This is a genomic window from Pseudoalteromonas sp. TB25 (genome assembly GCF_000497995.1).
GTDB classification, from domain to species: Bacteria; Pseudomonadota; Gammaproteobacteria; order Enterobacterales; family Alteromonadaceae; genus Pseudoalteromonas; species Pseudoalteromonas distincta.
This window is the reverse complement of the sequence record NZ_AUTI01000325.1, coordinates 1-42900: the sequence shown is the minus strand read 5'-3', so window position 1 is coordinate 42900 and position 42900 is coordinate 1. Positions and strand designations below refer to the sequence as shown.

The window sequence follows — 42900 nt, the reverse complement described above, 5'->3', positions numbered from 1 at the left end:
GCGCGCCAGCCGGTACTAAAACGCGCGTATTTTTAGCGCAACTCTGGTTTGAGCTTCGCCAAAAGCAAACACAAATAACCGATTTTGAAAAAGTACTTGCGACTAAAGTAACCGCTTTACAACAGGCTCGTGAAAAAGCGAGTAAAATTGCGGGGGCTGCTCAGCGCCAGCAATTCATGAATAAGATAACTGAAAATGAAAAGCATATAAAAATACGCTCTGCACATATTCATCGTCAAAAACTACTTATTAAGCAAAAAATAGTGCAATTACTTGCCAGTAGTCGTTTAAAAGTAAATGAATTAATGCACCCTGGTGTGGAGCTTAAAATAGCGAAAGATTCTAAACAATTTTCGCGTATTTACCCGCCCCACCTAGTTAAGCTAACTGAGGGTAAAATTACTCAGACGTTTTAGTTTCTTCGTTATTTTGTGTATCAGTTTCAACTTTGTTATTAGCGTCGCAATCATCAGTTGGCGCTAATGGCCAACCACCTAATTGCTGCCAGCGATTTACTATTAAGCAATAAAGCTCAGCTGTACGTTCTGTGTCGTAAAGCGCTGAGTGTGCTTGGCTGTTATCAAACTCGATACCTGCCGCTCTACATGCTTTTGCTAATACAGTCTGCCCTAACGCTAAACCCGCTAAAGATGTTGTATCAAAGCTTACGAACGGATGAAATGGCGTACGCTTAATGTTATTACGCTCTATTGCTGCATTTAAAAAGCCATGATCGAATGCGGCATTATGCGCCACAATAACTGAGCGTTGGCACCCAGCGGCCTTTTGCGCTTTGCGTACTACTTTACATATTTCTTTAATTACTTCATCTTCAGGTACTGCGCCACGTAATGGTGAAAACGGGTCTATACCGTTAAAGTCAATGGCTGCTTGTTCTATATTAGCGCCTTCGAATGGCTGAACATGAAAATGAACAGTATGATCTATGCTGAGCAGTCCTTCGTCATCCATTTTTAAAACAGAAGCTGCTATTTCTAACAAGGCATCTGTTTCTTTGTTAAAACCAGCAGTTTCAACATCAATAACAACAGGAAAAAATCCACGAAAGCGTTTTGCGAAAGGTGTTTGCTCAGTATTTGCCATAGTCTTCTTTGTTTATACGTGTAAGCTGACTATTATGTCAAAATTGATGCCCCCTAGGCTAGGGGATTTAAGTATTTATTGCTTTAAAATTGTAGGCACATAACTTGCTTTAACTTGTAAGTTAGTTACGTAGAGAACAAACTAATCATTGCAGTCGTTAATTTGCCAAATTATTGGCATTCCCGGATAGCTGGAGAGCACCATGAAGTATAAGTTGTTATTTATTAGCCTTAGTATAAGTGCAGTGCTTTGCAGTACTCACTCGCAAGCTGCTATGCGCCAATACACAGCAACCCAAGACAACTCCAACTGGGAAGTCGTTAAAACAACGCGCTTACAATGCCAATTAAATCATGAAGTTCCTTATTATGGGGAAGCTATTTTTAAAGCTTCAGCAAGTAAAAATAAAAACTTAACGTTTAATTTAGATATGGTTGTACGCCCAGATAATTACGCAATTGCTGGTTTAAAAGCCGTGCCACCGTCTTGGCGAGCAGGCTTACCGGCCCGTGATATTGCAAATATGAAATTACTTAAAAAGTTTGATGGTGAGCTGGGCAATAAAACCGCATGGGAGATGCTTAGTGAGCTTGAAAAAGGCTACTACCCTACTTTTTATTATCAAGACTGGCAAAACAGTGCCGATAAAATTGCCGTTGGTATATCGAGTGTAAACTTTAAACAAGCTTACTGGGCTTTTTTACAATGCCGTGATGAGCTACTCCCTTACAGCTTTGAAGATATTTCGTTTACTGTAATGAACTATCAATCTAACAGCAGTAAATTAACTAAATCGTCGCAACAACGCCTTGATAAAATTGCTGAGTATTTAAAAAATGATGCAAGCATAGAGTCCATTAGCATTGACTCATACACCGATAGTTATGGCGGCCGCTGGAATAACTTAGATTTATCGCGCAAGCGCGCCAAAACTATAAAAGATTATATGGTGAGCTTGGGTGTCGATGAAGCAAAAGTGCAAACCACCGGTTTAGGCGAAAAACGCTTTGTTGATAATAACGATAACATTTTAGGCCGAGACAAAAACCGTCGTTTAATTATTCAAATAGAGAAAATGTAGTAAAACTAATTTGCGCTTACTCTCTTTCGCTTTAAAAATTTATCACCAAATTGGAAAAAACCCAGACTAATTAAAATAATAACCGCACCAATTATTAGCTCTTGGCTTAATGGCTCATTGTTTAGCCAAGCTCCTAAGCCTAACGCAAAGCTAGGAGTTATGAGCGTAGTAAGTGATACCGTACTCGCATTTAGGTTTTGCAGTACATGAAAATACGCCAAAGCCCCAACTAAAGATCCAAACACACCTAGATAACCAATTGCCCACAATGATTTTGCACTCCAGTTTTGTATATGCAACTGACCATCTAATAACCACCAAGCAATAAAAAAGAGTGGGGTTACAAAAACTAAGGCACCAAATGTTGTTGCCATAGGGTGAATCGCAATTTGTACGCGCTTAATCATCACACCACTTAAGCTAAAAAAGCAGACAGCCATAAACACATAAAGTAACCCGAGCCCTTGAGTTTGCGAGTTTTGTACTTGGTTATAACTAACAAAATATAAGCCGATTAAGGCGCACGCTAACGCCACTAATTTAATCGGGCTAAATTTAGGTTCATTTAATAATTGCTGAGCAAGCAACCCTGACAAAATAGGTGCAAGGCCAAACATAAGCGAAATAATACCCGAAGGGACTGTTTTAGCTGCCATATAGCTCAACAACATACCGCCAAAAATACCTATACTCGAATAAAAATAAAGTAAGCATGCATTTTTGCTCCAAGGTACTCTAATGTTTGTTATGGCAACAATTAAACCACCTAAAAACAACCCCACCAGCATACGCATTAATACAGCAAGCGTTGGCGATACTGTTTCACTGCTCCACACAATCCCCAGAGGTGTAGTAGACCAAATGAGAACCATAAAAAAATACGATACTTTTACCGGCACATGCCAATCCTTAGCGTTTTATAACGCAATCCAACGTACATAAAATTATACCCTCACCACCCTATTTTAATACTTTTAAATGCATACAAGTCCTTAATAAATACAGTTGTAAATTGTAAGTTACATTTTAATACAGCTCTTTTATTACAAAACTATTTGAGATTTGAGTAACTAGTTATATCGTGCATGTATATTAATAATAATTAAGGTAATTAAGTGCTTAAAAATAAAACAACTGGAAGCATGTTAATTGTTGCAGGCACAACTATTGGTGCAGGTATGTTGGCACTGCCAATTGCATCTGCCGGGCTTGGGTTTAGTACTGCGCTTGCATTGATAATTGCTAGCTGGTTACTAATGACCTACACCGCACTACTCATGCTAGAGCTACACCAATATGCACCACGCGATGCAACGTTAAATACGCTGGCTAAATTATTGCTTGGGAAGCGAGGACAATACATCGCGAATTTTTCGATGGTTTTTTTATTTTACGCTTTATGCGCTGCTTATATTGCAGGTGGTGGTGCACAACTTCAAGCGCGTATAAATATAGGCTTTGATGTAAATATAGCCCCACAGTTTGGCTCTGTGATCCTCGCTGTTATTATTGCAAGTGTGGTAACACTGGGCACTAGCAAGGTAGATAAACTAAATAGAGTGTTATTTACAATAAAAATTATTGTATTAGCTAGTTTGTTTTACATGCTAACCCCTTATGTACAAGGTAAGCATTTATTAGAGATGCCTGTAGAGCAAGGGTCAATCCTTTCGGCTATACCGGTTATATTTACTTCGTTTGGCTTTCATGGCTCTATTCCTTCAATTGTTAAATATGTTGGTGTAGAAATAAAAGTACTGCGCAAAGTAATGATTGCTGGAGCCGCCCTGCCTTTAGTCATTTATATTTTTTGGCAACTACTTAGCCAAGGTATTATGAGCCAAGCTGACTTACTCAACAGCCAAGGCCTTAGTGGCTTTGTATCAAGCGTAGCAAGTATTGCGCATAACCCAAGTGTAGCAACGGCCGTTAAGTTATTTGCTGATTTAGCACTTGCGACATCATTTTTAGGGGTGAGTTTAGGGTTATTCGATTTTTTTGCTGATACATTTAAAAAAGGTGACAATAAAACGGACCGAATTAAAACGGCCTTAATTACGTTTATTCCGCCGCTTGGCTTTGCATTATTTTATCCTCAAGGCTTTATTATGGCTTTAGGTTACGCAGCAATAGCACTTGTCGTACTTGCAATATTTTTGCCCGTAGCAATGGTTTATAAACAGCGTACAACATCAAGTAAAACAGGCTACAAAGTTAAAAGTGGGAATGTTGGGCTTGGCATAGCAGCTATATGTGGCATAACGATTATTGCTGCGCAGTTTATGCAAATGGCGGGGCTAATTCCTGCTATCGGTTAAAGCTTTTTGTTTTAATTTAGATAATAAAAAACCGCACATCATTAGATGTGCGGTTTTTTTATATTAACTGCGTTTATTTACAAACGTCAGCTACAGCATTTGAAAAGTATTCAATATTTGACTGGCTAACACCTGCAACATTTACGCGGCTAGAACCAACAATATAAATACCATATTCTTTTTGTAGGCGAGCAATTTGCTCTTTATTAATACCTAAGAAAGAAAACATACCGTTTTGGCGTTCAATAAATGAGAAGTCTTGCGCAATATCTTTAGTTGCTAAGCTTTCTTTAATTAAGCTACGTAAGCCATTTATGCGGCTACGCATTTCATCAAGCTCTGAGTGCCATAATTGTGTAAGCTCTGTACTGCTTAAAATAGTATTAACAATATCAGCACCATGCGCTGGCGGCATTGAGTAAATACTACGTACAACGCTTAGCATTACAGAGTTTGAAATATCTGCTGTTGCGCTATCTTTTGCAATTAGTGAACATGCACCAATACGCTCGCGGTATAAGCCAAAGTTTTTAGAACATGAAGAACAAATAATTAGCTCTTCTACTGCATCAGCTAAAATACGTAAGCCACGTGCATCTTCTTCAAGTGAAGCACCAAAGCCTTGGTATGCAATATCAACAAGTGGTGTAAAGCCAACTTCTTTTGCAAGTTCGGCAACTGTGTTCCACTGTGTTTCGTTTAAGTCCATACCGCTTGGGTTATGACAACATGCATGCACTAAAACTACATCACCTTTAGGCACTTGTTTAAGTGTGTTGATCATTTCATCAAACAGTAAGTCTTTATTTTCGTAATCGTAATACGGGTATTCTTTTACTGTTAAGCCTGCAGCTTCAAACAAGCTAATATGGTTTGCCCATGTTGGGTTAGTTACCCATACTGTTGCATCTGCATTGCAACGCTTAATAAATTCAGCTGCAACGCGAAGTGCGCCCGTACCACCTGGCGCTTGTGCAGTACGTACGCGATTTGCTAGCAATGCTTGATGTTCGCCTAGTAGTAACTGCTCCATCTTTTGGCAGTAATCTAAGTTACCCGCTAAACCAATGTAAGATTTGCTCATTTCGTTTTCAAGACGAAACGCTTCAGCTTTTTTAACCGCTTTAAGAACCGGTGTATTGCCTTGCTCATCTTTGTAGACACCTACACCTAAATCAATTTTATTAGGGTTTGTATCTTGTTTATAGGCCGCCATAAGGCCAAGAATAGGATCTGTTGGTAATGGTTTTAATACTGAGAACATTGGCTATCTCTTATCGTTATTTAGGGGTTAGCTGTTAAGCTAAGCTTAACATAAAAGCACATCATGTTGACTAGCGTTATTTACACTAGAAAGTGAGGAATTTTAATACAACATGCAATTAAAACGGCAAGCGTCTTTTCATCAAAAAAATCATTTTTAAAGGCTTCAGCATCTACAATACCAACACATTCATTTTGTGTATTAAATAAAGGTAAGCAGGTTTCTGATTTAACTTTAGGATCGCATGTGTAGTATTCACCACCTTGTGATAAGTACTCTTCAACGTTATTAATAATACGGCCCTTGTGAGATAGCGCAACCTGCACGTTATTACTACCTGCCGCAAATGCTTGCGTTAAAGGGAACAACGGACGACTAGGCGCACCATGATAAGCCAATTTTAATAGTTGCTTACCTTCACTAGTATTAGTTGATTGATAAATACCATACCAATCAACACTTGTTTGGTGCTCAATGTAGCTCACAATACTTTGTAAATTAGCTAGCTTGAACTGGGTTTGCTCATCATTTTCAAGATAATCAGTTAATTTGAATGGCTCATCTTGTAGGTAACCAAATAAACTACACGCACCGCCCTCGCCAAGCTCAGGTATTTGATACTCCCAACATACCTCAGGCAAAGCTGTGTTTGCTAAATGTAGCTCAAGCTTTTCAAGCTCTGTTGAAATCAAAGCTGGATTAGCACTTAATTGTGCTTGTTTTAGGTAAGAAGAAATCATTTGGCCATCCATACATCTAAAGTTTCGAGAATAATAGCATGGATATTTTTGCAGAGCTAGCTCAACTTGTAGCACATTTCAACTTGGTTACCGCTGGCGTTATAAGTTACCTTTTCGGCTATTTCTTCTAGTAAAGACACCCCTCTACCAAATTCATTATTAACCTTTGCCAACTCATCGTGCTTACTACTAAACCCTCGGCCTGAATCACAAATAATGAAATATAAACTGAGCGTGTCGGGGCAATAGCGCATATCAATAATAATCATCGCATCTGTAAGTTTAGCAAGAGCTGCCTCTCTTAATTCGTAATATCGAAAAAAGCCGTCTTCTTGTTTTTTAATCTCTGAGTTAAGCCCTAGTACACCATGATCAAGCGCATTGTTATAAGCCTCAGACAACAGTAAAAATATATTAGAACGATGGGCATTTAGCCCCCCAACACTGCTTAAAATATTAACAACGTCGTAAACGGGGTCTGTTTTTTTTATTTGTTCTGAGTTTAAACTCAAAGATAAATTAAACGCTAAAGTTGAGAATGCTTCTCGCTCTTGCTCCTCAGGAACTAAAGGCAGGCAGTTTAGTAAAACAATGCTTAAATCGTCTTGCTGTTTAGTGCCATCTGCAAACTCAGTAACGTCAGCCACTATATCTTCGCTACTAATCATCGATTTACTTTTTAAGGTTTGTAAAAAACGCTCTTCCCCAAAAAATGTATCTTCTTTGTTTGCTGTTTCTATAATACCGTCGGTTGCTAATACTAGGCGTGTATTACTATTTGTTTCAAAGTGAATAACTTCATATTCAAATTCTTGATCGTCTAAAATCCCCAGCGCCATATGTTGCGACTCTAATGTTTGTTTTACATTACCGTCTTTATCTATTAGGTACGCATCTGGCAGGCCGCCCATCCATGCAGAAATACTTTTACCGGATGCACTAAGCTCTATAATGGTTGCAGCACAAAACATGTGTCCAGGTAGGAGATTGTAAAGCAGTGTATTTAGCTCACAGGCAATGTCATTAATCGCCATGCCTTTTTGTACCATAGTATAAAAAACACGAGAGATAGGTAATGCACCAATAGCTGCCGCTAAGCCGTGCCCTGTAAAGTCTCCCAACATGCAATACAGATTGCCTATTGGACTTTGCGCCACTAAAAACATATCGCCGTTAAACATAGACGCCGGCGATAAATTAAAATCGAGGTACTCTTTAAACTTGCCTTGATTCTCTAATGAGTTATTAAAAATATGCTCAATTATTTCGTGTTCACGTTCAATTTGATTATGATGATATTCAAGCAGTTTTTTTTGTTTATTTGATTTTTTACTTAGCTCTCTGGTGCGGCTATGTGCTTTAATTTTTGCATGCAAAATAACTTTTTCAAATGGTTTATGAATAAAGTCATCGCCACCTACCGCGAGGCACCGCTCAAAACTTGCTTGATCGTCTAAGGAAGTTATAAAAATAATCGGTAAGTAAACTTCACTATACTGCTGTTTTATTTTTTCAGCGGTTTCAAAACCATCCATTACGGGCATTAAAACATCAAGTAGTACAATGTCTATTTGCTCTCTTTTAAGTACATTAAGTGCATCTAGCCCATTGTAAGCCACTGAAATTTTGTAACCTTCCTGCTCAAGCATTTTACTTAGTAAAATGCGATTGAGCGCCTGATCGTCAACAATCAACACATGTATCATTAGCTAATATCAAACTTTTTATCAAAACGTGAAATTTGTAGGATTTTTCTAAGCTGAGGTTGGCAATTACTTATTTCGATGGTTTTCACTTGGCTATCAATGGTTTTTTTCATATTAAGTAACATGCCAAGTGCTGAACTATCCATGTAATCAGTCTCTCTTAAATCGATAATAACCTTTACTGTTTTTTCGCTCATTTGAGCATAAGCTTGGCGAAACGATTGCACTAAATTAAAATCAAACTTACCTTTAATTTGTATTGTTAATGTAGTGCCATCGACTGATTCATTCTTAGTTAAACTCATATTAAACTCCAATAATATTTCCTTTGAACTAAATATAACCTGTTAAAAGTATTTAGCAAAAAGAAAAACACACAACTTCAAATTTGCTATCATTTACACCAGTATTTAATTCATTTTTATCCACAAAGGTAAGGTATGAGTGATAGTCACTTAGTATATTCAACTAGTACGGGTCGCATTGACCAGCCGAAACCAGAAAAAGAGTTGCACGCTAAACTTTTTAAAGATGGTTTTATTCGCATTGAGCGTCAAACAAAAGGGCGTAAAGGCAAAGGCGTAATGCTAGTTGTTGGCATTGATCCAAAAGATCACGATTTAAAAAAGTTAGCTAAAACTATAAAAAGCAAAATGGGCCAAGGCGGCGCAGTAAAAGAAGGCATTATTGAAGTACAAGGTGATGACCGAGATAAACTAAAAGGCATTTTAGAAGCGTTAAAATTTAAAGTTAAAATTGCGGGTGGTTAACCCGCAATTTTATTAACTAGTTACTTCGCTATTTGCGAGTTCATTTAACCTTTCATACAAATTCGGTAGTTCGTGCTCAGCAATTGGCTTACTAAAATAATAACCTTGCACAATGAAGCAATTATTATTTTGTAAAAACTGCATCTGCTCTATTGTCTCAACCCCTTCTGCGACCACGTCTAGCTTTAACTTTTGCGCCATGGCAATAATAGCTGCAGTGATTTCCATATCATTTGTATCCTCTGGGATATCTTTTACAAATGAACGGTCAATTTTCAATATATCAACCGGGAATCGTTTTAAGTAACTGAGCGATGAATAACCTGTACCAAAGTCATCAATAGAAATTGATATACCTAATGCTTTAAGCTCGTGCAATTGTGTAATGGCTGCCTCTACATTACCCATTAGCATGCTTTCGGTCAGCTCTAAATGAAGGCGCTTTGCTGAAACACCCGACTTAATTATCATTTTGCTCAGTGTTGTAACTAAGCTTGAGTCTTTAAACTGGCGGGCCGATAAGTTTATCGATATATTATTTTCTAGACCTTGTTCTGCCAATCTTACGGCAAAATCACAAGACTCTTGAAGCACCCATTCACCTAATTCAACTATAAGGCCTGTCGCTTCTGCAATAGGAATAAATTTATCTGGAGGGATTGCGCCTTCAGTTGGGTGGAACCATCTTAATAACGCTTCATAACCAACGACCTGATGAGTACGGCTATCAACTTGAGGTTGGTAGTAAACTACAAATTGCTTTTCTTTGAGCCCTATACGTAACTCATTTTCAATAAATAAACGCTCATTTGCGGCCGCATTTAATTCTTGGCTATAAAAGTGGAAGGTATTACGTCCTTTTGCTTTTGCCTCATACATTGCCAAATCAGCATGTTTGAGTAACTGATCTTCCTCTAAGCTATCGTAAGGAGCCATAGTTATACCAATACTCGCGCTCACAATAACTTCATTGCTACCTAGTTTTATAGGCACGTTCAGTGTTTTTTGAATTGTATTGGCAACATCAGCCGCGTGAGCTTGGCTTTCTATACCACTGAGCAACACTGCAAATTCATCACCACCTAAGCGCGCTATGGTGTCCTCGGCTCGTAAACGTTTTTTAAGTCTGTTTGCCACTTCAATTAATAATTGATCGCCAGCATCGTGCCCTAATGTGTCGTTAATACGCTTAAATTCGTCTAAATCAAAGTAAAACAAAGCAAATGCATAATGCCCGCGCTCTGCTAATGCCATTGATTTACGCAATTGCATTCTAAAAAACGTTCTGTTGGCAAGTCCGGTAAGGGTGTCAAAGTAAGCCAGTTGTTCCATTTTACGCTGGCTTTCTTTTACAAACGAAATATCTTGTGCTGATGCTACATAACTGGTTATTTCACCGCCCTCTTCACGAATTGGCGAAACACTTAAAGACACCCAAATTGGCTCTTTGTTTAAACCCGCTATTAATGTGTCCCCGCGCCAGTAATTACGGCTGCGTAAATCTATGTCTATATCTTCGACTAAAATAGACATTTCTGAGGCAATAATATTAAGTAATGGTGCTCTATTAAAATGACTTTCTGGATAGCCTGTCATTTCGAGCATTTTGGGGTTTACATACTCAATGACAAAATTTTCATCGGTGATCACAACCCCAGTGCCCGAGAACGCGACCGCTTTAGATAAACGATTAGCTGCTTTTTCAGCAATTTCTTTTTCTGTAATTCTTTGGTTTAAACCATCAATAAGTTTGCGGATTTCTACCGTCATGTCTCTAAATGAGCCATTAAGGGTACCAATCTCATCTTTGTTTTCTGGCGGAAACTCTGTTGTTAGCTGACCTTTACCAAAGCTTGTTACTGCATAAACTAAAGTATGTAAACGCCGAAGCACTAGTTGATAAAGCGCCTGATGCAGCAATAAGGCAACTAATATTGCGTATAAAATAAAGAGTCCAAAAAACTTCAGTTTTAAATCTTGTAACGCAGATAACGTTGATGAACGTTTTTTATAAACCCCTATGTACCAATCTAAATCATCAATTTTACGGATATTAATAATGTGAGCTTCATCATTTTGTTCAAATGAATTGGCGTATTCTGGTAACTTCACCGCAATTGCATCGTCAATAATTGACTGCAGTTCTGGGTTTACAAATTCGTTAGTAGCGAGTGCTTTATTGTCACTACCGTAGTCAGCTAATAATGCAGGGTTTAGATTGGGATGGGCTAACAATTGCCCTTTACTATCAAATACAAGTAAGTGTTTTTCTTTATCGCCAACAGGTAAAAATGAAATAAGTTTATTAAGGGAAATATCGCTTCCCGTTACACCTAAAAACTCGTTATCAACATACACCGGCACTAGTAAGCTAATAACCCACTTTCGCCATACTGTATCGTAATAAACTTTTGACCATGCAGGCTCTCGCTCTGACCCCAGCATACTTTTAATAGATTTGTACGTTGACCCTTGAGTAACTCTAAACTCGGCTGGCGCATTTAATGCCCAGTTTGGAGGAGAAACACGAATGAAATCGTCATCGGTAATTAAATAAAAGTTAAAAAAGTCGTGTACCAGAGTCGGAGAAATTATACGCCATAACATTTCGGAATCATTAAATAGGCGTTTATAAAAAGGAGAGTAATTTTGCTGTGGTAAAAATGCTGCTGATAATCCATCAGCCGAGGCACTTCGAATCGTACCATCGCTATTAAACTGTAACTGTGATTTATTACTTAAATTAATTGGTAAATTAGATTGAAATAGCTGCTCTGTCACTACGTTATTGGCTTGCTGAGCTATATTTATTTTTGTTTTAATACGTTCATTAAACTGCTTCACTAATAAATCTGTAGAGCTTTTTAACACCTCATGCTCTTCAAAAACAAGTTGCTTCTCTTCAGATTTAAGCATTAAGGCAGCCGCACACACCCCTGCTATTAAACAAATAGCAGATATAAGTAGTGAAAGTTTTACACTTAAAGAATTAAATCCAAAACGCGATGGAGGGCGTCTGTAAACCACAGGTCAACCTTAATTATTAATAATTGTTATTATTTGAACCAGTTTACGAAATATATCAGATCTGACTTAATATTTATAAATTATTTGTTAAATATCACTAAAAACTAATTATGACCAAATAAATAGCGCTTTGCGCTTATTTAGCAACGTATCGTTATTGACATTGTTAGTAACTCTCCATACATTAACTGCATGAAACTATTTATCTCTCGCACTTTTTTTTCGTTTTTTAGCTTCTTTATATAAAAGAGGCTTCCCTGTTTGTGAGATAAAATCAATCGAATAGTAAAGCCTCCCAACTGGGAGGCTTTTTTGTTTTTGCTGTGTAGTAACAGCCTACTTTTGGAATGAGGATACCAAAATGACAAATGATGTATTAAATGCACTAAGACACGATATAAATGAAATAGACTCCGACCTACTCGTGTTATTAGCTAAACGTCGTCGCATTAGCCACGGTGTGGTTGAATATAAAATCGCCAACAACAAGCCAATTCGCGATGAAGCACGTGAACTCGCGCTTCTAGAAAAATTAATTGGTTATGGTAAGTCACTGGGTTTAGATGCTTACTACGTAAATAATGTGTTTCAAACTATTTTGGAAGATTCAGTTTTACACCAACAAGCAATGTTACAAAAAAACCTTAATCCAGACGCACTGAGTGAAACACACCGTGTAACTTACTTAGGTGGTCAAGGTTCTTATAGCCAGCTTGCATGTCATAAATACTTTAGTCGCCGCCCTGGTAAATTAATTGAAATTGGCTGTACATCGTTTGACGAAATAACAGGTAAAGTAGAAAACGGCCAAGCTGATTTTGGTTTATTACCGATTGAAAACACAAGCTCTGGTAGCATTAACGAAGTATTTGACTTATTACAGCACGCACAAGTCTCTATTGTTGGAGAAGTCACTCACAGTGTAGAGCATTGCTTACTCGCAAACCCTGATACTGAACTTAGCCAACTAACAAAAGTATTTGCACATCCACAACCATTTGCACAGTGCAGCCGTTTTTTGCAAGGCTTGGGTGATTTGCAACACGAAACTTGTGACTCTACATCAAGCGCATTACAATCAGCTCTGAACACACCAAATAGTGCTGCAATTGGCTCTGCACAAGCAGGAAAAAATGTCGGCCTTGAAGTCATCAAATCAAATCTTGCTAATCAAAGCGAAAACCATAGCCGCTTTATTGTTGTTGCGCGTAAACCTCTGCAAGTGTCTAACCAAATTCCAACTAAAACTAGTTTAATCATGTCGACAAAACAGCAAGCGGGCTCACTAGCCGATGCGTTGATGATTTTTAAACAGCATAAGATTAATTTAGTAAAACTTGAGTCGCGCCCAACTCCGGGCAATCCGTGGGAAGAAGTATTTTATGTAGATCTTGAAGCAAACTTAGCTGATAGCCAAGTAAAAGAAGCGCTAGAAGAACTTAAAGAACACACCCAATATGTGCGTATTTTAGGCTGCTATCAAAGCGAGTCATTACAGGCAGTAAGCGTTAATACTTAATACACACTTTCATAATTAAAAAGGGCCGATATCGGCCCTTTTTAGTAAAAAGTGACAAGTATTAGTCTAAAACTTTTGAATCATTCGCTTTATTTAATAAGCTTCGGCTTTGTGTTAAAAAGTGCTCTGTTGAGTCAGAAAAGTAAACTTTCGCTTGCGCAAAAGAATCAATAAGCGCTGCTTTATCTCCTGCTTTTAATTTTTCCAATGTACTTGCAAAAGTGTCTTGGTACTGTGCGAGCAGGCTCTCTACATCATCGAATTGCGCTAACATAATATCTGAGTACAACTCCGGCGACTGCGCAAATAAACGCCCTACCATCATCAGCTCTAATTGATAAATAGGTGACGAGCAACTACGTAACTCTTCAAGTGTATGACTTTGTTTTGCTAAAAACTGTCCGTACACAAATGTTGTTAAATGGCGCATTACCTGAATAATTTGCATTGCTTCGTCGTGCTTTTTAGCATGAAGCTCAACAAGCTGACAACCCCATACTTGTAACTGCTGTAACAAACCTTTTGCCGCTTGGTGCTCTCGCCCTTCACATACAACGACCGTTTGTTTTACCCAGTGTGATATGTCAGGGCCAAACATAGGATGCAAACCCACCACAGGGCCACTGTGCGCAGCTTTTAGTGCTTTAATAGGCGATTGCTTTACCGATGTAATATCAACTAGTAAACAGTCATCATCTAGTTTAGGTAACTTAGCAACTACTGCGTCCAATGCATTAATTGGTACGCTAATCATTACCAGCTTGGCACCTTTTAAAATATTTTGCGCATCGTTTTGCTGATCTTTATCTAAAACTTTAACTTCGTAACCTGAGCGAATAAACTGCTGAGCAAATAGCTGCCCCATAGCACCTTGGCCACCTACAATAACAATTGGCGAAAGTTCTGGCGCTGCACATGCAAGTTTTGCTTGTTGGTTTTGATAGGCTTCTCGCATCATGCGTCTTAGTATATCTTCAACGAGATCGGGGCTTACATTTTGATTTATTGCTTCTTGCCTTCTTGCCGCTAATAGCTCTGCTTCACGATTAGGTGCATGTAAAGGCGCGCCTGTTTGTTGTTTTATCTCACCAATTTTTTGCGTAATACCATTACGTTTAGCGAGTAAGGCAACAAGTTGTGCGTCGCATTCATCTATACCTTCTCTCAGCTGTGCTAAATCACTTATGTCAGCCACGTTCATACCACCTTAAAAAACAAATAACGTAAATATAAATTTACATAAAAGTAAACTAATCAATACGATAAATACTAACAGGATCAGCTAACTGATAAAAGGCTAAAGCTTAAATTTTACTAATGAGGAAATAAGAATTGAGAATTGAGAATTGAGAATTGAGAATTGAGATAATAATATTCTAAAACCAAAACGGGTTGCAACCCGAAGGATGCAACCCGTTTTTTTGCGTTGATAAACAGCGCGTATTAGTTAAGTTTTTCTCTAATACGTGCAGATTTACCAGAACGCTCACGTAGGTAGTAAAGCTTAGCACGGCGAACTGCACCGCGACGCTTAACTGCTACGCTATCAATAAGAGGGCTGTGCGTTTGGAATACACGCTCAACACCTTCACCGTTCGAAATTTTACGAACTGTGAATGCTGAGTGAAGACCACGATTACGCTTAGCGATTACAACACCTTCAAAGGCCTGTAGACGCTCTTTAGCACCTTCTTTTACTTTTACCTGTACAACCACTGTATCACCAGGGCCAAATGCAGGTACGTCTGTTTTAAGCTGCTCATCTTCAAGCGCTTTAATAATATTTTGGTTTACTTTTGCCATTATGTTTCTCACTTTCCTAGGTGTAACTGTCTTCTAGCCACAAGCTTTTTGGTACTCTTGCTGAAATTCTGCGAGTAATACCGCTTGCTCCTCAGTCAGAGCTAGGTTATGCAACAAGTCAGGACGTCGTAACCAAGTTCTACCTAATGACTGCTTAAGCCGCCACTTTGCTATCTCTTGGTGGTTTCCACTGAGTAATACAGCAGGAACCTGTTTGTCGTCCAATGTTTCTGGTCGTGTATAGTGTGGACAATCTAACAAGCCATCCGAAAACGAATCTTGTTCTGCTGACTGGTTATGACCTAACACACCTGGCACTAATCGCGCTACTGCGTCAATTAATGTCATGGCAGGTAGTTCACCACCACTCAAAATAAAATCACCAATTGACCATTCTTCGTCAACATATGATTCTATTATTCTCTCATCTATACCTTCATAGCGACCGGCAATCAAAATCAGTTTATTAGAGTTAGCGAGTTCGCTAGCGCCCTGCTGATCAAGTTTGCGCCCTTGCGGGGACATATAAATTACTTTAGCGCCATCACCAGCTGCTTTTTTAGCTTCGGCAATCGCTTTTTTTAATGGCTCAACCATCATTAACATACCTGGTCCGCCCCCGTAAGGACGGTCATCTACGGTTCTATGCTTATCTAAAGCGTAGTCTCGCGGATTCCAACAGTTAAAATCAATTAAACCATTTTTTACTGCGCGACCGGTAACACCTTGGTCTGTAATAGCGTCAAACATGTCTGGAAAAAGGCTTATCACCCCTACCCATAATGAACTAGTTTGCGTCATTAAAACCCTGGATCCCAATCTACGGTAATTTCTCTTGCGTCGTATTTAACTTCTTTAATAACTGAATCAGTTAAAAAAGGAATCAAACGTTCAGCTTGACCAAATGCGTCTTTACTGTTTGCTTTCACAACTAGTACGTCATTTGACCCTGTCTCCATAAGGTCATCAACAATGCCTAAGCTATAACCTTTATCGGTTACAACAGACATGCCAATGAGATCTCGCCAATAGAACTCACCTTGCGGAAGTTCTGGTAAATGCGCTGCATCCATTGAGATTTCAGCATGGGTATAAGCCATTGCTTCGTCTCGGTCGTTTATCTGCGCAAATTTAGCGATAAAGCCTTTGTTGTGGCGACGCCAGTCGACCACTTCTAAGGACTGCCATTTACCTTGCTGCCCTATCAACCACGGGCTGAAATCGAAGATCCCTACGGGATCATCAGTAAATGAATGTACCTTAAGCCAGCCCTTTATACCATATGGGGCACCGAGCTTTCCTACGACAATTATTGATGAGGTGTTCTCTTGACTCATGGTTACACTTACGCCTATTAAGCCGCTTTACGAGCGTCTTTTACTAACTTAGCTACGCGATCTGAAAGAGATGCGCCCTGACCTACCCAGTGTTCAACACGTGGTAAATCTAAACGAATTTTTTCTTCTTGACCTGAAGCAATTGGGTTAAAAAAGCCTACTTTCTCGATGAAGCGACCGTCACGCGAGAAACGGCTATCCGCAACCACAATTTGATAGAAAGGGCGTTTTTTAGCGCCACCACGTTGCAAACGAATAGTTACCATACCGTCCTCTATAAAGATTGACTGTTTTCATTAATAAGATTTACTCCCCAGAATGAGGAGCTGGGGAATTGTACGAGTTTTTGGCAATAACGCAAGTAAGAAGTGAAGCAAAAAGACAGTTTAGTAGGTTAAACCGTGATCTCAACGACAAATTAGGGTTAAAGGTGTATTACATGCATAATTTATTCAACAAAAAAGGAGCTATTTGCTCCTTTAAATATGATTCGCTATTATTTTAAAAAATAACTCAAAAGTATTTTTTAAAACTTAGGACCACCGCCACCCATCATCCCAGGTGGTAACATGCCTTTCATACCGCGCATCATTTTGGTCATGCCGCCTTTACCTTTCATCTTTTTCATCATTTTTTGCATTTGCGTAAACTGCTTAAGCAACTTATTAATCTCTTGTACTTGTGTACCAGAGCCAGCAGCTATGCGCTTTTTACGTGAACCTTTAATGATTTCTGGACGTGCGCGCTCTTTTTTAGTCATTGAGCTAATAATAGCTTCCATTTGGATAAATGTTTTGTCACCCATTTGGCCTTTAACAGCATCTGGTAAGTTAGACATACCAGGGAGCTTATCAAGCATCGACATCATGCCACCCATATTTTTCATTTGCTTTAATTGATCAGCAAAGTCGTCAAGGGTAAAACCGGCACCTTTAAATACTTTTTCAGCAACTTTGGCAGCTTGCTCTTTATCTACTTTCATTTCGACTTCTTCGATTAATGAAAGTACATCACCCATACCTAAAATACGCGACGCTATACGGTCTGGATGAAAAGGCTCTAGTGCGTCAGTACGCTCACCCACACCCATAAATTTAATTGGTTTGCCTGTGATATGACGAATAGATAAAGCAGCACCACCACGTGCATCACCATCGGTTTTTGTTAATATTACACCGGTTAGTGGCAGGGCTTCGTCAAATGCTTTAGCTGTATTTGCCGCATCTTGACCCGTCATTGCATCAACAACGAATAAAGTTTCAATTGGGTTGATTGCTTTGTGAAGATCTTTAATCTCGTCCATCATGTTGCTGTCAACATGTAAACGACCTGCGGTATCAACAAGTACTACATCTATAAATTTCTTTTTAGCATGAGAAATTGCAGCGTTTGCAATATCCACTGGCTTTTGCGAAATATCACTTGGAAAGAAATCAACGTCAACTTCTGTAGCAAGCGTTTCTAGCTGCTTAATCGCAGCAGGGCGATAAACATCGGCACTTACTACAAGCACTGATTTCTTTTTGCGTTCTTTTAAAAACTTAGCAAGCTTAGCTACACTGGTGGTTTTACCCGCACCTTGCAGACCCGCTACCATAACAACGGNCTGGCGGTTGTGCATTTAGGCTTAGCTCTTCATTGGCCTCACCCATTGCTTTTTCTAGTTCTTCACGCACTATTTTTATAAATACTTGGCCTGGGCTTAAGCTTTTTGTAACTTCAACCCCAACTGCACGTTCTTTAACTTGTTTTACAAACTCGCGAACAACAGGCAGTGCCACATCGGCTTCTAAAAATGCCATACGCACTTCGCGAAGTGTGTCTTTTATGTTGTCTTCAGTCAGACGGCCACGGCCACTGATATTTTTTAAGGTTTTACCTAATCGTTCTTGGAGGTTCTCAAACATGTAACGGTTCCGATAAGACGTTTATATCAATCCATTAAAATTTTACGGTTAGTTTGATTTTCAATTAACCAGGATTGACTTATTAAGTTTCAATTAAAAGTAGTATACCGTATATGGCGTCTTACAATACAGTGTTCAAGTGCACCTTGTTGAGTTTCTTTTTTTAAGGTCTATGCATTTGCTTTGCTATAAAATACAATGGCTATATAACAACAAGGATTATTTTGTCTCAAATTAAGTGGCCCAAGCACAATGCTGATTATTAGTTTAACTATTATTGCCAGTTTATTTTATGTGTTAGCAACGTCTCACGTGCTCTCACGCCTGTTTCATCAACAAGGCCCTAGCCAAAAGGTAACCGTCATATTGAGCACGGTTGCTATAGTGGCGCATATGCTGCTGTTAGTTAACTCTGTTTTTAGATCCGACGGTCAAGACCTAAGTATTGTAAACGTCTCCCTTTTAACATGCTGGGTTATTGTAGTTTCAGTAACAGCTGTGTCGCTAAAGTTCCCCGCCACTTTACTATTGCCCGTTGTTTATGGTTTTGGTGCTTTACTTACAATTGCCAGTTTATTTATTCCTCATCATATTTTACTGCAAAGCATTAATATTGAGGTTGGCTTAGTAACACACATTTCCTTATCCCTATTGGCCTACTGTATTTTAATTATTGCTACTTTATATGGTGTACAGTTCTACTTTATTGATAAACGTTTAAAACGTAAAGATTTAGCAATTGTGCATAGTCACCTCCCGCCTTTGATGGTTGTTGAGCGCCAGCTTTACCAACTCCTTAATTTAGGCACCATATTACTCACGTTCGCATTACTCTCGGGGTTTGTATTTCTTGATGGGATGTTTGCTAAAGAGTTCATTCATAAAACGATATTGTCGTTAGTTGCGTGGGCTATTTTTGCCATTGTAGCCATCGGGCATATGAAAAAGGGTTGGCGCGGTAAACCTGTGGTTATTACGATCATGGTCGCTGCATTTGTCCTCACACTCGCATATTTTGGCAGCCGTTTCATACAAGAAGTAATACTAAATAAGTTTTAACTTGACTCTGCTTGCTCACTCTAGCTTAATACGCATTGATTTATAAGAAAAGGATCCATCGTTGGACGACATATCGACAAGTACCCTATTTATCATTTTAGGTTTTTTGGTGCTTTTTTCTGCTTATTTTTCTGGTTCAGAAACCGGAATTATGTCAATCAATCGTATACGCCTGCGACACCTCGCTAAAGAGGATCATCGTGCAGCTAAACGAGTCAGTAAATTACTTAGCCGTCCAGATAGGCTCATCGGTTTAATCTTAATTGGCAATAATCTTGTCAATATAGCTGCAGCTCAAGTTGCTACCATTATAGGTATTCGCCTTTACGGTGACCTTGGTATTGCTATCGCTACGGGTGTGTTAACTTTAGTCGTGCTTATATTTGCCGAAGTAACACCTAAAACTCTTGCTGCCCTCTATCCTGAAAAAGTTGCTTTTCCAAGCTCAATAATACTTAAAGGGTTACTAAAAATTCTTTTTCCTTTTGTTGTTATCGTTAACTGGATGACCAACGGGATATTGCGATTATTTGGTATTAGTGCCGCTCAAATCGACGAGCACAGCATGAGCAAAGAAGAATTAAAAACAGTGCTCAATGAGTCAGGCGCACTTATCCCTGCTCGCCATCAAAGTATGCTGACCTCAATTTTAGATTTAGAGCAAGTAACCGTTGAAGATATCATGATCCCACGCAACGAAATTGTGGCTATTGATATTAATGATGATTGGAAACTAATTAGTCGCCAGCTTACCCATGCACAACATACTCGCGTGTTATTGTATCGCGACAATATAGATGACGCAGTAGGCTTTATTCACTCTCGAGATGCACTTCGCCTACTTACAAAAGAGCAATTTGATAAACCATCTTTGCTGCGTGCTGTACGCGAAATTTACTTTATCCCAGAGGGAACATCACTTAACACTCAGCTGTTAAAGTTTCAGCAGTCTAAAGAGCGTATTGGCTTAGTAGTAGACGAGTATGGCGATATTCAAGGTTTAGTAACGCTTGAAGATATTTTAGAAGAAGTTGTTGGCGATTTTACAACTACACAAACTCGTACGCCAAGCGAAGAAGTAGAAACACAAACTGATGGCTCTTGTATTGTAGATGGCGGCGCTAACGTACGCGATTTAAATAAAGAGATGGGTTGGGATTTCCCACTAGACGGCCCAAAAACTTTGAGTGGTTTAATTGTTGAATACTTAGAAGATATTCCCGATGCAAATATTAGTCTACGTATTGCGGGCTACCCTATTGAAGTACTTGAAGTAAAAGAGAATATGATAAAACAGGTGAAGATTCAGCCTAATAAGCGTTCTCGCTAAGTATAAAAGGAGCCGATTGGCTCCTTTTTTATATCCATTAATAACTCTCTAGCCAAATATAAGACGTTCAAACCAACCTTTATCAAGCTCGTCTTCACAGCGCTTTAATTGCGCGCCATAACGGCTCGCTCTGTGTTTAACTTTATTTGCTACACCCATTAACCACTTTTTCTTTTTATATGTGCCACGCTTATAGCCACCCCAACCTTCATGATAATTAAGGTATTGTGCGTAAGCATCCCATTTAGAGATTTTATTTACTTTATGCGTTTTATAAACAAACCACGCCATAAAGTCGATTGCATCGTCAAAGTCGTCTCTATCAGCACCATTGTTGCCTGTTTCACGAATATAATCTGACCATGTTGGTGTTTTAGCCTGTGAGTAACCATAAGCATCACTTGCGCGACCGGTTGGAATTATCCATAAGAAGTACTCCATAGGCGGAGCGGCATCATGCTTAAATGAGCTTTCCTGGTACATCATACTCATGAGTACATGCTTAGGAGAACCCCATTTTTCTTGCGCATCTTTTGCGTCAAAATACCAATCAGGTTTTTCTTCAAAGATTTTACATAGATCGTTAGGTTGTTTTGGAGGGGCTGTAGCACAACCAGCTAAAGTAATGGCAAGAGATAAAATAATTGCATTTTTTTTCATTTTTCTAAGATCTCACAGAACTTTTCTAAAAAGTGTGGGTCTGACTCAATGAATGCAGCAGTACAGCATTAGTTCATCCCTGAATATATATTTACGCAGCCTACTTAGGCTGCGTTTTTTTTGCTTAAATTTTACTAAGTATTAAGATTATTTACCGCCAAAATACGCATCTAAAAAGGCGGTAAATGACTGAGTATCTGCTTGCTCAATTGCAGTTTGTGCTTCGTTAGACTCTACAACTTGTTGTTCCAGCCAAGGCTTTAAAAACTCACTGTAATCAGTGTCTGCGTGGCTTTGTTTGTATTTATTAGCCAGTGCTAGTGCAAAGTGACCGTTGTCTAAACCAGACTCTTTTAATTGCGACACGTAACGTCCAGAATAAGTAAGCTCTGGATTATGCACCCACGTTGCCATGCGCTTTATAGTATCGGAGTAATAATTAACACCATAAGCATTATCCATCCATTTAGCGACATCAGTGAGCTGTGCAAATATTTCATCGCCCCACGACTGAAGACTACGCTGTGTGTTATTAAAGTTAAGCATTAGCCCTTCTTCTCGACCTTGATTGACTACTGTGTCGAGGTTTTCAGTACTGCGTGCTTGTTCTTTCCAATCCATTGGAGCTGAATCTTTTAATAAACAATACGTTAAAAACACATCTAAAAAGTGAATTTGCTCAATATCAATACCAACTTCGCTAAACGGATTAACGTCTAATGCGCGAATTTCTACGTATTCAATGCCTGCTCGAAGCAGTGCATCCGTTGGCGTTTCGCCACTTTTAGCATTACGCTTAGGACGAATTGGCGAGTAAAATTCGTTTTCAATCTGCAGAATATTTTTATTTAACTGCTTAGGGTTTTCACTCTTATAGTCATCAAGATCACCATAAATTTCTGATGGTGTGTTGATTGCTTTTTTAAGGCCTGCTACATATTCATCTAACGAGTTATACATTACGCGTAGTGACGACTGAGCGCTATTCGTATAACCTAAATTGCCTAAACGCAGTGCCGTACCAACTTCTAAGTAAAGTGTACCTTTACCTAGTTTTTTAAATGGTAAATCGGTTTTTCGACCTTGTAAAAATGAGTTACACAATGCTGGCGATGCACCAAACATGTAACTTATTAGCCATAGTTCGCGTTTAAAGTTACGAATAAGCGCTAAATAACCTTCTGAAATAAAATCTTGAAGGCTTGCATTGCTTTTTTGTAACGAATGAAGCGATTGCCAAAGCGTATCTGGGAATGAAATATTAAAGTGAACACCTGCAATTGCTTGCATCATACTTCCATAACGATTTTTTAATCCTTCACGGTATAGTGTTTTCATTTGACCAGTATTTGAACTACCAAATTGAGCTAAAACAATATCATCTTGGTGTTCAATAAAGCATGGCATACTAATAGGCCAAAGCAGTTCATCGTCCATCTTTTCTAGAGTGAACTTTTGAAGATCTTTTAATTGCTTAAGAGTTTGCGTTGACGACTCACTAACTGGAGTAATAAATTCAAGTAAAGACTCAGAAAAATCAGTTGTGATATGGCCATTAGTTAATGCACTGCCCACCCCTTCTGGGTGGCCTTTAGATGATATAGCACCATTCTCTTGTATTCTTAGCGACTCTCGCTCTATGCCACGTTTAATGCCTTTAACTGCATGTTGGTGCTCATTTACTGATAACGCTTCAAGTGCGTTAGCTAAATCATGTGTTGTCAAAAAATCTTTCCTCGGGCCACGTGGCTTAATCATAAGGTTATGGGGACTAATTACTTAGACTCAAGATTAATACCAATTTTTATTGAAAATATGATCATTGTATCGCATTAAATAGCGCACTTACTGCGTTAAAAATCATTCATATAGAACAACTATATTTCATAATTTTCGACGTGCTATTGTGCTATTTTCTTAGCGCTATAATAGATCACTTATTTAATGCAACTGGTATAAATTGCTAAGAACTATATAACTTTCAAATTTAATAATTATTTCCCCACTTTATACATGCGCTTAATATGACCAACATCATTATATTAAGTCGTAATATTGCCATTGCTATGTGCATTATACAAATGCTTTAAATACGTATTTAACTATAAATCAAATAAGTAAAATATCAGCTTAAAGTAATAGACCGGAACTTCTGCAAAATCAGTTCAATTTAGCTGTCCGGTATTTAAACTTGATCTAGATCAATAAATACAATTATTTGTCTTATGAGCATAGAAGGAAGGACGCTATTTTTTGCTTTGTAGGGTGTAAGCAATATAATGACTGCAACAATAAAGGATGATAATAAATACAATGCACAATGATAAAAGCTTAAAAAATGAAGAAGTATACTTTGATGAATCACAAGAGCTGGTTTCCACTACTGATCTTAAAGGTGTAATAACATACGTCAATCAAGCGTTTTGTGCTGTAGCAGGATATAGCGCGCAAGAGCTTATCGGTCAGCATCATAATATTGTTCGCCACCCTGATATGCCAAAAGCAGCCTTTAAAGAAATGTGGGCAACATTAAAACAAGAACACTCGTGGCGCGGTATGGTTAAAAACCGCTGTAAAGATGGCCGCTATTACTGGGTAGATGCCTTTGTAACCCCCATTTTTGAACGTGGCCGACTTGTTGGTTATCAATCTGTAAGAACCAAAGCAAACTCTCAATTTAAGCAACGTGCACAAACACTTTACAACAAAATAAATACCAACAAGTCATTATTTAAACTACGAGAACACACCACAATAAGACAAAGCCTTACTTTTATAAGCCTATTATTTTGGCTGATTTTTATTGCTGTTGCGGCATCAATCACCATTGCTGCAATTAGCCTATTTATTTGTGCTTTAGTTATTGTGCTAAATTATGACGAACTCATTGTTACCCCTAAAATATTACGCGAACAAAAAGCAAAAGCCGATTCAATCTCTCGTTATATTTACAGCGGCCATACACCGCACAGTGTAAGTGATTATAGAGAGCAAATGCTAAGTGCAAAATTGCGCACAGTTCTTGGCCGTATGAAAGACTCAACATTAAGCTTTAATGGCATCGCAACTGATTTAGACAAACAATCAACACTCACCGAAAAAGGGATTTCTTCACAAGGTGAGCGTTTAGAACAAATTGCATCAGCGATGACTCAAATGAGTTCTACCATTGGTGAAATATCAGTAAATACCGCTCAAACAGCGGATAAAGTGAATAACACCCATCAAAGTTGCTCAGAGATAAAAGACCACATTGCTGATAATAGTAAAATGGTATCTGACTTAGCTTCTCAAGTAGAACAAGCAGCAAATACAGCCACCAGCTTAGCCTCTGAAGCAGATAAAATTGGTAAGGTAATGAGTGAAATAGAGGGAATTGCCGATCAAACTAACTTACTTGCTCTTAATGCAGCGATTGAAGCAGCTAGAGCGGGAGAACATGGTCGAGGCTTTGCAGTAGTCGCCGATGAGGTAAGGACCCTTTCGTCACGTACTCAAAATGCTACAACACAAATCCACAGTTCTATTAAAGAAATACAAGATACTTTATTTAGCTGGTCCAAAGTAATGCAAAGCACTAAAGCACAAGCCGATAACTGTGTTTTGACAACCGATAAAACTCAAGTTGAACTTGAGGGAATTTTTATCCAAATCAGTGAAATATCTCACTTGGCAATACAAATATCATCCGCTGCAGAAGAGCAACAAATGGTTAGTAACGAGATTAGTAATAATGTTTCGCAAATTAAAGACTTTGGAGATAACAACTTAAGTTTAAGCTTTAATGTGGCAAAAGGTGCAGCTGAGCTTGTTGAAGGCTCATGTAGAGTGAACGATTTATTACTAACTTTTAAAGTTTAACAAACATAAAAAAGCCGCTATTTTAGCGGCTTTAGAGTTTAATTATTTACAATCAGCGTTTGGTAAATACCAAAGAGTCGTCATTTGCATCAATAACAATCACGCTACCTGGTATGTAGTCCCCATTAAGTAGCTTTTGTGCTAGCGGATTTTCAATCGTTTGCTGAATAGCACGCTTAAGCGGGCGTGCACCGTACACAGGATCAAACCCACTTGCTGCAATTCGCTCAAGTGCAGCATCGCTTATTTCAAGCAGATACCCCATCTCTGTTAAACGCTCACGTAATTTCATTAACTGAATATCAGCTATTTCTTTTATATGCTCGTTTGCTAACGGGTGGAATACAACAGTCTCGTCAATACGGTTAATAAACTCAGGTCTAAACTCATTAATCAATACTTCCATTACTTTAGCTTTAAGGGTCGTATAGTCATTATTCCCCGCTTGTTCTTGGATAATATCTGAGCCTAAATTTGATGTCATGATAATAACAGTATTTTTAAAATCAACGGTTCTACCTTGTCCGTCAGTTAATCGGCCATCATCTAACACTTGCAGTAAAATGTTAAACACATCTGGGTGTGCTTTTTCTATTTCATCAAGCAATATAACTGAGTAAGGTTTACGACGAACAGCTTCTGTTAAATAACCGCCCTCTTCATAACCCACATAACCTGGAGGTGCGCCCACTAGGCGTGCAACTGAGTGCTTTTCCATAAACTCAGACATGTCGATACGTACCATGGCATCTTCGGTATCAAACATAAAACCTGCCAGTGCTTTTGTAAGCTCGGTTTTACCCACACCTGTTGGACCTAAAAACAAGAAAGAACCAATTGGGCGATTAGGATCTGCAAGTCCTGCACGTGAGCGTCGTATTGCGTTAGCAACAGCAACGACCGCTTCATCTTGCCCTATTACTTTACTGTGTAACTTATCTTCCATTTGCAGCAGCTTTTCACGCTCACCTTGTAGCATTCTTGCAACAGGAATACCTGTCCAGCGAGATAAAATTTCAGCAATTTCATCCTCACCTACTTGGTTCTTAAGCAGAGTCATTTCTTGCATTTCAGCTTGTGAGGCTAAATCAAGTTTTCGTTCAAGCTCTGGAATTCGCCCATATTGCAGCTCTGACATACGCTGTAAATCACTTGCTCTTCGCGCTACATCTAAATCTAATCTTGCTTGTTCAAGCTCGGCTTTAATTACTTGTGTACCTTGAAGCGATGCTTTTTCAGCATTCCAAATTTCATCTAGCTCACGATATTGCCCATCAAGGTCGGTGATCAACTCTTGCATTTCAGTGCGACGTTTTTGACTCGCCTCATCTTTTTCTTTAGCAAGTGCATTATCTTCTAATTTTAATTGGATAATACGACGCTCAAGCTTATCTAACGACTCTGGTTTTGAATCAATTTGTAATCGAATTGAAGAACCCGCTTCGTCAATTAAATCAATTGCTTTATCTGGTAACTGACGATCGCTAATGTAGCGGTGAGATAACTGCGCCGCAGCAACTATCGCGGGATCAGTAATTTCTACTGAATGATGTAGCTCATATCGCTCTTTTAAGCCACGCAATATTGCAATGGTATCTTCAACCGACGGCTCTTCAATGAGTACCTTTTGGAATCGACGCTCAAGTGCTGCGTCTTTCTCTATATATTTACGGTATTCATCAAGCGTGGTTGCGCCAACACAGTGTAACTCACCGCGTGCTAAAGCAGGTTTTAGCATATTACCCGCATCCATTGCGCCATCACTTTTGCCTGCACCCACAATAGTGTGTATTTCATCAATAAATAAAATGACTTGGCCTTCTTCTTTAGCCAATTCGTTTAACACTGATTTTAAACGCTCTTCAAATTCACCGCGATATTTAGCGCCCGCAACTAGTGCTCCTAAATCAAGCGATAAAACACGTTTGTTTTTTAATCCTTCAGGTACTTCACCATTAATAATACGCTGTGCTAAACCTTCTGCTATTGCTGTTTTACCAACACCTGGCTCACCGATTAATACAGGGTTATTTTTAGTACGGCGCTGTAATACTTGAATCGTGCGGCGAATTTCGTCATCACGACCAATAACAGGGTCAAGCTTACCTTGCTCTGCTCGCTCAGTTAGATCAATCGTGTACTTTTCAAGCGCTTGGCGTGTTTCTTCGGCATTTGGGTCATCAACTTTTTGACCACCACGAATCGCTTTAATTGCTGTTTCAATTTTAGTGGAGGTAATATTTAACGATCTGAATATATCGCCAAGTGGACCTTTATCGTCGCAAGCTGCCAGTACAAACAATTCACTTGAAATGTATTTGTCTTTGCGTTTTTGCGCATACTTGTCACATAGGTTAATAAGTGAAGCCATATTATTTGATAGCTGCACGTCGCCACCTACGCCTTCTACTTTAAATAGTTTTTCTATTTCTTGAGAAAGCTTGGTGTTAAGTTCATCTGCGCTGACCCCCGTTTGGGCAAATAACGCGCGCACACTGGAGCCGCTTTGCTGCAGTAGTGAATACATTAAATGTAAGGGTTCAATAAATTGATGGTCGCGGCCAAGGGCTAGCGATTGCGCATCAGAAAGCGCAGATTGAAATTTACTTGTAAATCTATCTAAACGCATGGTGTTACCTATTAAATAATCTAATTGCTTAATTAATGGGTATGTTTAGGTGTTTGTTCAAGGTGTAGAGAGAAATATAATAGCTAAAGGTGCTAATTACTTGCGCCAGATCAAACTTGCCATACGTCCGGTTTGCCCATCCCGTCGATAAGAAAAAAATAAGTCACTTTGAGAGACTGTACAATAGTCGCCGCCTGTAATATTTTTAACGCCTTGCTGGGTAAGTAAAGTACGCGCAATGCCAAAAATATCAGCAAGAAATTTGCCATTAGCTTGTGGTGTAAATGCTTGAATAAATGAAGAAGACCTTTTTTGAAATAACTCAAACACTTCAGCGCCAACCTCAAATTGAGTTGGCCCAATTGCAGGCCCTAGCCAAGCATTTATATTTTCATACTTTGAGCTAAAACATTCTAAAGTATTTTTAATAATTCCCTGCTCAAGCCCCCGCCAGCCACCATGTATAGCTGCAACTTCCTTCTCATCATCACTCACTAATAAAATAGGTAAGCAATCGGCAGTCATGATAGCCAAAGGCTGATTTAATAACTGAGTATAAAGCGCATCAGCATTGTGTAACTTATTAGAGTCAAAATGTTCATCAACAATAACAACATCAGAGCTATGAACTTGATTTAGCCACACGGCAGGTTTAGGTAAGTGTTTGGTTAATAGTGAGCGGTTTTTTGATACATGATCTTGATTATCTCCAACATGGTATCCCAAATTGAAACTTTTAAATGGTTTTTTTGAAACACCACCTCCACAAGTAGTACTTAACGTTCCTACTTTATGAAGGTTTTGCCATGTCGCTGACAATAAGTGCATTATCTATCGATATCAGGATTAGCTTTAGTATCTTCACGTAGTGCATGTGTCATAGCAACCATATCATCAGGGATAGGTGCTTGCCATGTCATCATTTCACCCGTGATTGGATGCGCAATGCTCAATTTTACAGCATGTAGTGCTTGGCGTCTAAAGCTACGAAGTAACTCGAATAACTCTGGTGTTGCACCTTTAGGTGGACGCGGACGGCCGCCATAAGATTGATCGCCAATTAGCGGATGATTTAAATGTGCCATGTGCACACGAATCTGGTGAGTACGGCCTGTTTCTAGGCGCAGACGTAAACGAGTATGAGCACGGAATTTTTCAGCAACACGGTAATGTGTAATTGCCGGTTTACCCAGTTCATGTACGGCCATATGCGTACGCTGAGTAGGATGACGGCCAATCGCTTTTTCAACCATACCACCTGCAGTCATGGTGCCATTACACAGTGCTTCATATTCACGAGTGAAATTTTCGCGCTTTTGTAGTGCTTTCACTAAATGCGTTTGGGCCTGAATCGTTTTAGCTACAACCATTAAACCGGTCGTGTCTTTATCTAAACGATGTACAATACCTGCGCGTGGCACGTTAATTATTTCAGGGTAGTAATGTAGCAATGCGTTTAGCACTGTTCCATTAGGGTTACCCGCACCTGGGTGAACCACTAGGCCCATTGGTTTATTAATTACCAAAATATCATCGTCTTCATAAACAATGTTTAATTTGATATCTTGTGCTTCGTATTCGCGTGGTGCTTCAATTGTTGTTTCAACACTTACAACTTCACCACCTAGTAGCTTTTCGCGTGGAGTGTTGAAAATTTCACCGTCTACAGTGATTTTATCATCCAAAATCCACGTTTTTATACGAGAACGTGAATAATCAGGGAACAATTGTGCTAATACTTGGTCTAGACGTTTACCACCTAATTCGGTTGGAACGTCGGCTTGAAGAGAAATTTGCTCTGACATTAGTAACTTTACCCAATTTACCAGTGCAAGCTTTGCTCGACTGGGTTAGAATCGCTTTTAATAAAAGCATAATATAATACGCATAGTTTACTCGGTTTTACCGACTTGGCCTAGCCGAAGACATCGAAGGTAACAAATAAAATGATAAATAAAATAGGGAAACGTGCATTTGCCATTGTTTTTTCAGTTTCTGTACTTAGTTTAGGCGCTTGTTCGTCTGCTCCAGACCAAGAAGACATTCAACGTGTACCGAATAAGTCTGCACACGCTTTATATGAAGATGCAAAAGAAACGCTAGATTCTGGTTTATATGCTCGTGCAATTGAACTTTTGAGTGCTATAGACTCTCGCTACCCATTTGGCCCATTCTCTAAGCAAGTACAAATGGACTTAGTCTATGCACATTATCAATCAGGTAATACTGAACAAGCACTTGCAACCATTGACCGCTTTATTCGCTTAAACCCAAATCATAAAGATTTAGACTACATGTATTATATGCGTGGTTTAGTAAATATTAAAGCAGATAAAAATGCGTTCCAAGAGTACTTTGGTGTAGATAGAGCCGACCGTGATGCTAACCGTACTCGTGTTGCATTTACAGATTTATCGACATTAGTAAAACGTTTTCCTAAAAGTGATTACGCGCCTGAAGCTAAGCGTCGTTTAGTGTGGCTTTTAAACCGCATGGCACGTTATGAATTAAAAGTAGCAACTTACTATTACGAACGTGAAGCTTATTTAGCTGCTGCTAATAGAGGTAAGTTTGTTGTTGAGCATTATTCACAAAGCAGTTACTTAGATCCCGCGCTTGAAATGATGGAGAAAAGTTACGACCAATTAGGTTTAACTGAGCTTAGTGAGCACGCAAAGCAAACACGAAAACTAAATAAAAGAACTAAATAAATAAAAAAGGCGCTTACTAAAGCGCCTTTTAACTACATAGAAAAACAAGCTTAAATCGCTTCTTCATCTTCCTCTGCAGTACGAATACGTATTACACGCTCAACATCTGTGACAAATATTTTACCATCACCGATTTTTCCTGTTTGCGCCGTTTTTACAATAACTTCAATTGCACGGTCTACATCTTCATCAGTCAATACAATATCAAGTTTTACTTTAGGTAAAAAATCGACCATATACTCTGCGCCACGATATAGCTCTGTGTGACCTTTTTGACGTCCAAAGCCTTTAACTTCGCTTACCGTCATCCCCGTAATACCTACATCAGATAACGCTTCACGCACATCGTCTAACTTAAAAGGTTTGATAATTGCTTCTATTTTTTTCATATTAATTACTTTTGAAAGCTTCAGTTGCCTCGATTTTAGACAATCATAGTGTTCATAGCAAACAAAGCAATTGAATTACGGTGATAAAACAACCGATCGTGATATAATTTATTATATAAAAATAGCTATACTTAAATGACTAGCAGTAAATGAGATTAATATGACAAACAAACAAAACGGGTTCACCCTTTTAGAACTCATGGTAACCGTAGCTATCGTTGGCATTATTGCATCAATTGCGATTTGGAATAGTAGCGATATGCTAGAAGAAAATAGAGCTGAGAACTTTTTGTTGGAATTAAAAAGAAATATTAGCTACGCCCGTGCTCAAGCTGCAAGTACGGATGAAATAGTCATTGTATGCCCTGCTCCCAATACAGTTACAAGTAGTAGCTCAAGTCTCACATGCCAAAGTGAATGGGCATCAACTAATACCGTTATTTTATTTATAGATACTGATAATGACGGAAGTTATAAAAGCGCAAATGATAGTCTATTACGTGTAATGTCAGAAACTCCGTCTAGCGATAGAATAAAATTCTCTGGTAATAATAGCCTTCGGTTTAATACGAGCGGTCGTATTACGACAAGTTTAGCTGGCTCAGGTAGCTTTACGGGCTTTGTATACTGCCCCAATAATGACAACGAAAACAATAAAGCGCTGAATGTATCAGTATCTGGTACTGCTTTTTACCTTGGTGACACCACTGAAAAGTGTGATTAAAAAACGTACAATTATATCTTGTCATATTTGTATCATTTACTAGACTGAGTTAATCATTTATTAACTCAGGTCTTCAAGGATGAGATTATCAATATCAAAAAGTAAGGGAGTAACACTTCTCGAATTAATGGTATCTATGGCTGTTGTCAGTATTATCAGCCAATTATCTATGTGGTTTTACCCAGATTTTTTAGCTAAAAACCGCTTAGATAACCACGTAAACCTCCTACACCGAAATATAAATTATGGCCGTTTATATGCCATTGAAAATACTACTTACGTCACGCTTTGTGCACTAAAAGACAGTCAATGTACAAAGGACGAGTGGAATGGCCAAATGTCACTCTTTATCGACAAAGATAAATCAACCTCGTTAGATGATGATGAACTACTCTTAAGTACTTTTGAGGAGATCCATGAAGCTGACAGTCTTAAATACCCTCGCAGCGCAATTACGTTTCGTCCTGATGGTTCTTTGAATGGTTTTCAAAATGGTACTTTTATATATTGCCCCAACAGCAATAAGGCCAACCTCGAGGGGTTGGCCTTATCAGTAAGTCAGACTGGCAGAATACGTATTAAATCAACTGATAAGTGCCAGAAGAAGTAATCTAGGCTATCGACCCCAGCAATAACCAATATCGGTGTCTCCTTTAGACCCTTTTGCACCTTTGAGACCAATATCAGTGATTGAAAGCTCTTTACAATCAGTATCTCCTTTTACAGCACCGTCTATAGGCTTAGCTGTAATAGTGAAGGTATTACTATCAACTACGCTGATAGATAGTTCAAAGTGACCATTTTCGGTTTTACTTTGTAGCCCTAAGTCAGTAAAGGATTGCGTATACTCACGATTATCTACAAAATATTGCTCCTCTTTGTTTGCAGCATCTAACAATGCTGCAGCAGCTTCAGCGCGCGAAGCACGCTTTACATATTCTGTATAATTGGGCAATGCAATTGAAGCAAGTATGCCTACAATTGCAACCGCTATCATCAGCTCAATTAAGGTAAACCCATGTTGTTTCTTCATTTAATTTCCTTAATTATTAACTTCGTCATTTTCTTCACGTTTATAGATATATGTTTGTTGAGTTTTAAAGCCAAACCCTACAGCATTGTCATTAACCAATACAACTTTACCATCAACAATTGTTAAGCCGGGGCCCTTTATCTCAACAGGCTTCATTGGGTTTTCAGCATTTTCACCTTTGATACCCGGCCCAATTAGATAAAACTGACTTTCTTGTGTTACGTCAACTGTTGGGTTGTCATCACACTTACCATCTCCATTACCATCTACGCATGAAGGGCCTTCGCCAAAGTATAACTGAGGTGTATCTGGTACATCATAGCTGGTTGTAAATTTAAGGTCGTCATACACTTTCGTACCATAATGTAGGTGAAATGCGTATAAAGAACCACCACCACCACTTAGGGAACATTGGTTTTCAGTCGATGTATCTGATGCAGGTGTGAAACTTGTAAAATAAGCAACACCTCCAACAACTGTAGCAGCAGCTAGTGATTTTTCACCCGTTCCTAACTCATATCTCCAACCATTAAATTTAGCCAAGTCGACTTCTAAGTCAACAAAATCATCAACGTCATCTAGAGCATTACCAAATGGGTCTGAATTCATTTGCATCAAATCAGCAGGTACAATAGTATCCGGTGCATTCGTTTTATATGATTTAGTAACTGTATTTTCATCTCTGATCATAAACAGTTGATCTTTTTCATTGGTACCGGTTGGTTTTGAGCGGTTACCACTACCAATAACTATTGCATCATACGGCGTATCTAAGCGTGTTATAACGGTACTACCATCAACGGTTGTCTCGCTTACTTTACTATAAATGGTTCGTGCAACGAGTGGTTTGTAAAAAAAGCGTCTGTCCTCAGTTGCTTTATTACTGCCAAGCTCAGCTAATTTAAAGTGACTAAATTCACTAGTACTAGTGCCTGGCATATCTATACGCCAAATATCTCCACCAGTATCTGCCGCATAAATTCGGTCTATATATCCATCATAATCTGAGTCAAGCGTGGTAATATCTGCAGCAATACTATGCTTACCTTTAAAGCCATTAATATCGGGTGTTAATGCCCATACTCTTTTACCTGTTTCTGCTTCAACAATGTAAATACCTCGCCCTGTACTATCTTCACTTTTAATCACCGCATCTTTGTTTGTATCGTACCCAGCACCAAAAATTAATAAAGGCTTGTCACCAAATGCTTTAATGTAGGCTATTTGCGGTTTTGACCATGTTTGCGCAAGCTCTTTAAAATCACCTTTTCCGCCCTCTATTGGTGCGCTCCATAGTTTTTTAGGCTGATCGGGATTTGTTATATCCAGTGCGTAGTAGTTTTTACCACCTCGACGCATTCCTGCAAAAGCCCATACTTCATCATCACCACTCGCATCAATAATCCCGTCGTTTAAACCATCGCTATTTAAGTTTTTATTATTAAAATAAACGCTGATTGGACCATCCATACCATATTTTTTACCCGTTTCTTTGTTGCGCAGCGGTTGAATAATGCTGTACAGATCTGAGGGTATAAATGCCCAGCTTTCAGATACTTCATTATTTGTATCATCGTCTTTAAACATATGCAAAAAGCCAGCATTGGTACCAATTAGAATACGAATATCATCATTACCGTAATCAAGCGCAACAGGCTTTGAATGCAGAGGATCACCAAAAATATCATCTCTTTGATCCGTGGTATCGTTATCGTTATCTTCATCATCAACATCAATACCCATAGCCCATTTAATATCTGAACTAGATAAGCTAATTGGGTTATTAGTTATTAAATCAAGAATGTCACTAACAATCGATGTAGTAAATCGTACTATATCGCCTTGTTTATCTGTATATATTGTTCTTCGTTCTTCTGCGTTGGTTCCTGTTAAGGTACTTAGTTGATAATTAACGCCACCTTGTGCTACTAAGTTCCCATCTGCTGACTTACCATCAGGAAGCCAAAATGTTTTTGCATCAGTGTCTATCAAACCATTAGAATCAAGCGCTACATTGCCCGCTGAATCAACTATGTTACTACCCGATACCTTTAACTTTTTTAAGTTACCGCCCCAGCGGGTATTTGTCTCTGGGTAAAACATTGCAAAATAAATAGCATCTCGACTACGGGTTTGATCTACGTTGTTACTAGCAACGGACGGCGATGAAAAGCTATCATTTACTTCACGAATACGAGAAATTGCACTGTTTAATGATTCAGAAAGCTCATCTGGCGTACTTGCGGGCAAGTTTTCACCACCACCTAAAGAAGCGGCCCTACGTAAAAGCTCTTGTCCACTCGCGCTCATACCAGAGCCAAAACCGATAGTATATAAACGGCCTGTTTCATGAATATCGGGAGTCGACGGGTATAAATCAACAGTAGTATCACTTGTACCATGAATAATTTTAGCCATTTGGTGTAGGTAACTACTGTAGTAACTATCCGTATTCCAGTTTAATCCTTCCCCAAAGTACTTCTCATGCTCTGCACTAATTTGGCTGTCACTATCATTATCACCAGATGGGTCGCCATCGGTCATATAAATGATATTTATCGAGTTGTCGCAGCGCTTAGCCTCAGCGGTGCTATCTGCAAAGGGCGATATGTAAGTATACTCATAATTATTTGTAGTTACATTTTCACACTCATAACTCCAGCGACCTCTATTTCTAACCCAACCACATTCAAGCTGTGTAAACTCACTTCCAGTTCTTAACTCGACACTCGTATCACGTTCAAGAATTGTGGCCTCTAAGCCATATTGAACTTTTTGCCCTGTAATATATAAATAAGCTTCCCATAGAGTCTCAGTAAGCGGGGTTCCACCATCTGCAGGTAAAGATGCAACCGACGAACGTACAACTGATGAATCACTACCAACACCGTTAACAATGTAACCACCGGTCGTACTTTTAAAGCGCATTAAACCAAAGTCGATAGTATCTTCATTATCAGAAATGACTTTATTCATCGCAAACTGCGCAGCAGCAAGGCGGCTATCAATACATAAATTATATAAGTTTAAAAAATTATTAAAACCACAGTTACCACCACTTGAAGATGAAAAAGCCATACTTCCTGATGTATCAAAAATCAGTAATACTCGGGGCTTTTCTTCAACATCCACATCATGATTAACATAAAGCTCTATATCTTCAGCATAAACTGACGCACTTATTGTTAAGCCAAGTAAAGAGGCTAACACTTTGTTTAATTTTAATTTCATATTAAATCCCCTTACTTATGCTAGCCATTTCTTGCGCTACACCTGTAACAATGGTTAGTTCATGCTTACTTTTAGAGCCATATTCTATTGTCGTGGCGACCTGTAACATATTGCACGATATACCTGCAGTAAAATTAAAGCGTCGAGGACACTCTAGGTCAAGCGCACCTTTGTTTAGATTAACCATTTTGCTTTGCATACCATCATGTGTTGCGATCACCATGCCTTCTTTATCAGAGGCTGCAATCGAAGTGACTTCATCTGGACTCAAAAAAAACTGATTATTCGCACCTTTATTTGCTTCATCAGAAATCATGCGCTGTACTTCGCCAATAAGTTCATTTTCGGCCACTTCACGCTCTTGCGCTGCATTGGTAATTTTAATATCAATACTACTACTGCTCATAAGAGTCACCGCTATACCCGTCACTGCAATTACCATTATTAGAGCAGTGATCAGTACTACACCCTGCTGCTTTTTCTGTGATTGTTTTAAATACGCCATAAATTTGATCCAACATTATTTAATCGAATAGTCGTGGTAAACACTGTGCGTCTGAAACTATCTGTGAATTTCAATTCACGCTTGTCTTCATCTTCACCTAATATGTAAGTTTGGTTTTTAATTTTAACCCCAGGGTCTGGCTCCAATGCGCGTATTAATAAAAATACCTGTACTGTTAAAATACCCTTTCGATTTTCCCAATCAGTGTGCTCCATACTTTTAATACTTCGGTATGTATCTACACGATTGTCCCTGTTTGTATCGAGACCAAAAACAAACCGCATGTTTTCGACACCTTCCATAATAGTTTCTGTGGTGATATTTCCACCAACTAAGCGCTTTCTCATTAATGCAGGTACAGTTAGGTTCTTGTTATTTACTTTATATGTTTGCTCTGAAATATAATAAACATGATGGCTATACGGCCAAATAGAGGCATTAACAGAACTTCCTGTAATTTCACCTCGCTTGAATTGAGCTCTCTCTTGCTCCGCTATGAAATAGTTTTCACTCGTTTGAGTCTCAGCTTCAGTTAATTGATCACCTTGTAAAAACTTTAACTGAATAATATCGGTACCTTTTACTGGACTCGTTACGCAGTTTAGTTCTTTTGAAGCATCTGCAACCTTCGCATAAATAGTTCTAAAGTTACTCGCAGTTGCCAAATCAGGAAAACTACCGTTATTTAGTCCTTCAAAACAGTCATTTAGCGGGTTTGATAATGCTTCTGTGTTTACCGAAGTAAAAGAATCATCATAATAAGTGCCCCAAAAGCCAATTTGCTCAATATCACGTTGCATTATGTTAATTGCAAGGCGTCCTGATTCTTGAAGTTCACCAATAGTCATCGTATCTTTAGTGGTTACTTTCATACCTATATAGGTAAACATAACGCCGCCTAAAATTAACCCACCAATAAATAATGAAATCATCATTTCTACAAGTGTAAAACCTTTTTGCTTCATGTTAGCTCCTAAGGTAAATATAACTAGTTAAAACAACTAAACGGCGCTTTTTATCAGCCGTTCCACACTTGATGTCTCCAGTCGTACTATTTGCATTAAACTCTTGACGCCCTTGCCAAGATACAACGACCTCTAAATTAAATGCTTTACCACCTGTACCTGCAACTGCAGTAGCCGCAATACATACAGTTGCGTCATCTAAAGAGCCTGTGTTTTCCCTTGCTTTTATAGCTCTTTTCCATTGCTCAAGGTCTAGGGCTGCAACTTGCGCTGCGCTACAAGTGCTTGTAAAACACGTCTGTGAGGTTTTAGTTGAGGCTTCGCTATTAAATGTTTGGGTATATAGGCTAGCTATTTGCGGGGTATCGTTAGCACGGATACGCTGCACAATATCATTACCAAGTGCAACTGCAGCAGCACGCTGCATAGAATCAAAGCTTGCTTGCTTTGCTTTTGCTTGCAAAGCAACTGCGCCTAAAAGGCCAAAACTAAGAATAATAAATGCAATTAGCACTTCAATCAGAGTGAAGCCTCTTTGCACTTTTACGTGAGGTGATTGCATAATAAAACCAAATAAAAATTATCTGATTTTAAGTTTATGTTATTTATTTGAGGAATCAATGAGGACTAAGACAAGCGGTTATATTTGTTGATAAACGGTTAATTAAACCTGTTTATTCAATAACACCGTTGATAATTAAGACTCAAATGTATTTAAATCAAGGGGAGGTTAATTGCAAGGTAAGCCTAAAGCGAATTTTTTACTAATTTAAGCTCACGGCGGCTCACTGGCAATAACTCACTGCACCCTTGTAGCTCAATCATATGATTGCCATTCGCTTTTGAATGCAAAGCAATTACTTTTTGTTTATTAACCAATGTATTGCGATGAATTCGCAAAATATGTGTAGGAAATTGTAACTCTAATTGTTTTAGACTTTGTTCAAGTAAAGCTTCTCCACCACAGAATATCATTTTGGTATACTTTTCTTCGGCACTAAAATACAAAACATCATTTATATCAACACTGCGTAGAGTACCAGCTAGCTGATAAGAGATTTTTACATTTTGTTGTTTTTGAATATGTACTTTATTTAAGCGCCCGACTTGCTTAAGCACCTTTTGCAATGATTGCTCTGAAATAGGTTTAACTAAATAACCTGCAGCGCTTAATTGTAAAGCATCGAAGGCATGCTCAGGGTGAGCAGTTATAAAAACAATAGCAGGAGGTAGAGTTAAACTATTGAGCTCATTAGCAACTTGTAAACCATTCATACCAGGCATATCAACATCTAAAAAAATCAAATCCGGCGTTTGCTTTTTAGCCAGTACTAGGGCTTCATTACCATTACTTGCCTCGCCTTGTACAACTATGCTTTTATCATGTGCCAACAAACGAATTAAGCGCGATCTCGCAAGAGGTTCATCATCAACAATGAGTACGTTCATACACTGCCCTCAATTAGCTTAGGAATAACGACCTTGACCCTAAACACATCATTTTTATTAGTAATTGTTAGCTGCGCTTTATTTTTATAATAAATATTTAATCGCTGGCGAATATTTTCAAGCGCCATGCCGTTATTAGGCCTAGTTTGAGCATTAGAAATTGTTATAGGGTTAGAAACAATCATGGTTATATAGCCGGTAGTAATATGTAGCTCTACTTTTATTTCTGCACCATGCTCACTTGTTTCAACACCGTGGCATACTGCATTTTCAATTAATGGCTGCAGGGTTAAACAAGGAATGCTCAATGCAGGTAGTTCATTAGGTATTTGCCAATCAACGCTTAAGCGATTACCGAAACGCCATGTTTCAAGTGCTATATATTGCTTACTCAGCGTTATTTCATCGTCAAGAGATACATTTTTTCCTGAGTGCATTGCAGCCTGCGATAAGGCGGCTAATGCTAAAATAGCCTGCTCTGCCGCATCGGCATCATGATGAGTAAGCTCTGCAGCGGTGTTTAAACTATTATATAAAAAATGAGGACGTATTCTAGCTTGCAAGGCATCAAGCTCAGCTCGAGAAAGCGCTTTAGTTTGCTGCTCTTTCTCAAAATGAATTAATAAAAATTGGACGAATAAAGCCGCCAGCAAAGCCACTATAATGCAATTGCGAAGTGTGAAATAAATTAAGTTATCTGTATCATCTATATCAAAAGCAAAATGGGAAAATAAAATACTAAAAATGCATGTAGATAATAAAAAAAAGATAAAAAACAAACTTAATTGAAAAGTTTGAGTGCGCGTTTGTAAGAAAAATCTACAAAAGTATAAAGAAGAGGTACCGACTAAAACAATTAAATGCATAAACAAACTGATGATCCCAAGTCGAAGCCAAATATCTCCTTCTACATTGGGTGCAAAGGCTAAAACAATAGCAATAACTTGAGAAACAATAAGCGAAGCTAGTACGCCTCGCTCATTAAAAAGAGCCGAAAAAAGCAAACCATCATTTTTTAGTGACTTGCTCATAACGACTCTCCTATAATCTAAATTTTAAATTAACGTAGCTCTACAGGAACAGCAAATACGATATTCTCTTCTTCGCCTGGGTTTTCAACAACCTGCGTACCACCAAGATCTTTTAATCGGCTTATAACTTGTTGTACAAGTACTTCTGGCGCAGATGCACCCGCAGTTACACCCACTGATTTAGAACCTGAAACCCACTGCTCTTGCACATCAGTTGCATCATCAATTAAATAAGCAACAGTGCCCATTTTATCTGCAAGTTCACGTAAGCGATTAGAGTTAGAGCTGTTTTTAGCGCCAACAACTAATAGCACATCAACTTTGTCAGCTAAGTCACGAACAGCATCCTGACGATTTTGCGTTGCATAACAAATATCATCTTTACGAGGTCCGTCAATTGATGGAAACTTATTGCGTAGTGCATCAATAACATCAGCAGTATCATCAACTGATAAAGTCGTTTGACTACAGTAAAAAAGATTTTCAGCATTTTTTACATTAAGCGCAACAACATCATCAACGGTTTCAACAAGATAAATACCACCGTCTGAGTTATCATATTGTCCCATTGTTCCCTCTACTTCAGGGTGACCATGATGTCCAATTAAAATACACTCAATACCTTTGCGACTCGCACGTGTAACTTCCATATGCACTTTAGTTACAAGCGGGCACGTTGCATCAAATACTTTTAAATCACGACGTTTAGCCTCGCTGCGAACCGCTTGCGATACGCCATGTGCGCTAAAAATAACAATACTGTCGTCAGGTACTTGATCAAGTTCTTCAACGAATACCGCACCACGGCTTTTTAGTCCATCAACCACATAGCGGTTATGTACTACTTCGTGGCGAACATAAATTGGCTTTTCAAAAATATCTAAAGCGCGCTCAACAATACTAATAGCACGGTCAACACCAGCGCAAAAGCCGCGAGGATTAGCTAGTAATATTTCCATTAACCTTCCACCTCAATAATATCAACTTCAAACGTTAAACGCTGGCCAGATAAAGGGTGATTAAAATCAATCGTTACCGACTCACCTTGCACTTCGCGGACTAAACCAGGAAGCTCAGTGCCATCAGGTTGAGTAAACGCAATAATTGCACCTACCTTAGCTGGTGTTTCTGGACCAAACTTACTACGGTCAACGTAGTAAATATTATCTGGGTTTGGCTGACCAAAAGCATCTTCAGGTTCTAATTCAAACGTTTTACTTTCGCCTGCAGTTAGCCCTAATAAACACTTTTCGAAGTTTGCCGTTAAGCTGCCATCACCCATTGTTAATTTAGCAGGTTTGTTGTGTACCTTGGTAGAATCAGCGGCAGAGCCATCTTCTAATTTAATAGAAAAATGGAAAATAACTTGCGAGTTTTCACCAATTACAGCTTGGCTCATGCTTTATGCTCCTTTGGACTCTCGCCGGTGAAGGCGTCAAATAACAATAATGCTGCGCCAATACAAATAGCGCAATCGGCAATATTGAATACAGGAAAATGTGAGTCTTTATAAAAAACGTGAATAAAGTCGATTACATAACCATACGCAATACGATCGTATAAATTACCAATAGCGCCAGCAAGTACCAATGCATAAGCACCGCATAGTACTTTATTTGTAGCAGGTAAGCGTTTTAGCCACCATACAAGCAAAGCACTAATAGCAACGGCAATTGCACTTAAAAACCAACGTTGCCAACCACCCGCTTCACTTAAAAAGCTATAAGCAGCACCATAGTTATGTACATAAGTAATACTAAAAACAGGGAGTAAGTTTATAGACTCTTGATAAGCCATAGTCCCTACAACAAGTGTTTTACTGGCAAAGTCTATTACTAAAAGTAATAGACTCAACCAAAGCCACACTAAACCACTTTTTTGGGCTAGTTTGCTCACTAAGAATAACTCCTAAGCGAATTGACGCTTTTCACCTTCGCCGTCAACATTACTTACACAACGACCACAAATTTCAGGATGAGCAGGCTCAACACCTACATCTTCGCTGTAATGCCAACAACGCTCACATTTAGCAGCATCTGTTGCAGCAACGCTAATGAACAAACCTTCAATCTCGGTAGCTTGTGTATCTGCAGGCTGGCTATCAACTTCAGTAACATTCACGGCTGATGTTAACAATACAAAACGCAGTTCATCACCAAGCGCGTTTAATTTAGCGGCAAGCTCTTTACCCGTAAATAAATTCACCGTTGCTTGAAGTGTTGCACCAATGACTTCTTCTTTACGTGCAGCTTCTAATAAGCGGTTTACTTCGTCACGTACAGTTAAAATCTCTAACCAATCATCGTTACTAAATTGGCTATTTGTTGGCGCTTGTAAGCCATCGTACCAAACTGATGTAAATACGTAGTCACTACGCTCACCCGGTAACGCTTCCCAAATTTCTTGTGCGGTAAAGCTCATAATAGGTGCCATCCAACGCGTCATTGCTTCTGCGATATGATAAAGCGCAGTTTGACAAGAACGACGTGCATGGCTATCACTCTTAGCTGTATATTGACGATCTTTTATAACATCTAAATAGAACGAGCCAAGCTCACCCGTACAGAAGTTCATTAGCTTTTGCGTTACTAATAGCATTTGGTAGCTGTCGTATGCGGCTAAAATCTCGTCTTGCAACTGAGCTGCGCGTCCAACAATCCACTTATCAAGCTCAACCATATCATCAACAGCTACTTGATCTGTTTCTGGGTTAAAACCATTTAGGTTAGCAAGCAAGTAACGGCTGG

Annotated in this window: 40 protein-coding genes and 1 pseudogene; 11 read left to right on the top strand and 30 right to left on the bottom strand. The window is 38.8% G+C overall.

From position 1 onward, the window contains the following. On the top strand, window positions 1-416 hold a 416-nt coding region (locus L652_RS0112550), incomplete at its 5' end, for a FapA family protein (RefSeq protein WP_029770285.1). Here L652_RS0112550 and rnt read toward each other — a convergent pair. Continuing rightward, entirely contained in the window at window positions 400-1104 is a 705-nt protein-coding gene (rnt, locus tag L652_RS0112545) for a ribonuclease T (RefSeq protein ID WP_024595664.1), read from the bottom strand. The genes L652_RS0112550 and rnt overlap by 17 nt on opposite strands. A gap of 202 nt (window positions 1105-1306) precedes the next feature. Between rnt and L652_RS0112540 the strand changes: the two genes are divergently transcribed. Continuing rightward, the gene (locus L652_RS0112540; RefSeq protein WP_024595663.1) at window positions 1307-2185 is read left to right on the top strand and encodes an OmpA family protein; all 879 of its coding nucleotides are present in this window, start codon (window positions 1307-1309) and stop codon (window positions 2183-2185) included. Between the two features lie 5 nt (window positions 2186-2190). Here L652_RS0112540 and L652_RS0112535 read toward each other — a convergent pair whose 3' ends face one another. Beyond that, entirely contained in the window at window positions 2191-3084 is an 894-nt protein-coding gene (locus L652_RS0112535; RefSeq protein WP_024595662.1) for a DMT family transporter, read from the bottom strand. A gap of 216 nt (window positions 3085-3300) precedes the next feature. Here L652_RS0112535 and L652_RS0112530 point away from each other — a divergent pair, with 216 nt between their 5' ends. Beyond that, on the top strand, window positions 3301-4503 hold the full coding sequence (locus tag L652_RS0112530) for an aromatic amino acid transport family protein (protein WP_024595661.1): 1203 nt from the start codon (window positions 3301-3303) through the stop codon (window positions 4501-4503). A 73-nt stretch (window positions 4504-4576) separates the two neighbouring features. Here the strand turns inward: L652_RS0112530 and L652_RS0112525 are convergent, their stop codons facing one another. From L652_RS0112525 to L652_RS0112510, 4 genes are all read right to left on the bottom strand, one after another. Continuing rightward, on the bottom strand, window positions 4577-5767 hold the full coding sequence (locus tag L652_RS0112525; protein ID WP_002962951.1) for an amino acid aminotransferase: 1191 nt from the start codon (window positions 5765-5767) through the stop codon (window positions 4577-4579). Window positions 5768-5847: 80 nt separating this feature from the next. Beyond that, the gene (locus L652_RS0112520; RefSeq protein WP_024595660.1) at window positions 5848-6507 is read right to left on the bottom strand and encodes a GAF domain-containing protein; all 660 of its coding nucleotides are present in this window, start codon (window positions 6505-6507) and stop codon (window positions 5848-5850) included. Between the two features lie 56 nt (window positions 6508-6563). Next, window positions 6564-8213 (bottom strand): SpoIIE family protein phosphatase, encoded by a 1650-nt coding sequence (locus tag L652_RS0112515; RefSeq protein WP_024595659.1) that lies wholly within the window; start codon window positions 8211-8213, stop codon window positions 6564-6566. Then, window positions 8213-8518: an STAS domain-containing protein gene (locus tag L652_RS0112510; protein ID WP_002962948.1), complete on the bottom strand. Its 306-nt coding sequence runs from the start codon at window positions 8516-8518 to the stop codon at window positions 8213-8215. The genes L652_RS0112515 and L652_RS0112510 overlap by 1 nt, the downstream gene beginning before the upstream one ends. Before the next feature lie 135 nt (window positions 8519-8653). Between L652_RS0112510 and L652_RS0112505 the strand changes: the two genes are divergently transcribed. Continuing rightward, window positions 8654-8983, top strand: a complete 330-nt coding sequence (locus tag L652_RS0112505) for a translation initiation factor (RefSeq protein WP_002962947.1) — start codon at window positions 8654-8656, stop codon at window positions 8981-8983. 12 nt (window positions 8984-8995) lie between these two features. On the opposite strand, the gene L652_RS0112500 is transcribed toward L652_RS0112505, so the two are convergent. Beyond that, window positions 8996-12010, bottom strand: coding sequence for an EAL domain-containing protein (locus L652_RS0112500; RefSeq protein WP_024603482.1), 3015 nt, complete (start codon window positions 12008-12010; stop codon window positions 8996-8998). Between the two features lie 361 nt (window positions 12011-12371). Between L652_RS0112500 and L652_RS0112495 the strand changes: the two genes are divergently transcribed. Next, a complete protein-coding gene (locus L652_RS0112495; RefSeq protein ID WP_002962945.1) occupies window positions 12372-13529 on the top strand; it encodes a chorismate mutase in 1158 nt (385 codons plus the stop codon). A gap of 61 nt (window positions 13530-13590) precedes the next feature. On the opposite strand, the gene tyrA is transcribed toward L652_RS0112495, so the two are convergent. The 6 genes and pseudogenes from tyrA to ffh all read right to left on the bottom strand — a co-directional run bounded on the left by tyrA (window position 13591) and on the right by ffh (window position 18576). Further along, window positions 13591-14724, bottom strand: a complete 1134-nt coding sequence (gene tyrA, locus L652_RS0112490; RefSeq protein ID WP_024596585.1) for a bifunctional chorismate mutase/prephenate dehydrogenase — start codon at window positions 14722-14724, stop codon at window positions 13591-13593. A 248-nt stretch (window positions 14725-14972) separates the two neighbouring features. Continuing rightward, window positions 14973-15332, bottom strand: a complete 360-nt coding sequence (rplS, locus tag L652_RS0112485; protein ID WP_002962189.1) for a 50S ribosomal protein L19 — start codon at window positions 15330-15332, stop codon at window positions 14973-14975. 33 nt (window positions 15333-15365) lie between these two features. Next, window positions 15366-16133, bottom strand: coding sequence for a tRNA (guanosine(37)-N1)-methyltransferase TrmD (gene trmD / locus L652_RS0112480; RefSeq protein ID WP_002962190.1), 768 nt, complete (start codon window positions 16131-16133; stop codon window positions 15366-15368). Continuing rightward, the gene (gene rimM, locus L652_RS0112475) at window positions 16133-16669 is read right to left on the bottom strand and encodes a ribosome maturation factor RimM (RefSeq protein ID WP_024596584.1); all 537 of its coding nucleotides are present in this window, start codon (window positions 16667-16669) and stop codon (window positions 16133-16135) included. Before rimM ends, trmD begins: the two co-directional genes overlap by 1 nt. A 17-nt stretch (window positions 16670-16686) precedes the next feature. Next, window positions 16687-16935 (bottom strand): 30S ribosomal protein S16, encoded by a 249-nt coding sequence (gene rpsP / locus L652_RS0112470; RefSeq protein ID WP_002962192.1) that lies wholly within the window; start codon window positions 16933-16935, stop codon window positions 16687-16689. Window positions 16936-17195: 260 nt separating this feature from the next. Next, window positions 17196-18576 (bottom strand): annotated as a pseudogene (gene ffh / locus L652_RS01000000123765) (signal recognition particle protein). 252 nt (window positions 18577-18828) lie between these two features. Between ffh and ccsA the strand changes: the two are divergent. Beyond that, on the top strand, window positions 18829-19635 hold the full coding sequence (ccsA, locus tag L652_RS0112460) for a cytochrome c biogenesis protein CcsA (protein WP_002962197.1): 807 nt from the start codon (window positions 18829-18831) through the stop codon (window positions 19633-19635). A 61-nt stretch (window positions 19636-19696) separates the two neighbouring features. Continuing rightward, window positions 19697-20965: a CNNM domain-containing protein gene (locus L652_RS0112455; RefSeq protein WP_002962198.1), complete on the top strand. Its 1269-nt coding sequence runs from the start codon at window positions 19697-19699 to the stop codon at window positions 20963-20965. A 48-nt stretch (window positions 20966-21013) separates the two neighbouring features. Here the strand turns inward: L652_RS0112455 and L652_RS0112450 are convergent, their stop codons facing one another. Together L652_RS0112450 and gshA are read right to left on the bottom strand one after the other, a co-directional pair. Then, window positions 21014-21625: a transglycosylase SLT domain-containing protein gene (locus tag L652_RS0112450; RefSeq protein WP_002962200.1), complete on the bottom strand. Its 612-nt coding sequence runs from the start codon at window positions 21623-21625 to the stop codon at window positions 21014-21016. A 147-nt stretch (window positions 21626-21772) separates the two neighbouring features. Continuing rightward, complete coding sequence (gene gshA / locus L652_RS0112445) at window positions 21773-23350, bottom strand: glutamate--cysteine ligase (protein ID WP_024596583.1); 1578 nt, start codon at window positions 23348-23350, stop codon at window positions 21773-21775. A gap of 588 nt (window positions 23351-23938) precedes the next feature. Between gshA and L652_RS0112440 the strand changes: the two genes are divergently transcribed. Continuing rightward, window positions 23939-25486 carry a PAS domain-containing methyl-accepting chemotaxis protein gene (locus tag L652_RS0112440; RefSeq protein ID WP_024596582.1) on the top strand — a complete coding sequence of 516 codons (1548 nt, stop codon included), beginning with the start codon at window positions 23939-23941 and terminating at the stop codon, window positions 25484-25486. A 52-nt stretch (window positions 25487-25538) separates the two neighbouring features. Here the strand turns inward: L652_RS0112440 and clpB are convergent, their stop codons facing one another. From clpB to rluD, 3 genes are all read right to left on the bottom strand, one after another. Next, a complete protein-coding gene (gene clpB / locus L652_RS0112435; RefSeq protein ID WP_024596581.1) occupies window positions 25539-28115 on the bottom strand; it encodes an ATP-dependent chaperone ClpB in 2577 nt (858 codons plus the stop codon). Window positions 28116-28211: 96 nt separating this feature from the next. Continuing rightward, window positions 28212-28943 (bottom strand): peptidoglycan editing factor PgeF, encoded by a 732-nt coding sequence (gene pgeF, locus L652_RS0112430; RefSeq protein WP_024596580.1) that lies wholly within the window; start codon window positions 28941-28943, stop codon window positions 28212-28214. Continuing rightward, window positions 28943-29920, bottom strand: a complete 978-nt coding sequence (gene rluD, locus L652_RS0112425; RefSeq protein ID WP_024596579.1) for a 23S rRNA pseudouridine(1911/1915/1917) synthase RluD — start codon at window positions 29918-29920, stop codon at window positions 28943-28945. Before rluD ends, pgeF begins: the two co-directional genes overlap by 1 nt. 141 nt (window positions 29921-30061) lie before the next feature. Here rluD and L652_RS0112420 point away from each other — a divergent pair, with 141 nt between their 5' ends. Further along, window positions 30062-30826, top strand: coding sequence for an outer membrane protein assembly factor BamD (locus L652_RS0112420; protein WP_002962210.1), 765 nt, complete (start codon window positions 30062-30064; stop codon window positions 30824-30826). Between the two features lie 50 nt (window positions 30827-30876). Here the strand turns inward: L652_RS0112420 and glnB are convergent, their stop codons facing one another. Continuing rightward, window positions 30877-31215 carry a nitrogen regulatory protein P-II gene (gene glnB, locus L652_RS0112415; RefSeq protein ID WP_002962211.1) on the bottom strand — a complete coding sequence of 113 codons (339 nt, stop codon included), beginning with the start codon at window positions 31213-31215 and terminating at the stop codon, window positions 30877-30879. 160 nt (window positions 31216-31375) lie between these two features. On the opposite strand from glnB, the gene L652_RS0112410 reads away from it, so the two are divergent. Next, on the top strand, window positions 31376-31939 hold the full coding sequence (locus L652_RS0112410; RefSeq protein ID WP_024596578.1) for a GspH/FimT family pseudopilin: 564 nt from the start codon (window positions 31376-31378) through the stop codon (window positions 31937-31939). A gap of 79 nt (window positions 31940-32018) precedes the next feature. After that, complete coding sequence (locus L652_RS0112405) at window positions 32019-32549, top strand: GspH/FimT family pseudopilin (protein ID WP_024596577.1); 531 nt, start codon at window positions 32019-32021, stop codon at window positions 32547-32549. Window positions 32550-32555: 6 nt separating this feature from the next. Here L652_RS0112405 and L652_RS0112400 read toward each other — a convergent pair whose 3' ends face one another. The 11 genes from L652_RS0112400 to L652_RS0112350 form a co-directional block, all read right to left on the bottom strand. Further along, a complete protein-coding gene (locus L652_RS0112400; RefSeq protein ID WP_024596576.1) occupies window positions 32556-32972 on the bottom strand; it encodes a type IV pilin protein in 417 nt (138 codons plus the stop codon). A gap of 9 nt (window positions 32973-32981) precedes the next feature. After that, window positions 32982-36203 carry a PilC/PilY family type IV pilus protein gene (locus L652_RS0112395; protein ID WP_024596575.1) on the bottom strand — a complete coding sequence of 1074 codons (3222 nt, stop codon included), beginning with the start codon at window positions 36201-36203 and terminating at the stop codon, window positions 32982-32984. A 1-nt stretch (window position 36204) separates the two neighbouring features. Further along, window positions 36205-36708, bottom strand: a complete 504-nt coding sequence (locus tag L652_RS0112390) for a hypothetical protein (protein WP_024596574.1) — start codon at window positions 36706-36708, stop codon at window positions 36205-36207. After that, window positions 36696-37673, bottom strand: a complete 978-nt coding sequence (locus tag L652_RS0112385; protein WP_024596573.1) for a PilW family protein — start codon at window positions 37671-37673, stop codon at window positions 36696-36698. Before L652_RS0112385 ends, L652_RS0112390 begins: the two co-directional genes overlap by 13 nt. Before the next feature lies 1 nt (window position 37674). Then, entirely contained in the window at window positions 37675-38235 is a 561-nt protein-coding gene (gene pilV / locus L652_RS0112380) for a type IV pilus modification protein PilV (RefSeq protein WP_024596572.1), read from the bottom strand. Window positions 38236-38420: 185 nt separating this feature from the next. Next, window positions 38421-39122 carry a LytTR family DNA-binding domain-containing protein gene (locus tag L652_RS0112375; RefSeq protein WP_024596571.1) on the bottom strand — a complete coding sequence of 234 codons (702 nt, stop codon included), beginning with the start codon at window positions 39120-39122 and terminating at the stop codon, window positions 38421-38423. Continuing rightward, the gene (locus L652_RS0112370; RefSeq protein ID WP_002958233.1) at window positions 39119-40153 is read right to left on the bottom strand and encodes a histidine kinase; all 1035 of its coding nucleotides are present in this window, start codon (window positions 40151-40153) and stop codon (window positions 39119-39121) included. The genes L652_RS0112375 and L652_RS0112370 overlap by 4 nt, the downstream gene beginning before the upstream one ends. Window positions 40154-40182: 29 nt before the next feature. After that, window positions 40183-41112 (bottom strand): 4-hydroxy-3-methylbut-2-enyl diphosphate reductase, encoded by a 930-nt coding sequence (ispH, locus tag L652_RS0112365; protein ID WP_002958232.1) that lies wholly within the window; start codon window positions 41110-41112, stop codon window positions 40183-40185. Then, window positions 41112-41552, bottom strand: coding sequence for an FKBP-type peptidyl-prolyl cis-trans isomerase (gene fkpB / locus L652_RS0112360; RefSeq protein WP_002958231.1), 441 nt, complete (start codon window positions 41550-41552; stop codon window positions 41112-41114). Before fkpB ends, ispH begins: the two co-directional genes overlap by 1 nt. Beyond that, window positions 41549-42049: a signal peptidase II gene (lspA, locus tag L652_RS0112355; protein WP_002958230.1), complete on the bottom strand. Its 501-nt coding sequence runs from the start codon at window positions 42047-42049 to the stop codon at window positions 41549-41551. The genes fkpB and lspA overlap by 4 nt, the downstream gene beginning before the upstream one ends. A gap of 12 nt (window positions 42050-42061) precedes the next feature. Beyond that, a partial coding sequence (locus L652_RS0112350; protein ID WP_029753277.1) for a class I tRNA ligase family protein occupies window positions 42062-42900 on the bottom strand: 839 nt, incomplete at its 5' end.

Excerpts from the sequence above, each read along its gene's own strand:
- L652_RS0112515 (WP_024595659.1), bottom strand. The coding sequence starts at position 8,213 with ATGATACATGTGTTGATTGTTGACGATCAGGCGCTCAATCGCATTTTA.
- pgeF (WP_024596580.1), bottom strand. The coding sequence starts at position 28,943 with ATGCACTTATTGTCAGCGACATGGCAAAACCTTCATAAAGTAGGAACG.
- rplS (WP_002962189.1), bottom strand. The coding sequence starts at position 15,332 with ATGGCAAAAGTAAACCAAAATATTATTAAAGCGCTTGAAGATGAGCAG.
- L652_RS0112540 (WP_024595663.1), top strand. The coding sequence starts at position 1,307 with ATGAAGTATAAGTTGTTATTTATTAGCCTTAGTATAAGTGCAGTGCTT.
- L652_RS0112390 (WP_024596574.1), bottom strand. The coding sequence starts at position 36,708 with ATGGCGTATTTAAAACAATCACAGAAAAAGCAGCAGGGTGTAGTACTG.
- L652_RS0112370 (WP_002958233.1), bottom strand. The coding sequence starts at position 40,153 with ATGAGCAAGTCACTAAAAAATGATGGTTTGCTTTTTTCGGCTCTTTTT.
- rimM (WP_024596584.1), bottom strand. The coding sequence starts at position 16,669 with ATGAGTCAAGAGAACACCTCATCAATAATTGTCGTAGGAAAGCTCGGT.
- trmD (WP_002962190.1), bottom strand. The coding sequence starts at position 16,133 with ATGACGCAAACTAGTTCATTATGGGTAGGGGTGATAAGCCTTTTTCCA.
- rnt (WP_024595664.1), bottom strand. The coding sequence starts at position 1,104 with ATGGCAAATACTGAGCAAACACCTTTCGCAAAACGCTTTCGTGGATTT.
- clpB (WP_024596581.1), bottom strand. The coding sequence starts at position 28,115 with ATGCGTTTAGATAGATTTACAAGTAAATTTCAATCTGCGCTTTCTGAT.
- L652_RS0112525 (WP_002962951.1), bottom strand. The coding sequence starts at position 5,767 with ATGTTCTCAGTATTAAAACCATTACCAACAGATCCTATTCTTGGCCTT.
- ccsA (WP_002962197.1), top strand. The coding sequence starts at position 18,829 with ATGCTGATTATTAGTTTAACTATTATTGCCAGTTTATTTTATGTGTTA.
- L652_RS0112410 (WP_024596578.1), top strand. The coding sequence starts at position 31,376 with ATGACAAACAAACAAAACGGGTTCACCCTTTTAGAACTCATGGTAACC.
- L652_RS0112505 (WP_002962947.1), top strand. The coding sequence starts at position 8,654 with ATGAGTGATAGTCACTTAGTATATTCAACTAGTACGGGTCGCATTGAC.
- L652_RS0112495 (WP_002962945.1), top strand. The coding sequence starts at position 12,372 with ATGACAAATGATGTATTAAATGCACTAAGACACGATATAAATGAAATA.
- L652_RS0112405 (WP_024596577.1), top strand. The coding sequence starts at position 32,019 with ATGAGATTATCAATATCAAAAAGTAAGGGAGTAACACTTCTCGAATTA.
- rpsP (WP_002962192.1), bottom strand. The coding sequence starts at position 16,935 with ATGGTAACTATTCGTTTGCAACGTGGTGGCGCTAAAAAACGCCCTTTC.
- L652_RS0112420 (WP_002962210.1), top strand. The coding sequence starts at position 30,062 with ATGATAAATAAAATAGGGAAACGTGCATTTGCCATTGTTTTTTCAGTT.
- ispH (WP_002958232.1), bottom strand. The coding sequence starts at position 41,112 with ATGGAAATATTACTAGCTAATCCTCGCGGCTTTTGCGCTGGTGTTGAC.
- L652_RS0112440 (WP_024596582.1), top strand. The coding sequence starts at position 23,939 with ATGCACAATGATAAAAGCTTAAAAAATGAAGAAGTATACTTTGATGAA.
- L652_RS0112395 (WP_024596575.1), bottom strand. The coding sequence starts at position 36,203 with ATGAAATTAAAATTAAACAAAGTGTTAGCCTCTTTACTTGGCTTAACA.
- rluD (WP_024596579.1), bottom strand. The coding sequence starts at position 29,920 with ATGTCAGAGCAAATTTCTCTTCAAGCCGACGTTCCAACCGAATTAGGT.
- L652_RS0112375 (WP_024596571.1), bottom strand. The coding sequence starts at position 39,122 with ATGAACGTACTCATTGTTGATGATGAACCTCTTGCGAGATCGCGCTTA.
- L652_RS0112385 (WP_024596573.1), bottom strand. The coding sequence starts at position 37,673 with ATGAAGCAAAAAGGTTTTACACTTGTAGAAATGATGATTTCATTATTT.
- fkpB (WP_002958231.1), bottom strand. The coding sequence starts at position 41,552 with ATGAGCCAAGCTGTAATTGGTGAAAACTCGCAAGTTATTTTCCATTTT.
- L652_RS0112520 (WP_024595660.1), bottom strand. The coding sequence starts at position 6,507 with ATGATTTCTTCTTACCTAAAACAAGCACAATTAAGTGCTAATCCAGCT.
- pilV (WP_024596572.1), bottom strand. The coding sequence starts at position 38,235 with ATGCAATCACCTCACGTAAAAGTGCAAAGAGGCTTCACTCTGATTGAA.
- L652_RS0112400 (WP_024596576.1), bottom strand. The coding sequence starts at position 32,972 with ATGAAGAAACAACATGGGTTTACCTTAATTGAGCTGATGATAGCGGTT.
- L652_RS0112450 (WP_002962200.1), bottom strand. The coding sequence starts at position 21,625 with ATGAAAAAAAATGCAATTATTTTATCTCTTGCCATTACTTTAGCTGGT.
- L652_RS0112510 (WP_002962948.1), bottom strand. The coding sequence starts at position 8,518 with ATGAGTTTAACTAAGAATGAATCAGTCGATGGCACTACATTAACAATA.
- glnB (WP_002962211.1), bottom strand. The coding sequence starts at position 31,215 with ATGAAAAAAATAGAAGCAATTATCAAACCTTTTAAGTTAGACGATGTG.